Genomic DNA, 56,959 nt, shown 5'->3' on the forward strand with positions numbered 1-56,959 from the left:
CACACCCACGTGGTGATCGGCAGCGGCTCGGGTGATCCGCAGAAATACGATCCGCACGCGAGCAGGGAAACCCTCGACCATTCGGTGCCGTATATCTTCGCCGTCGCCCTGCAGGACGGCACCTGGCATCACGAGCGCTCGTATGCGCCGGAGCGGGCGCGGCGGCCCGACACCGTCGAGCTGTGGCACAAGATCAGCACCGTCGAGGATCCGGAGTGGACCCGGCGGTATCACTCCACCGATCCGCAGGAAAAGGCGTTCGGCGCACGCGCCGTGGTGACCTTGGACACCGGCGAGACGATCGTCGACGAGCTGGCGGTGGCCGACGCGCACCCGCTGGGGGCGCGGCCGTTCGGGCGCGCGCAGTACATCGAGAAGTTCCGGACCCTCACCGAGTGGGTGCTCGACCCTGCCGAACAGGACCGCTTCCTCGAAGTGGCACAGCGCGTTCCGCGGCTACGCGCCGGTGAGCTCGACCAGCTGACGTTCACCGTGGCACCCGAGGTGCTGGCGTCGGCGCCCGCGACCGGGAAGGGGATCTTCGGATGAGCGGCTCAGCTCGGATCCCACACCACGGCCTGGGCGGCGATCACGTGCTGGCCGTTGAAGGTGACCGACGGCGAACCGTGCAGCCGGTAACCCTCGTCGAGCAACTTGCTGATCCGCTCGCAGAATCGGGCGTCGTCGACGCCGGTGATCAGCCGGTAGCGCAGGCGCGGAGTGTCGGACATACTGCCAGCCTAGGACGGTGGGGCCGATGACCGGGCTCATGGCCGCGCGCGCGTCGGCCTCGGACAAGCGGGCGGCGTTTCGGGCGGGGCTGGCCGGCGGGCGTATCCAGCGGCTGCCGGGTGCGTTCAATCCGTTGGTGGCCAAGCTGATTCAAGAGCTCGGCTTCGACGGCGTGTACGTCTCCGGCGCGGTGATCTCGGCCGAGCTGGCCCTGCCCGATATCGGGCTGACGACGCTGAGCGAGGTGGCCGAGCGGGGCCGCGCGGTGGCCCGGGTGACCGACCTGCCGACCCTGATCGACGCCGATACCGGATTCGGCGAGCCGATGAACGCCGCTCGGACGGTCACGCTGCTCGAGGAGGCCGGTGTCGCGGGCGCGCATTTCGAGGATCAGGTCAATCCCAAGCGTTGCGGGCATCTCGACGGCAAGGCGGTGGTCCCCGCCGAGGAGATGGTGCGCCGCATCCGGGCCGCGGCCTCGGCGCGGCGCGATCCCGATTTCGTCATCTGCGCCCGCACCGATGCCCGCGCCGTCGAGGGCCTGGCCGCGGCCATCGATCGGGCCAAGGCCTACGCCGATGCCGGTGCCGACCTGATCTTCACCGAGGCACTCGCCGACGCGAGCGAGTTCGCGGCCTTCCGTGCCGCCGTGGATACTCCGCTGCTGGCCAATATGACCGAGTTCGGCAAGTCCGAGCTGCTGCCCGCGCGACAGCTGGAAGATCTGGGCTACAACGCGGTCATCTATCCGGTGACCACCCTGCGCCTGGCCATGCACGCGGTCGAGCAGGGGTTACGCGAGATCGCTGCCACCGGAACTCAAGTCGAGCTGCTGGACCGCATGCAGCATCGGTCCCGTCTCTACGAGCTGCTCGACTACCAGCGCTACAACGAATTCGATTCCAGCATCTTCACTTTCACCGTGAGCGAGTGACCAATCATGAACGAGATCAAGAAGGGGCTGGCGGGCGTCGTCGTCGATACGACCGCGATCTCGAAGGTGGTGCCCGAGACCAATTCCCTCATCTACCGCGGCTATCCGGTGCAGGATCTGGCCCGCCGGTGCAGTTTCGAAGAGATCGCCCATCTGCTGTGGTATGGGGAGCTGCCCGACGCCGTCCGGCTGGCGTCGCTGTGCGAGAGGGAACGCGCACTGCGGCATGCGGATCGGTCGCTGCTGGCGTTGGTCGGCAAGCTGCCCGACACCTGTCATCCGATGGATGTGGTGCGGACGGTCGTCAGCTATCTGGGGGCCGAGGATCCGTTGGAGGACCGGGGGACCAGCCGGGAGGCGTTGCTGACCAAGGCATTGCGCATGACCGCCGTGCTGCCCACGGTGGTGGCGGCCGATATGCGCCGGCGCCGGGGCCTGGATCCGATCGCCCCCGACGAGTCCCGCGGGTTCGCCGAGAACTTCCTGTTCATGTGCTTCGGCGAGCAGGCCCGGCAGCTGGACCCGCGGCTCGTGCGCGCATTCGAGACATCGCTGATCCTCTACGCCGAACACAGTTTCAACGCCTCGACCTTCGCGGCGCGCGTGGTGACCTCCACCCAGTCCGATATGTACAGCGCGGTGACGGCAGCCATCGGCGCATTGAAGGGGCCACTGCACGGCGGCGCCAACGAGGCCGTCATGCATATGATGCTCGAGATCGGGGAGCCGGAGCGAGCCCGAGACTGGTTGCGCGACAAGCTGTCCCGCAAACAGAAGGTGATGGGCTTCGGCCACCGCGTCTACAAGAACGGCGACTCCCGGGTCCCCACCATGAAGGCCGCCCTCGAGGACATCGCCGTCGTCCTGGGCGACACCCGCTGGCTGCGCATGTATTCCGAACTGGAAACCACCATGGCCGAGGCCACCGGCATCAAACCGAATCTCGATTTTCCGGCGGGCCCGGCCTACTACCTACTCGGATTCGACATCGACATGTTCACCCCGATCTTCGTCATGAGCCGTATCACGGGCTGGACCGCCCACATCATCGAACAGGGCTCCTCCAATACCCTCATCCGCCCGTTGTCCGCGTACGTCGGTGTCCCCCAACGCACTCTGGACACCGTATAGGTGCGAGACCCGTCATCGCGGCCCTAGGGGCCGCGATGACGGGGCTTCGTCAGCGGACTGCGCGGGCGGCCTCGACCATGTTGCGCAGGGCCGACTCGACCTCGGCCGGGCCGCGGGTCTTCAGACCGCAGTCGGGGTTGACCCAGAGGCGGTTGGCGGGGATGGCTTCGAGGGCCGCGCGCAGGGAGGTGGTGATCTCCTCGACGCTCGGCACTCGGGGAGAGTGGATGTCGTAGACGCCGGGGCCGACACCGAGGTCGAAACCGGCCGCGTTGAGGTCGTCCACGACCTCCATGCGCGAACGGGCCGCCTCGATGGAGGTGACGTCGGCATCCAGGCCCGCGATGGCGTCGATGACCTCGCCGAACTCCGAATAGCACAGGTGGGTGTGGATCTGGGTGGCATCCGACACCCCGCTGGTCGCCAGCCGGAAGGCCGTCACCGACCAGTCGAGGTAGTCCGGCTGGGCCTCCGCGCGCAGCGGCAGCAGCTCGCGCAGGGCGGGCTCGTCGACCTGGACGATGCGGATTCCGGCCGACTGCAGATCGACCGTCTCGTCCCGGATCGCCAGCGCCACCTGCCGGGCGGTGTCGGCCAACGGCTGGTCGTCGCGCACGAACGACCACGCCAGAATCGTCACCGGGCCGGTGAGCATGCCCTTGACCGGTTTGTCGGTCAGCGACTGGGCGTAGGTGATCCACTCCACCGTCATCGGTTCGGGCCGCACCACGTCACCGAACAGGATCGGCGGCCGCACGCACCGGGTGCCGTAGGACTGCACCCAGCCGTGGGCGGTGGCGGCGAAGCCGTCGAGCTGCTCGGCGAAGTACTGCACCATGTCGTTGCGTTCCGGCTCGCCGTGCACCAGCACATCCAGCCCCAGCTTCTCCTGCAGTGCAACGACATCGGCGATCTCGCCCCGCATCCGCTCCCGATACTGCTCCGCGGTGATCTCGCCGTTGCGGAAGGCCGCCCGAGCCTTGCGGATCGCCGGTGTCTGCGGATAGGAGCCGATCGTCGTGGTCGGCAACGGCGGCAGTTGCAGCCTTTCCTGTTGCAGCGCACGGCGTTGCGCCGCGGGGGCACGACGGATGGCATCGGGACCCAGGGCGCTCAGACGTGCCCGCACGGTCTCGTTGTGCAGGCGCGCATCGGTGCGGCGGCTCGCCAGAGCGGCACGGGCGGTGGTCAATTCGTCCGCCACCGCCTCGGTGCCCTCGCGCAGCGCGGTCGCCAGGGTCCGCACCTCGGTCACCTTCTCCGCGCCGAACGCCAGCCACGACCGCAGCGCCGGATCCAGCTCGGTTTCGGCAGCCAGCGAATACGGCACGTGCAGTAGCGAACTCGACGTCGACACCGCCAGCCCACCGGTGCTACCCAGCAGGGTTCCGAGGGTGCCGAGCGCCTGATCGAGATCGGTGCGCCAGACGTTGCGGCCGTTCACCACGCCCGCTACCAAGAGCTTCCCGGACAGTGCGGGCACACCGGCGATATCGGACACGGTGGTGCCGCGGGTGAAATCGACTGCGATGCCTTCGATATCGGTGGCGGCCAGCGCGCCCAGGGCCGCACCGGGGCGGCCGAAGTACGTCGCCACCAGAATCGCGGGCCGCTCGGAGGGCTGCGACAGTTGTGCGTAGGTCTCACGGACCAGCGCGATTTCGTCGTCGGTGAGATCGGTCACGAGCGCCGGCTCGTCCAGCTGCACCCAGGTCGCCCCGGCGTCGGCCAACTGCCGCAACAGATCCCGATACAGCGGCACCAGCTCGCTCGAGCGGCTCAGCGGATCCGAGCCGTCGACGCCCTTGGCCAGCTTCAGGAAGGTCAGCGGCCCGATGACGACCGGACGCGCGGGCACGCCGAGCGCCAGCGCCTCCCGCAGTTCGCCGAGCGGCTTCTCCGGATGTAGGGCGAATTCGGTGTCGGCGGCGATCTCCGGGACCAGGTAGTGGTAGTTGGTGTCGAACCACTTGGTCATCTCCAAGGGTTCGATCGACTCGGCACCCCGCGCGGCGGCGAAATACCGGTCCAGCGGGTCCTCGATCCCGGCGACCCGCGGCGGCAGCGCGCCGAGCAGTACGGCGGTATCGAGCATCTGGTCGTAGTAGGAGAAGGTGCCGACGGGCACCGAATCCAGCCCGGCCGCCTGCAGGGCGGTCAGCTGGTCGGCCCGCAGCGCCTCGGCGACCACGCGCAGTTCGTCGCCGTCGATGCGGCCCACCCAGTAGTTCTCGATCGCGCGTTTGAGCTCGCGCCGCGGCCCGATACGCGGAAGGCCGAGAACGGTTGCGGTGAAAGGGTTGTGCGATGTGACAGTCACGGTATTTCTCCAGTGCTGGAAGCCACGAGGCACCGCCACACGGCAGACGGAGCCCAACTTGCACTGGTGTCCGCCCGCCCGATCCACGAGGCGGTGGCCGCCGGATACGGCGTACCCGGCACAGCCGGCAGGTCTTCGGACTTACAGGCGCTCCCCGATCGAAAGCATGCCGGGGCTTTCCCTACTGGCCGTCGCTTCCCAGGTGTGCACCCAGTGCTGATGACGGCGGTCGTTCCTGCATACCGCTGCGGGACAGTCCCGGATTCTCACCGGGTTCCCTCTCGCCGGTCCCGGAGGACCGGCTTCGACGCTGTACTCCGACGCTCGGGGCTCCAACTCGTCGGCACAGCGAACCAGCTGCATCAGTGAGCATAAGCGACGAATACCCGCGCAGTATTCCGGTATCCGCTCCGGTTGCGCGCGGCGCGAACGCCGCTACGGTGATGCACCATCGTTTTATTCCCAGCCGGAAGCAACGGGGGTTCCCGCCGTGCCACAGCCGACCGTATCGATCGTCATTCCCACCTACCTGCGCGAGCCGTCGGGGCTGGCGCTGCTCGACGTCCAGCTCGCGGCGCTGGCCGAGCAGACCTGCGCGGGCGAATTCGAGGTGATCGTCGCCGACAACGGCTCGACGATCGACCTGGGCACCCATCTGTCGACGCATCCACTGCGCGAGCGACTGCGGTTGCGACATATTCCGGCGCCGGGCCCCCGCGGCGCCGCGTACGCGCGCAACGTCGGTGCGGGCGCCGCGTCCGGGGAATTCGTGCTGTTCTGCGATCACGACGACCGCGTGTACCCGCAGTGGGTGGCGCGGCTGACCGACTTCCTCGGCGAAGGCTACGACGTCGTCGGATCGGCGGTGGAGGGGCACACCCTCAATGCCGACAATCCGCGCTCGGCCGCGGACATTCCCGCACCCGAGCAGTTCCAGGCACCCGGGGTGTTCGCGCCGCAGATCGTCGGCTGCAGCATGGGCGCGCGCGCCGAGGTGTTACGCAAACTCGGCGGGCTCGAGGTCACCTATGCCGCCAACGAGGACGTGGAGTTCGGCTGGCGGGCATACCGGGAGGGCTATCGGGTCGGTTTTCTGCCCGAGGCGCTGGTGGCCTACCGCTACCGCCGCGGCTTCCGCGCGGGCTACCGGCAGGGCCGGCCGCGCGGCATCGGGCTGGCGCGGCTGCACGCCGACTTCCCGGGCAACGGGTTGCCGGAGATCCGGCTGCCCCTATTACTCGTCACTTTTCTGATACTTGCCGTCAACCCGCGGTTGGCCGGGGAGGAGCGCGGGCTGCTGCTGGGCATCACCGCAGGGCAGTTGCGTGGCGGTTTGCGGTACGGCACGTTACGGTGGCGGTAACACAACTTCGCAGATCGCCGCGGTCTGTTTGTGAGGATGGCTGCGAAGCCGCATTCGCGGTTCGGAGCCGGTCAGCGGCCAGGTACCTTAGGCGAATGTTCTCCAAAGTGCTGGTCGCCAATCGCGGTGAAATCGCCATCCGGGCCTTCCGTGCCGCTTACGAGCTCGGCGTCGGCACCGTGGCGGTGTTCCCCTACGAGGACCGCAACTCGGTGCATCGACTCAAGGCCGACGAGTCGTATCAGATCGGTGTGCCCGGACATCCGGTACGGGCATATCTGTCCATCGAGGAGATCATCAAGGCGGCCAAGACCGCCGGTGCCGACGCCGTCTACCCCGGTTACGGCTTCCTGTCGGAGAATCCGGACCTGGCCGCGGCCTGTGCGCGCGAGGGCATCACCTTTATCGGGCCCTCGACCGATGTGCTGGAGCTCACAGGAAACAAGGCGCGGGCCATCGCGGCCGCCAAGGCCGCCGGGCTGCCGGTGCTGACCTCGAGCGCGCCCTCGTCGGATGTGGACGAGCTGCTGGCCGCCGCCGAGACGATGGAGTTCCCGGTATTCGTCAAGGCCGTCGCCGGCGGCGGCGGGCGCGGTATGCGGCGGGTGGCCGATCGGGCGCAGCTGCGCGAGTCGGTGGAGGCCGCCATGCGCGAGGCCGAGTCCGCCTTCGGTGATCCGACGGTATTCCTCGAGCAGGCGGTGGTGAATCCGCGGCATATCGAGGTGCAGATCCTCGCCGATCAGCACGGCAATGTCATGCATCTGTTCGAGCGCGACTGTTCGCTGCAGCGGCGGCATCAGAAGGTGATCGAGCTGGCGCCCGCGCCGAACCTGGATCCCGCACTACGCGAACGGATCTGCGCTGACGCGGTGGCCTTCGCCCGCCAGATCGGCTACAGCTGTGCCGGAACGGTGGAGTTCCTGCTCGACGAGCGCGGCAATCATGTGTTCATCGAGATGAATCCGCGGATTCAGGTGGAGCACACGGTGACCGAGGAGATCACCGATGTCGATCTGGTGCAGTCGCAGCTGCGGATCGCGGCGGGGGAGAGCCTCGACGATCTGGGGTTGAACCAGGACAACGTCGCCATTCGCGGTGCCGCGCTGCAGTGCCGGATCACCACCGAGGATCCGGCCAACGGGTTCCGGCCCGACACCGGGCGCATCTCCGCCTACCGCAGCCCGGGTGGCGGTGGCATCCGGCTCGACGGTGGTGCCAATCTGGGCGCCGAGGTCGGGGCCTATTTCGATTCGATGCTGGTCAAGCTGACCTGCCGGGGGCGCGACTTCGGTCAGGCGGTGGCACGGGCGCGGCGGGCGGTGGCCGAGTTCCGTATTCGCGGTGTCGCCACGAATATCCCCTTCCTGCAGGCGGTTCTGGACGATCCGGACTTCCGGGCCGGGCGGGTGACGACCTCGTTCATCGACGAGCGGCCGCATCTGCTGACCCAGCGCGGCTCGGCCGACCGTGGCACCAAGATCCTCCGCTATCTGGCCGACATCACCGTCAACAAGCCGCACGGGGAGCGGCCGACGGCGGTGTACCCGCACGACAAGCTGCCCGCCATCGACCTGACCGTGCCGCCGCCGGACGGTTCGCGGCAGCGGCTGTTGCGTTTGGGCCCTGAGGGTTTCGCGCAGGCGCTGCGCGAGCAGAAGGGGATCGGGGTCACCGACACCACCTTCCGCGATGCGCATCAGTCGCTGCTGGCGACCCGGGTGCGCACCAACAGCCTGCTGCAGGTGGCCGGGCACGTCGCCCGCATGACGCCGGAACTGCTGTCGATCGAATGCTGGGGTGGCGCGACATACGATGTGGCGCTGCGGTTCCTGTACGAGGACCCGTGGGAGCGGCTGGCGGCCCTGCGTGAGGCGATCCCGAACATCTGCCTGCAGATGCTGCTACGCGGGCGCAACACCGTCGGCTACACGCCGTATCCCGAAAAGGTCACGCGCGCATTCGTTTCCGAGGCGACCGCGACCGGTATCGACATCTTCCGCATCTTCGATGCGCTGAACAACGTGGACCAGATGCGCCCGGCGATCGACGCCGTGCGTGAAACAGGTACCTCCATCGCCGAAGTCGCGATGAGCTACACCGGTGACCTGTCGGATCCGAACGAGAACCTCTACACCCTCGACTACTACCTGAAGCTGGCCGAGCAGATCGTGGAGGCCGGGGCGCACGTCATCGGCATCAAGGATATGGCCGGACTGCTGCGGGCACCGGCCGCGCACACGCTGGTGACGGCGCTGCGCAGCAACTTCGATCTGCCGGTGCACGTGCACACCCACGACACCCCGGGCGGGCAGCTGGCCACCTATCTGGCCGCCTGGCAGGCCGGTGCCGATGCCGTCGACGGGGCCAGTGCGCCGATGGCGGGCACCACCAGCCAGCCCGCGCTGTCGGCCATCGTTGCGGCCGCGGCCAATTCGGAATACGACAGCGGGCTGAACCTGCAGAACGTGTGCGATCTGGAGCCGTACTGGGAGGCTCTGCGAAAGGTGTACGCGCCCTTCGAATCCGGGCTGCCGGGGCCGACCGGGCGGGTCTACCACCACGAGATCCCGGGCGGGCAGCTGTCGAATCTGCGGCAGCAGGCCATCGCGCTGGGGCTGGGTGACCGGTTCGAGGAGGTCGAGGCGAAATACGCTGCGGCGGACCGGTTGCTGGGTCGGTTGGTGAAGGTGACACCGTCGTCGAAGGTGGTCGGTGATCTGGCGTTGGCGCTGGTCGGGTCCGGTGTGGACGTCGAGGATTTCGCCGCCGACCCGGGGCGCTACGACATTCCGGACTCGGTGATCGGTTTCCTGCGTGGCGAACTCGGTACGCCCGCCGGTGGCTGGCCGGAGCCGTTCCGCAGCCGGGCGCTGGCCGGGCGGGGGCCCGCCAAACCGGAGACGCCGTTGACCGCGGCCGAGGAAGCGGCCCTGAACGGTTCGCCGGAGCAGCGGCGGGAAACGTTGAACCGCTTGCTGTTTCCCGGACCCGCCGCCGAATTCCTGGCGCACCGCGACAAGTACGGCGATACGTCGGGTCTGTCGGCCAACCAGTTCTTCTACGGGCTGCGTCACGGTGAGGAACACCATGTCCAGCTGGAGAAGGGCGTCACGCTGCTCATCGGCCTGGAGGCCATCTCCGAACCCGACGAGCGCGGCATGCGCACCGTGATGTGCATCATCAACGGCCAGCTGCGCCCGGTGACCGTGCGCGACCGCTCCATCGCCAGCGAGATCCCCGCCGCGGAGAAGGCCGACAAGACCGACCCGAGCCACATCGCCGCTCCCTTCGCGGGCGTGGTGACCCTGATCGTCTCCGAGGGCGACACCATCGCCGCCGGCGACACCATCGGCACCATCGAGGCCATGAAAATGGAGGCCGCCATCACCGCCCCCCGCGGCGGCGTCATCCAACGCATCGCCATCGCCAAGGTCCAACAGGTCGAGGGCGGCGACCTCCTGGCGGTGGTCCGCCTCAACGAGGCCGCGGCGGAGTGAGCGCGGCGGATACTCCGCCTACCCAGGCCGACTCCTCGGCCGCGGTCGGCCCCGGTTGCGCAGGCTCGGTCGCCCGCGGAATCGGCGATGGTGGCCGGGGGCCGAAGCGGCGGATGCGGGTGGTGGGGCGATGACGCGGATTGTGGCCGGGGTTGCGGGTGGGCGGCGGTTGCGGGTGCCGCCTGCGGGGACGCGGCCTACCTCGGATCGGGTGCGGGAGGCGCTGTTCAGTCTGCTGACCGCGCGGGTGGATTTCGAGGGCATGCGGGTGCTGGATCTGTATGCGGGGTCGGGGGCGCTCGGGCTGGAGGCGCTGTCTCGGGGTGCCGCTCATGCGTTGCTGGTGGAATCCGATCGCAAGGCGGCGGCGGTGGTGCGCGCCAACATTGCCGACCTGGGGCTCCCGGGTGCCGAATTGCGCCCGGCCACAGTCTCTTCCGTCCTGGCAGCACCCCCGGCCGAGCCGTACGACCTGGTCTTCTCCGACCCGCCCTACGCCCTGGACGTCACCACCGTCCTCGCCGACCTGACCGCCCTCACCACCAACGCCTGGCTCCACCCCGACGCATTGATCATCCTCGAACGCCCCACCCGCTCCCCCGAAACCCCCTGGCCCCCCGCCTTCACCCCCCTCAAACCCCGCCGCTACGGCGAAACCCGCCTCGACCTCGCCGAGTACACCCCCTAACCCAGCCGCACCCCCTGTCGTCATCCGCACCCCGCGCAGCGCCTGCGAGGGGTGCGTTTACGAAGGAGGGGTGCGTCTGGGCGGCTCGTCAGGGGCGGCGTTCGGCGATGCGGGAGAGGAGGCGTTTGTGGACGGAGGCGGGGAGCATGTCGGAGACGTCGCCGCCGAAGGTGGCGACCTCCTTGACCAGCGAGCTGGACAGGAAGCTGTAGGACGGGTTGGTGGCCAGGAAGTAGGTGTCGACGCCGGAGAGCTTCTTGTTCATCTGGGCCATCTGCAACTCGTAGCCGAAGTCGGTGGCGTCGCGCAGGCCTTTGACGATGGCGGTGATGCCCTGCTCCCGGGCGAAGTCCACCAGCAGTCCGTGCCAGGACTCGATGCGGACGTTGGGCAGGTCGGCGGTCGCCTCGCGCAACATCTCCATACGCTCGTCGACGTTGAACATGCCCTGCTTGCTCTTGTTGATCATCACCGTGACGACGAGCTCGTCGAACTGCACAGCCGCCCGCCTGATCACGTCGAGATGCCCATTGGTCACCGGATCGAACGACCCGGGGCACAGTGCTCCAGCCATGCTCGAACGCTAACAGGACAGGTAACCCCAGCCGCACCCCGTATTGGCAAACGCACCCCGCACAAAGCTCTGGAGAGAGTGCGGGTGTGCGCACGGGGTGCGGCTGGGTGGTTCAGAGACGGCGGGTGATCAGGCGTTTGGGTTCTGGTAGGGCGGCTTGGCGGATGAAGCCGTCGGGGTGTTCGTGGCGCGAGCGGGCCAAGGCGCGGCGGATACGGGGGAGGACCTCACCGGTGGGCAGTTCGTCCCAGGTCCAGCGGACGACCTGAAATCCGTTCGCCCGCAGGGCGTCTTCGCGGCGCTTTTCGGCGAAGACGGCATCGCCCGCTTCCTCGCCGGGCCGTAGCAGCCGCTCGTACTTGATCCGCCCGTCGAACTCTCCGACGACTCCGGTGTCGCCGAAGTAGAAGTCGACCCGGCCGAGAAACTGCCCCTCGCCCGTGTAGACCTCACCCTGCGAGGCCGGCATCGGTAGCCCTAGCCGCTGCAGCATCACCCGACTGCGCGATTCCCCCACACTTTCGCTGTGCGGCTCCAGGAATGCCACCACCCGCCGCGCCCACGCGATCCCCGTCCGACGCTTGGCCGCATCCAGCTCGATCGCCAGATCCGTAGCGGTGACGCCGTATTCGCGAGCGAGAGCATCACCGACGACCACCGCCGCCTCGAACGGCGCACTGCGCGCCAGATCGACGATCGTGCGCGCCGGAGTGGTCAGCAACACCCCCTCGATGTCGGCGACGGTCTCGATCGGAGCACAGTGCACTTTCAGATTCGGTTTGATCCGGCCACCGTTGCGGCGATTGCGGGTGACGCAGATCCGGTCCAGCAGCGCCGACCACACCGGAGCGCCGTACATCACCGCCGCCGAATGGTGACTGAGCACCGCGCCGCTCGACAGGTCGGGTAATGCGGCCGAGAGGAGGACGCGATGGCGTTCGATGGCGTCCAACCCCTCGAATGTCTGCTCGTCCGCATAACTTCCACGCCGCACCCGACGCCACCGCCCCCCTGCGCACAGCCGCCGGATCTCCTGGTCACTGACACCGCTCGCGACCACCTCATCCCTGCGGCGAACGCTCGCCACCGTGCGCAACCCGCACGCGCTGCCCCTCGCGCAAGTCGGAACCGCCGACACGTGAGGCGGCTGATAGGGGCCGATCACTGGGCCTCAGGGTCGGTGCGCGGCCGCCGATTTCGCTGCAGCGGGAAACGTCGGCACGGCTCGGCGAACCGGCGAATGGGACGAACTCGGGGGCTGGACGCACTTCTGTCGGACCGCCACGAGATGCGGCCTCCCTGGCAACGTTTCATCGCAACACCTCCACATCGAGTACCCGCAACAATTGGTTTGCTCTGTTATGACGTGGGGTACTCCGCTGCGGTTCCTTACTCATGTGACCAGCTCACAGCCGCACCCCGTACACACAGCCGCACCCCCTCCGGAGTGCTGGAGGGGGTGCGGATTTCGAGAAGGGGTGCGGCTTGGGTCAGAAGACCCAGAGGCGGAGGGTGAGGAAGCGCAGGGTGCCTACGGCGGCGGTGATGGCGACGACCGCGATGGCTTCGGCGATGTCGCTGAGGCCGGGGGCGGTGAGGTCGAGGATCGCCAGAGCCCCGGAGGTGATGGCGAGGCCGGCCAGGGCCAGGCCGCCGCCCTCGAGTTGGGCGGTCAGCCAGTTCACGCGGTCGGAGGCGTGGAAGGTGAGGCGGCGGTGCAGTTCGTTGGCCAGGGCCGTGCTCACCACCGAGCCGGTGAGGTTGGCCAGTTGCGGGCCGCCGCCGTAGCAGGCCAGGAACAGCAGGAAGTAGCCGATATTGCTGAGGCCGCCGACGAGTGCGAACCGGATCAGCTGCGGGAACCAGTGGTCGCCGCGCAGGAATGCTCCCGCCCGCGTAAACAGGACACTTCCGAACGGAACTCCGGACGAGGCGGGCCGGGGGCGAACGCCCTCGGGCTGTGCGGGAATATCCGGGCCGGATTGCGGGATTACCCACATGCCCGGAGGTACCGGATATAGGACAGCCATTGTCTTTCCGATCCAACTTCGCCGGATCCGGGGTCGCCGGAGGCCGACTGATCTACCGCTCGGTAGTAAAGATAACACCAAGTGGAGTGAATACCTCCACTTGATTTCTGTGGCCTTGGAAACACCTCACGACACACCGGAGGTGAACTGGGCAGATGATCGTGACGAGAGGCACACTGGGCCCAGGCCGGTGCGAGGCCCGACGGCACGACATGCGCCGTGAGAGTTCGGCAGGAGAGTGGGGTCTGTAGATGTATCGCGTATTCGAAGCACTCGACGAACTGGTCGCGATCGTGGAAGAGGCGCGGGGCATCCCGCCGACCCGCAACTGCATCATCCCGCGCGGCGATGTGCTCGAGCTGCTCGACGACGTGCGCGAGGCCCTGCCCGGCGAACTCGACGACGCCCAGGACGTGCTCGACCACCGCGACAAGATCGTCACCGATGCGCGGGTGTCGGCCGAGAACACCGTGACCAGCGCGAACGAACAGGCCAACGCGACGGTCTCCGCGGCCCGCGAGGAGGCCGATCGCATCCTCGCCGACGCCAAGGCGCACGCCGACCGCATGGTCGCCGAGGCTCGTGCCCATGCCGACCACCTGGTGAGCACCGCCCAGTCCGAGGCCGACCGGATCGTCGCCGATGGCAAGGCCGAATACGAGGCCGTCACCGGCCGGGCGCGCACGGAGTCGGATCGGATGATCGCGGCAGGTCAGGCCTCCTACGACCGCTCGGTTGCCGAGGGCCAGGCCGAACAGGACCGGCTGGTCTCCCAGACCGAGGTGGTGCGCGCCGCCCACGCCGAATCCGCCCGCCTGATCGACGCCGCCCACGCCGAGGCCGACCGCCTGCGCGAGGAATGCGACCACTACGTCGACTCCAAGCTCGCCGATTTCGAGGAGACCCTGCACACCACCCTGCGCACGGTCGGCCGCGGCCGCCAGCAGCTGCGCACCGGCGTGGGCGTCCCCGACTACGCTTCCGAATTCCGCCGCTGACCCTTCGCTTCGCTCAGGGCTGAGAGATAGCGCGCTCGGGCTGAGAGGTAGCGCGCTCGGGCTGAGAGGTAGCGCGCTCGGGCTGAGAGGTAGCGCGCTCGGGCTGAGGGAATAGGGCGCTCCGGGCTGAGGGGATAGGGCGCTCCGGGCTGAGGGATAGGGCGCTCCGGGATGAGCGGAGGGTGCTCGCGGTGAAAGATGGGGCGCCCCGCAAGGACGGGGCGCTCGAGGTTGAGAGAGGGGGCGCTCCGGGATGAGCGGTGGGCTCCCGGGGCGAAAGAGGGGGTGCTCAGGGACAAGAGGGGGTGCTCAGGGATGAGGGGTGGAGCGTGGTGGCTCAGGGCTGAGGTGGCCTGGGCCGGGCGTTCTTGTTTTGAGGTGGTGGGGGGTGGTCGCGTATTGTTGAGTGGTTGCCCATTCCACACGCCGAGCATGAGTGAGTTCGTGATGCCTGCCGAATCCGGTTCCGGTCCGCGTCGTCGTCAGACCGATGCGGGGTTTGTGCTGGACACGCGCAGCCTCGGACGGGCGCCTGGATCCATGCGTGCGGTGCATCGCACCGTGACCGCGCCGGAGAAGATCGGTTTGGAGCTGGTCGGGATTCCGGCGGGGGACGAGATCGATCTCGATCTGACGCTGCAGGCCGTCTCCGAGGGTGTGCTCGTCACCGGCGCGGTGTCGGCCCCGGTGGCCGGCGAGTGCTCGCGCTGCCTCGAACCGTTCACCGACGAGATCGAGCTGCAGCTCACCGAGCTTTTCGCCTATCCGGACAGCACCACTGAGCAGACCACCGAGGAGGACGAGGTCTACCGGCTGGTCGACGACATGATCGACCTGGAACCGGTGATCGTCGACGCCGTCGGCCTCGAACTTCCGCTGCAGCCGTTGTGCAAGGACGACTGCCCCGGACTGTGCCCGGAATGCGGTGTGCAGATGGCGATTGCGGGTTCTGATCACAAGCATGAGATACTGGACCCTCGCTGGGCGGGGCTCGCGAATTTCGCGGCCGACACCGCAGCATCAGACCTAACCCGATCGACAGAGGAGAAGTAGTCGTGGCCGTTCCGAAGCGCCGGATGTCCCGTGCCAACACCCGCTCGCGGCGCAGCCAGTGGAAGGCCACCGCGCCGACCCTGATCACCTGCCCGAACCGGGCCTGCGGTCAGAAGACCCTGCCGCACATTGCCTGCCCGAACTGCGGCACCTACAAGGGCCGCCAGGTCGCCTCCGCCATCTGATCGCCGCACCCGGTAGCCGATCGTGACCGCCAGCAAGGACGGAGCGGACGCACCCGCCGTCGGCGAAGCCGCTGACCACACCCCTCTGCTCGAGGCACTCGGCGTAGACGTGCGCCCGGAGCTGCTCCGGCTCGCGCTCACCCATCGGTCCTACGCCTACGAGAACGGCGGCCTGCCGACCAATGAGCGCCTGGAGTTCCTGGGCGACTCGGTGCTCGGTCTGAGCATCACCGAGCGGCTGTACCTCGAACATCCGGACAAGTCCGAGGGCGAGCTGGCCAAGCTGCGTGCCAGCGTGGTCAATATGCACGCCCTGGCCGAGGTGGCCCGCGGGCTCGGCGAGGGCGGTCTCGGCCGGCACCTGCTGCTCGGCAAGGGCGAGGAGCTGACCGGCGGCCGCGACAAGCCGAGCATCCTCGCCGACGGCATGGAGTCGCTGCTCGGCGCGGTGCATCTGCAGCACGGTATCGATGTCGCGCGCAGCGTCGTGCTGCGGCTGTTCGCGGATCTGCTCGAGCGCGGCCCCCGCATGGGCGCCGGCCTGGATTGGAAGACCAGCCTGCAGGAGCTGACCGCCGAGCGCGGTATCGGCGTGCCCAGCTACGAGATCACCTCGACCGGCCCGTACCACGACAAGGAGTTCACCGCCACGGCGGTGATCGGTGGCCAGGCCTACGGCAAGGGCGTCGGCCGGTCGAAGAAGGAAGCGGAGCAGAAGGCCGCGGGCGCCGCCTGGCAGGCACTGACCGCCGAGAGTTAAATGCCGGAACTTCCCGAGGTCGAGGTCGTACGGCGCGGACTCGCCGAACATGTGGTGGGCCGCGTCGTCGAATCCGTGGCCGTCAAACATCCCCGCTCGGTCCGTCGCCATCTGCTCGGCGGTGACGATCTGGCCGCCCGGATGGCGGGACTGCGGATCGAATCCGCCCAGCGCCGGGGCAAATTCCTGTGGCTGACCTTCGACGATCCCGACACCGCGCTGGTGGTCCACCTGGGGATGAGCGGGCAGATGCTGGTACAGCCCGCCGACGCGCCCCTCGAGAAGCACGCCCACATCGTCGCCGCCCTCGACACGGGCGTTGAGGTCCGATTCGTCGACCAGCGCACCTTCGGCGGTTGGGCCCTCAACGAGGTGATCGAGGTCGACGGCACCCTGGTGCCCGAATCGGTCGCCCACATCGGCCGCGATCCGCTCGACCCGCGCTTCGACCCGGAGCGCGTCGTCGCGGCCATGCGCGCCAAACAGTCCGAGATCAAACGCGTGCTGCTGGATCAGACGGTCGTCTCGGGCATCGGCAACATCTATGCCGACGAAGCCTTGTGGCGCGCCGGAATTCACGGCGAACGCATCGCCGCCAAACTCACCCGCCCGGCACTGCGCGGGCTGCTGACCGATGTGCAGTCGGTGATGGCCGAGGCGCTGCAGGCCGGTGGCACGTCCTTCGACGCGCTGTATGTGAATGTGAACGGCCAGTCCGGCTATTTCGAACGTTCCCTGGCCGCCTACGGTCGCGAGGACGAGCCGTGCCGACGCTGCGGCGCGGCGATCCGCCGGGAGAAGTTCATGAACCGTTCGTCCTACTCCTGCCCACGCTGCCAGACAAAGCCGCGGGGGAGATGAAGCACCCCCAGGGGTGCAACTGAAGCGCTACCGTTTTCACTACGGCCTCGAGTACGGACCGTGAAAGGGAGGACGGATGCGCAAGCTGACCTACTACGTCGCCTCGACCATCGATGGTTTCATCGCCACCGAGGACGGTTCGGTCGACTTCTTCCCGGTCGGAGGTGATCATGGTCCCGCGATCACCGCGCAATATCCGGAGACCCTCCCGACGAAAGTGCGTGAATCGCTGGGTGTCGACAAGCCGGGAAGCTCCTTCGACACCGTCCTGATGGGCCGCAAGACCCACGATTTCGGCGTGCGGACCGGAACATCGAGCCCTTATGCGCATCTGCGGCAGTTCGTGGTGTCCACCACGCTGCCCGAGAGCCCGGCTCCGGATGTCCACCTGATCTCGTCGGATCCGCTCGCACGGGTGCGAGAACTCAAGCGGGAGAAGGGCCGCGGCATCTGGCTGTGCGGCGGTGGCGAGCTGGCGCAGGTGCTGCTGCCGGAGATCGACCAGATATTTCTGAAGCTGTATCCGATCGTGCTGGGCCGGGGCCGACCGCTGTTCGGTGCGGGCGCGCAGCTGCCCGAGCCCACCCGGTTCCGCGTCTCGACCAGCCGCATCTTCGAGGACGGAGTGGCCTTCGTGAAATACAGTCGGATTCGCCGGTGACGCAGGAGGTTCCGAGTCTCCCCGGAGACGACCCGAGACAGAGCGCTGTGATCGCCCTGCGCGAGATCGCGTTCTGGATGGAACGCTCTCGCGCCGAGACGCCGCGGGTCAAGGCGTACCGGAGGGCGGCCGATGCGGTGGCGGCCCTGTCGGAGCAGGAGTTCGACCGTTATCGCAGGGACGGCAACTGGCAGGAGATCGCGGGGATCGGGCCGAAGACGGCGGCGGCGATCATGCAGGCGGCCGCGGGTATGGTGCCGGATCGGCTGGTCGAATTGCGCAGCGCCGCACGGCAGATTGCTCCGGACGGCGCTGCCCTGCGCAAACAGCTGCGCGGTGATCTGCACACCCATTCGAACTGGTCCGACGGCGGCAGCCCGATCGAGGAGATGATGCGCACCGCCATCGCCCTCGGCCACGACTATTGCGCGCTGACCGATCATTCGCCGCGGCTGACGATCGCCAACGGGTTGTCCGCCGATCGGCTGCGCCGCCAGCTCGACGTGGTGGCCGAACTCAACGAGCGGTTGGCGCCGTTTCGCATCCTCACCGGCATCGAGGTCGACATCCTCGACGACGGAACCCTCGACCAGCAGGCCGACCTGCTGGAACGGCTCGACATCGTCGTCGCCAGTGTGCATTCCAACCTGCGCGCCGACAGCGAGACCATGACCCGGCGCATGGTGTACGCGGTGGCCGATCCGAACGTGGATATTCTCGGACACTGCACCGGGCGGCTGGTCACGGGCGGCCGCGGCACCCGCCCGGAGTCACAATTCGATGCGGAGGTGGTCTTCGAGGCCTGCCGCCGCTACGGTACCGCCGTCGAGATCAACAGCCGCCCCGAGCGGCGCGATCCTCCCGGCCGGCTGATCCGGCTGGCCGTGGAGGTGGGCTGTCTGTTCTCCATCGACACCGACGCGCACGCGCCCGGCCAGTTGGATTGGCAGTGGTACGGATGCGAACGCGCCCTCGTCAACGGTGTTGCGGCGGAACGGGTCATCAATACCTGGCCGCTGGATCAGCTCCTGGCCTTCACCGAGGAGATTCCGGCCAAGAGCACGCCGGAATGACGAGAGCCCTCTACAGGATGGCGAAGGCGACCACCAGGCCGATGCCGACGTGGGCGGCGGCGACCATCAGGGCGGAGTTCTCGTAGGAGTCCGCGTGCAGCAGCTTGCCGATGTCCAGGCCGATCACCCATTCCAGCACGCGCACCGAAAGCACCTGCGCGACAATGCCGACCAGGCCGTAGATCGCGGCGGCGATGAGCCCCTCGACGAGCTTTCCGGCCGAGGCGTAGACGGCGATCACCACGATCAGCGCCATGCTCACCACGCCGGCGGCCGTGACGATCACGGCGTTCGGATTACCGGCGGCGACCAGCTTGCGCAGCGGGCCCGGAGTGGTGACGTCGATGGCGAAGAAGCCGATCAGCATGAGCGCCAAGCCGAGAATCGCGTACAGGAGAATCGCGCCGACGCCGCGGCCGATCGTGTTCCAGTACCCCGCTTCGAGCGCAAGGGTGGTGGTCAAGGGGGCCTCCGTGAGGTGGTGTCGAATTGCAGGGATGCTACTTGGTCGGAATGCGGTGGGGAACGAAAGTGGACGTGTCGTCGGTGATCAGCCCCGGCGTCTCCCGGATGCCCATGCCCGCCGCGCTGTCGCCGACGATCCAGGCGCCCACCACCGGGCGCATACCGTCGAAATCCGGTAGCGGATCGAGCAACTGGTACACGAAGCCCTCCTCGCCGTAGACGCCGCCGGTGGCGGTTTCCAGGCCCGCGCCGACGATGGTCATATTGGCGCCCTCGCGCCCGAGTTTCGGCTTGCGGATGTACTCGGTCAGCTCGTGCGGATCATCGATGTAGGTGGGCAACAGATTCGGATGGCCGGGATACATCTCCCACAGCACCGCCAGCAGCGCCTTGTTCGACAGCATCGCCTTCCACAGCGGCTCGATCCACATCGTGTGCGGCAGGGAGTCGACCACGCGCTTGCCGAAGTCGTCGTCGAGCACCCATTCCCACGGGTACAGCTTGAAGATGGATTGAATCGGCGCCTCGGCCAGATCCACGAACCGATCCAATTCGGTGTCCCAGCCGACCTGTTCGATCGGCAGGGCCACGGTGTCGAATCCGGCCTCGGCGGCGGTCTCCTGCATGTAGGCGGTGGTGACGTTGTCCTCACCCGAGGCGTCGGCCGACGACCAGGTGAAGTGGATCTCGTTGGTCGGCAGCTGCTCCAGCAGCTCACCCCAGCGCTCGACGAGCTTCTCGTGCAACGAATTCCACTGATCGTCGCCTTCGTATTCGTCGGTCAGCCAATGCCACTGCACGATCGCGGCCTCCAGCAGGGAGGTCGGGGTGTCGGCGTTGTACTCCAACAGCTTTGCCGGGCCGCGGCCGTCGTAGCGCAGATCGAACCGGCCGTAGACGTACGGGTCGGAGCGCTGCCAGGACTCCTTGATCGGGCCCCAACTCCATTCGGGCAGGCCGAATTCGGCGAACCGCTCGGTGAGCACGATGTGCTCGCACGCCTGCAGGCACATCGAATGCAGCACCTCGACCTGGGCCTCGAGGCCGAGAATCTCGTCGAGGTCGAATTCGTAGTGCACCGACTCGTCCCAGTACGGCCGCGGGTGACCGTTGGTGTCGACACCCGGTGACCCGTAGACCAGACCCTGATCGGCGATGATCCGCTGCCAGCTCGCGCGTGGCCGGCCGCGCATTCGTCGCATCTAGGATCCTCCTCCACTGTTGCCTGCGGTGCTGCTGCCCAGGCCGCCGCGAACGACGGTGCCGCTCTTGGTGCTGACGTGGGCGTTCTTGGGTTCGACGAAGCTGCCGCCGGTCGGTGGGCGGCCCACGGTGTTATTGCCGCCGTAGTAGTAGCGGTACTGGTTGCCGCCGAAGAAGAAGATGCCGGGGAAGCCGCCGCCGTAGTGGCCTCCCGTGCTCGCGGCGTTCTGAGCCCGCACGCAGTCGTCGTCGGGCACCACGACCTCCTGGCCGTCCTCCTTCTTGACGACGCAGGCTGCGGTCACCTCGTCCGGTGCGGTGACCGCCTCGTAGATGAGGTAGCCCGCGCCGACCACCGCGGCGATCCCGGCGATCGCGACGCCGCCGATGAGCATCTTCTTGCGCTTGCGCCGCTTGGCTTCCAGCGCCTGTTCGGCGGCCCGCTGCGCTTCCTCGGCCCGCTTGCGTGCCTTCTCCCTAGCGCGCGTCTCGGCCAGTGTCGGCGGCCGCGGCTGCGTCACACCCGGTTCCTGGCGCTGAACGCTGCCGCGCATGCGGCGCATCGGCTCCTCGCGAGCTTCGCCCTCGGCCGGTTCGTTCGGCGTGGTGCCAGTGGGTTTCGATTCACCCGGCTCACCCGGCGCAGGGGGCTCGACACCCTGGGCGGCAGTCGCGCCGGACAGCCAGTCCGGCATGCCGGGCAGCGGTGTACCGGTCGGTGGTTCCGCGAAACCAGGTGTGGCCGACGAGCTGTCGTCGCGACCGGTGCCCGTCGCATCGGCCCCGGTCGTGTCGCGGCGTTCGGGATCGCGGGACTCGCGATCGCCTGGGCGGTTACCGGACTGTTCAGTTGCCAACGATCGACTCCCTGTTCCCCGCCACTACCGTTCCTCGAAGCCGGAGATCCCGCCTTGCGCGGCGCTCCAGTCTTCCACAACCAGATCGACGCGGCCAGGCGTGTTGCCGGACCGCAACAGATCGAGCAGGCTCTCGCATTTCTCGCGCGGCCCTTCCGCCACGACGTGCACGCGCCCGTCGCGGGCGTTGCGGGCATGGCCGACGAGACCCAGCTCCAAGGCGCGGGCGCGGGTCCACCACCGGAATCCGACGCCCTGCACCAGCCCGTGCACCCATGCGCTCAGCCGAACCGGATCCGCCATCACGAGTCGATCTGGAACGACAGGTTCACCTTCGTCCCGGCCTGCAGGGTCCGGCCCACCGTGCACACCTTGTCGATCGCGCGCTGCACGGTCACCAGCAGCCGCTGCCGACCGGCCTCGTCGAGTTCGCTGAGATCCAGTTCGAGGACCTCGTCCAGCTGCGGGTAGACCTCGCTCTCGCGGTCGGCCGCGCCCGACACCCGGATGGTGACGTCGTAGTTGTCGCCGAGCCGATTCGACAGCGGGAAGTCCGAACTCATCCCCGTGCAGGCGGCCAGCGCGATCTTGAGCAGCTCACCGGGTGTGAACACACCCTCGACGCTTTCCGGGCCGATCGCCACCTCGGCGCCGCGTGAGCTGCGGCCGGTGTAGCGCCGGGTACCGGTGCGCTCGACCCACAGGGTCGTGGGCGCCTTGCTCGACGCCACGGGTGCCGGGGCAGCGGTCTGTTCAGCCATGTCTAGATCCTGCCATTTGCCCGCTCACCTCCGCATGCCAGCATCGTTCCGAGGAGATTCCGGCCGAAGGCATGCCGGAACGGAGGGGGTGCGACGCCGTCCCGATCACCGGGACCGGCGTACCGAAAACCGCCCTCGGGTCTGCTCCGACCCGCCTACGCTGGCGCGGAGAACGCCGGTAGCGAGTGGACGTAGGTGAAGCCGGTGAGTGTCAGCGTCGATATCTACGACCCCGACCTGTATGTCGGCGGGCCGATTCACGACATCTTCGCCGAACTGCGGCGCAGCGATCCGGTGCATTGGCAGGACATGCCCGGCGAACCCGGATATTGGGCGGTGCTCACCCACGCCGACGTTGTTCATGTGGCCCGTAATCCGCGGTTGTACTCCGCCGAGCGGGCGGGTGTGCTGCTCGAGGATCCGCCGCCGCAGCGGCTGGCGCAGAGCCGCAACATGCTGTTGATGATGGATCCGCCGCGGCACACCGGCTACCGCAAACCGGTCGCCGAACATTTCAAGGCCCGGGTCATCGGCCGCCTCGCGGGCCGCGTGCGTGAGCTGACCCGCAGGCTGCTGTCCGACGTGGACGGCACCGTCGAATTCGTCCACGACGTGGCCGGTGTGCTGCCCAGTCAGGTGGTCGGCGGGCTGTTCGGCATTCCGGAACCCGACTGGCCGCTGATCCGGCGCTGGGCCGAGCAGTCCACCAGCTCCCAGGACCCCGAGCTGATCGGAGACTCGGCATTCCGGCAAGAAGCGCGCCGGAACGATGAGGGGGAAGCCGAGCTGAGCATGATGGTGCGCTACGGGGTCGACTTCGCCATCGGCCGTCGCGCCGACGAACGTCCCCGCGAGGACCTGACCTCACTCATCCTGTCCGGCAGCTTCGGCGGTCGTCCGATGTCGGAACCGGAATTCGGCGCCTTCTTCACCCAACTGGTCACCGCGGGCAACGACACCACCAAGGCCATGCTGTCGTCGGGTCTGCAACTGCTGCTGGACCATCCGGATCAGATGCGGCAGTTGCGCGCCGAGCCGGGCCTGATCCCCGCCGCGGTGGAGGAGATCCTGCGCTACGCCAATCCGCTGCACTACTTCCGCCGCACCGCCACCGAGGACACCGAATTGCACGGGGTGCCGATTCGCGCGGGCGACAAGGTCGCCATGTGGTACACCTCCGCCAATCGGGACGAAACCGTCTTCGACGATCCGCAGCGCTTCGACATCCGCCGAAATCCCAACCCGCACTTGTCGTTCGGCACCGCCCATCACTTCTGCCTGGGCGTGCATCTGGCCCGGCTGGAGGGCCGGGTGTTCTTCGAGGAGCTGCTGACCGCCTTCCCCGGCATCGAGGCAGCGGGCCCGGCCCGGCGCATCCGCTCCAACCTCGTCAACGGATGGAAGACACTGCCGATCCGCTTGTCGCGCTGAGGATTACGCCTGGAACCGGTAGCCCATCCCGGCCTCGGTCAGCAGATGCTTGGGATGCGACGGATCGTCCTCCAGCTTGCGCCGCAGCTGCGCCAGATACACCCGCAGATAATGGGTTTCGGTCGCGTACGACGGACCCCACACCTCGCGCAGCAGTTCTCGCCGTCCCACCAGCTTGCCCTGATTGCGCACCAGCATCTCCAGCACACCCCATTCGGTGGGGGTGAGATGCACGTCCTGACCGTGCTTGGTCACCTTCTTGGCCGCGAGATCCACCGTGAAGGAGGAGGTTTCGACCACCGGATCGGCGCTGTCGCCGCCCGCGGCGGCGCGGCGCACCGCCGCCCGCAACCGGGCCAGCAGCTCGTCCATGCCGAACGGTTTCGTCACGTAGTCGTCGGCGCCCGCATCGAGCGCCTCCACCTTGTCGGTGGAGTCGGTGCGCGCCGACAGCACGATGACCGGGGCCTGACTCCAGCCGCGCAGGCCCGCCAGCACATCGATGCCGTCCATATCGGGCAGCCCGAGGTCGAGCACCACCACGTCCGGATGCTTCTCCGCAGCCGCACGCAGCGCCGCGGCGCCGGTCGAGGCGGTGATCACCTCGTAGCCGCGCACCGACAGGTTGATGCGCAGTGCCCTCAGGATCTGCGGTTCGTCGTCGACCACGAGCACTTTGGTCGCCGCCGGATGGGATTGGTCGCGCTCCCGGGGCCCTATCGCCGGTGTCGTCACCCGTTCTCCTGTTCTTGTTGATCAGCCGGCAGATCTACCACCATCGTCAGTCCTCCACCGGGGGTCGGTTCGGCGTGGACGGTGCCGCCCATGGCCTCCACGAATCCCCGGACCACGGACAGTCCCAGCCCGACACCGGTGGAGTTGTCCCGATCGCCGAGGCGCTGGAACGGTTCGAACAGTTGGTCCTCCATGCCCGTAGGCACTCCGGGACCGTAATCGACGACGGTAACCGACACTCGGTCGCCAGTGCGTTCGGCGGTCACCCGAATGGGCGTGTCGTTGGGGGAATAGCGCAGCGCGTTATCGATCAGATTGGCCAGCACCCGCTCCAGCAGGCCGCTGTCGGCATGCACCGAGACGTCGCCGACCTCCACCTTCACCCGATCCACCCCGGCCCGGCGCACCCCACGGGTGCCCATGCCGACGCTGACCACCGCCCGGTGCACCACTTCCTCCAGATACACCCGGCGCAGCTGCGGTTTCACCACGCCCACGGCCAGTCGCGACGAGTCCAGCAGATTTCCCACCAGGCCGGTGAGCTGGTCGACCGATTCCTCGACGGTTTCCAGCAGTTCGGCGGTGTCCTCGGGGGAGAATTCGACGTCGTCGCTGCGCAGGCTCGACACCGCCGCCTTGGCCGCCGCCAGCGGGGTGCGCAGGTCGTGGCTGACCGCCGACAGCAGGGCGCGGCGCAGCCGGTCGGCCTCGAGGACTCCGGCCGCGGCCTGTGCCTCGTCGGCCAGCTGCCGCCGCTGCACGAGTCCGGCGGCTTGATTGGCGACCGCACCGAGCACCAGCCGATCGGCGGGCGACAGCGATGGGCCGCTCAGTAGCAGCCAATGAGTGTCGTCCCCGGCCTCGATGGCGGCGTCGGCCTCGGCCACCTTCCGCGGCGGATCCTCGCCGACGCAGGCCAGGACCGAGTCGTCGGTGACGAAGCTGACCGCGCGCTGACCGTAGGTCTCGCGCGCCCGCTCGAGCAGGTCGTGCAGATCCGCGCCGTGCAGGACCGCCCCGGCGAACAGGGTGAGCAGCTCGGCCTGCCGGGATGCCTGGCGGGCCTCGCGGCGTCGTTTCGCCGAGATGTCGACCAGTGCCGCGACCGCGACCGCGACCATCGCCATCACCACGATGGTGAGGAAGTTGTTCAGCTCGGCAACGGTCACGCTGTAGCGGGGGGAGACGAAGAACCAGTTCAGCAGCATGCCGCCGAGTACCGCCGACAGCGCGGCCGGCGCGACCCCGCCGAGCAGCGACACCCCGATCACGCCGATGAAGTACAGCGCACTCTTCCCGGCCAGATCCAGCGGCCGATCGAGCCAGAAGTGGCAGACGGCGGTGATCAGCGAGGGCACCGCCAGCGCCACGAGCCACGACGAGAGCTTGTGTTCCCGAGGCATCAGCGAGGACCAGCGGAAACCGCGTTTGGCCTCCTCATGGGTGACCATGTGCACGTCGATCTTTCCCGACCTCTGCACCACGCTCGACCCGATGCCCTCGTCCAGGATGCGGGCCCAGCGCGACCGCCGCGAGGTACCCAGCACCAGCTGGGTGGCGTTGACCTGACGGGCGAAGTCGAGCAGCGCGGTGGGCACATCGTCGCTGGTGACCGTGTGCAGGCTGGCACCGAGACTGTCGGCCAACTCCCGCAGCCGGGTCAGCCGCTGCGTGGACACCCCGACCAGGCCGTCGCCGCGCACCACATGCACCACGATCAGATCGGCGCTGGATTTGGTGGCGATGCGGCTGGCCCGGCGCACGATGGTCTCGGACTCCGGGCCGCCGGTGACCGCGACCACCACCCGCTCGCGGGCCTCCCACAGGTCGGTGATCCGGTGATCGGCCCGGTACTTCGCCAGCGCGGCATCGACCTGATCGGCCAGCCACAGCAGCGCCAATTCCCGTAGCGCCGTGAGGTTTCCGGTGCGGAAGTAGTTGCGCAGCGCGGCATCGACCTTCTCGGCGGCATAGACGTTGCCGTGAGACAGCCTGCGCCGCAACGCTTCCGGGGTGATGTCGACCAGCTCCACCTGATCGGCTCCGCGAACCACCCAGTCGGGCACGGTTTCTCGCTGCACCACCCCGGTGATCTGCTCGACCACGTCGTTGAGGCTCTCCAGATGCTGCACATTGACCGTGGAGACCACATCGATCCCGGCGCCGAGGATTTCGTGCACGTCCTGCCAGCGCTTCTCGTTCTTCGAACCCGGCACGTTGGTATGCGCGAGCTCATCGATCAGCACCACCGCGGGCTTGCGCCGCAACACCGCCTCGACATCGAGTTCGGGCATGGTGGCGCCGCGATAGGTCATCATCTTCGGCGGAATACGCTCGATGCCGTCCAGCAGTTCGGCCGTCTTCTTGCGCCCGTGTGTCTCCACCACCGCGGCGACCACGTCGCGACCGCGCTCGAGACGCCGATGGGCTTCGGCCAGCATCGCGTACGTCTTGCCCACACCTGGCGCGGCACCGAGGTATATCCGTAGTTGCCCGCGTTTCACTCGTCCATCATCGCGCGTGGGGGCCGTTGCGAGTCTCGCGGCACGCGCGCCCTGGTAGGCGCATTCGCGGTGGAGATCAGGCGCAGCACGAGCGCGCAGCACAGGAAGCCGAGAATCACACTCAGCGTGACCGCGAAATCCGGCACCGTCATCTCCTTGGTCGTCGGGCATCGGCCGCCATGCGTGGCGCGGCCGAACATCACACTGTCTACCGCCGTCCGCGCGTCGGCCGTCGGTCTTGACGGCTTCTTGACGGGGAGGGTCTGGACCTTTACGCGCCGGATGCGACACGCCGGGAACACCCGTAAGTGGGGCATCAATGCGACCGTTCGAGACGCTAAGAAGACGTCAAGAACCTCGAACCTGACAGATTTTGACGCTTGACTCACTGCGGCGCATCACGAGTGCGCTTTATTTACAGAGAGGTTTTCCACACATGTCTGTCGTGGTGTTCACGGTGCTGACCGTGGCGATCTTCGCCGTGCTCGGTGTGATCCAGCGGGGAGTGGAGCGGCTGTGACCCAGAACGTCATCGGTCTCGTGCTGGCCGTCGGCGTCGCCCTGTATCTGGTGGCGGCGCTGCTGTTCCCGGAAAGGTTCTAGGTGACCACGACTACTGCGGGGATCGTCTTCGCGGCGGCCCTGATCATCGCGCTCGCCGTCGTCCACATTCCGCTCGGCGACTACATGTATCGGGTGTACTCGAGCGATAAGCACACTCGCGCCGAGCGCGTCATCTATCGCGTCATCGGCGTGCAGCCGGGGGTCGAACAGACGTGGGCGGTGTATGCCCGCAGCGTGCTGGCCTTCTCGGCGGTCGGCGTGCTGTTCCTGTTTTTCCTGCAGTTGGTGCAGGGCAAGCTGCCGCTGCATCTGCCCGGCCCGGGCACGCCGATGACCGCCGACCTGGCGTGGAATACGGCCATCAGCTTCGTGACGAATACGAACTGGCAGAACTACGCGGGCGATTCGACGCTGGGCCATGTCGTGCAGATGTGCGGGCTGGCGGTGCAGAACTTCGTCTCCGCCGCCACGGGCATGGCCGTGGCTATCGCGCTGGTGCGCGGCTTCGCCCGGCGCCACACCAACGATCTGGGCAACTTCTGGGTGGATCTGGTGAGGGGAACCATCCGCATTCTGTTGCCCATCGCGTTCGTGTTCGCGATCGTGCTGATCGCCGGTGGCGTGATCCAGAACTTCCACGTGTACGACCAGGTCGCACAGACCGTCGGCAATACGGGCACGCAGACCCTGCCCGGCGGGCCGGTCGCCAGCCAGGAGGTCATCAAGGAGCTGGGCACCAACGGTGGCGGCTTCTTCAACGTGAACTCCTCGCACCCGTTCGAGAACCCCACCACCTGGACGAACTTCATCGAGATCTTCCTGCTGCTGGTGATCAGCTTCTCGCTGCCGCGCACGTTCGGGCGCATGGTGGGCAGCACCAAGCAGGGGTTCGCGATCGTGTCGGTGATGGCCGTGCTGGCGCTGGTGAGCGTGACGCTGACCAACTTCTTCCAGCTCCGTCACCACGGCACCGTGCCCACGGCGGTCGGCGCCGCGATGGAGGGCGTCGAAACCCGTTTCGGCGTCTCGAATTCCGCGACGTTCGCCGCCTCCACGACACTGACCTCCACCGGTGCGGTGGACTCCGCGCACGACTCCTACACCAGCCTGGGCGGGCTGTGGCCGCTGTTCAACATGCAACTCGGCGAGGTCGCGCCCGGCGGTGTCGGTTCCGGCCTGTACGGCATGCTGATCCTGGCCGTGATCACGGTTTTCGTGGCCGGGTTGATGGTGGGCCGCACGCCCGAATACCTCGGCAAGAAGATCACGCCCCGCGAGATCAAGTTGGCCGCAGCCTATTTCCTGGTCAGTCCGCTGATCGTTTTGGTGGGCACGGCGATTGCCATGGCGCTGCCCGGTGAGCGTGCCGCGATGGCGAATACCGGGCCGCACGGGTTGACCGAGGTGCTCTACGCATTCACCTCCGCGGCCAACAACAACGGGTCGGCCTTCGCCGGTCTGAGCGGTAACACCGTCTGGTGGAATACCGCGCTCGGCCTGGCCATGGCGCTCGGCCGGTTCATTCCGATCATTCTCGTTCTCGCACTTGCCGGTTCGCTGGCGCAGCAGGGCCACACCCCGGAGTCCATCGGCACGCTTCCGACGCATCGGCCGCAGTTCGTCGGCATGGTCGTCGGCGTGACGCTCATCCTGGTCGCCCTCACCTTCCTGCCCGCGCTGGCGCTCGGGCCGCTCGCCGAAGGAATCCACTCATGACCACCCCCACCCTCGAGACCACCCACGACGGGCATGCCGCGCCCGCGTCGAAGGAGCGGGTGACGCGCGGCCTGTTCGACCCGCAACTGCTGGTCAAATCGCTGCCCGACGCGTTCAAGAAGTTGGATCCGCGCGACCTGTGGCGCAATCCGGTGATGCTGATCGTGGAGATCGGCGCGGTCTGGGCGACGGTTCTGGCGCTGGTGAAGCCGACCTTCTTCGCCTGGGCGATCGTGGTATGGCTGTGGCTGACAGTGCTTTTCGCGAATCTGGCCGAGGCCGTCGCCGAAGGTCGCGGTAAGGCGCAGGCCGACACCTTGCGCAAGGCCAAGACCGATACTGTCGCACGGAGACTCGTCGAATGGCATCCGGGCCAGGAGCGGGTGACCGAAGAGAAGGTCGCCGCCCCGGACCTGCAGCGCGGCGACTACGTCGTGGTCGAGGCCGGACAGGTGATTCCGGGTGACGGCGATGTCGTGGAAGGCATCGCGTCGGTCGACGAATCGGCCATCACCGGTGAATCCGCGCCGGTGATCCGGGAATCCGGGGGCGACCGGTCCGCGGTGACCGGCGGCACCACGGTGCTGTCGGACCGGATCGTGGTCAAGATCACCCAGGAGCCGGGCGCCTCGTTCATCGACAAGATGATCTCCCTGGTGGAGGGCGCGAGCAGGCAGAAGACGCCGAACGAGATCGCGCTCAACATCCTGCTGGCCGCATTGACGATCATCTTCGTGTTCGCGGTGGCGACGCTGCAGCCGCTGGCGATCTTCTCCAAGGCCAACAATCCGGGCGTGGCCGACAGTCAGGCCCTGGACGTCCACGGCGTCACCGGGATCGTGATGGTGTCGCTGCTGGTGTGCCTGATCCCGACCACCATCGGTGCGCTGCTGTCGGCGATCGGTATCGCGGGTATGGACCGGCTGGTGCAGCGCAATGTGCTGGCCATGTCCGGGCGCGCGGTGGAGGCGGCCGGTGACGTGAATACGCTGCTGCTGGACAAGACCGGCACCATCACCCTCGGCAACCGGCAGGCCTCGGAATTCGTGCCGATGCCCGGTATCACCGAGGACGAGATCGCCGATGCCGCACAGCTTTCCAGCCTCGCCGACGAGACGCCCGAGGGGCGCTCGATCGTGGTGTATGCCAAGCAGGCCTACAACAAGCGCGAGCGCACGCCGGGCGAGTTGACCGGTGCCAGGTGGGTGGAATTCACTGCCCAGACCCGCATGTCGGGCGTGGACCTGCACGACGGGCATCAGTTGCGCAAGGGCGCGGCCAGTGCGGTCACCGAGTGGATTCGGTCGCACGGCGGTGAGGTGCCCGCCGAGGTCGGACAGACCGTGGACGGTGTCTCCGCCTCGGGCGGTACGCCTCTGGTGGTCGGCGAGATCAAGGACGGAAAGGCCCGGCTGCTCGGCGTCATTCATTTGAAGGACGTCGTGAAGCAGGGCATGCGTGAGCGTTTCGACGAGATGCGCCGCATGGGTATCCGCACGGTGATGATCACCGGCGACAATCCCTTGACCGCCAAGGCGATTGCCGACGAGGCCGGTGTCGACGACTTTCTCGCCGAGGCCACGCCCGAGGACAAGCTGGCGCTGATCAAGAAGGAGCAGGACGGTGGGCGGCTGGTCGCGATGACCGGTGACGGCACCAACGACGCGCCCGCCTTGGCCCAGGCCGACGTGGGTGTGGCGATGAACACCGGCACCTCGGCGGCGAAAGAGGCCGGGAATATGGTCGATCTGGATTCGGATCCGACCAAGCTGATCGAGATCGTCGAGATCGGCAAGCAATTGCTGATCACCCGCGGCGCGCTGACCACGTTCTCCATCGCCAACGACATCGCCAAATACTTCGCGATCATTCCCGCGCTGTTCGTGGTGCTGTTCCCCGGTCTGGACGTGCTCAACATCATGCGGCTGCACAGCCCGCAATCGGCGATCTTGTCGGCGGTCATCTTCAACGCGCTGGTCATCGTGGCGCTGATCCCGCTGGCTCTGCGTGGTGTGAACTATCGGCCGTCGAGTGCGTCGAAACTGCTCAGCCGCAACCTCGCGATCTACGGTCTCGGCGGCATCGTCGCGCCGTTCATCGGTATCAAGATCATCGACCTTGTCGTCCAATTCCTCCCTGGGATGTCCTGATATGCGCATGTCAACCTGGATCCGGCAACACACCGCGGCGCTGCGTGCGCTGCTCGTGCTCACGGTGATCACCGGAATCGCCTATCCCGCGGTCGTTTTCGCGGTCGCTCAGCTGCCCGGCCTGCACGACAAGGCGGAGGGTTCGCTGGTGAAGCAGGACGGCAGGATCGTCGGCTCGCGCCTGATCGGGCAGGCGTTCACCGACGGTAAGGGCAATGCCCTGGTCCAGTATTTCCAGAGCCGCCCGTCGAATTCGGCGCCGTCGGACGGCAGCATTCCCGACGGCTACGACGCGACCAACTCCGCCTTCGGCAATATGGGCCCGGAGAGCATCGTCGACACCCTCGACCCGGACCCGTCCAAGACGAAGCTGAGCCTGCTGTCGACGGTGTGCTCGCGGAGTAAGGCAGTCGGTGAGCGTGAAGGGGTTTCGGGCGCCCGCCCGTTCTGCACCCCGGACGGCGTCGGCGCGGTCCTGTCGGTCATCGGCCCGCGAGATGCGCACGGCACGGTCGTGAAGCCCACCAAGGTGGTCAGCCTCAACGAGGCCTGCCCGGCCAAGCCGTTCCTGGACGCCTACAAGGGCGTGAAGGTGGACTGTGCGGTGCCGGGGGAGGACTACTCGACGGGCCAGATCGTTCCGATCCCCGGTGACGCATCCTCCGACACCCCCGTCCCCGCCGATGCGGTGACGGCCTCGGCGTCGGGCCTGGACCCGAACATCTCTCCGGAGTATGCGGCGATCCAAACGGCACGAGTCGCCAAGGCGCGCGGAATCTCCGAGGCCCAGGTCCGCACCCTGGTCGAGGCCCACACCTACAAGCGCGACCTCGGGTTCCTGGGCGAGCCCCGGGTAAATGTCCTCGAACTGAACCTGGATTTGGACAAGCAGTACCCGTTCCAGGGCTGAATCGCGCAGACGCGAGGCCCGCCTCCCCGAAAGGGGGAGGCGGCCCTCGCTTTGTGTCCCGCGTGGAGCAGTCGGTCAGCCGCCGTACAGCGCTTCCCAGACATCGAATTTGGACAGGTTGTGGACAACGGTCGCGCCGGCGAGGGTCAGCCGCAGGACCCCGGGGATGCCGTCGGTGGTGTCCCAACTGCCCGACGCTTCGGTGTAGATCAGCCCATGAACGGCGAGCATTCGGAGTGTGCGGCCGAGTTCCCGGCTCGGCATGGCGGCCGCGAGCTCGCGCGCGGTGCGCGGATGGGCCGCGAGGGCATCGAGCACCTCCACGGCGTAGCGATGCCTCACCAGTTCACGGAGCCGAGAGAGATCTGGGTGCTCGTCCATGTCAGTCGTGCTGCTCGAGGAGTACCAGCAGGCCGTCGACCGCGGCCAAGGAAGACCATTGGTCGCGGTAGACGAGGCCGGGGTGCCGGTCGGATCGCGCTATGAACGCGGAGTCCGACGGCGACCAGTGGACGTGGCACGACGACAGAGAGACCTTGCCGTTCGTCATCGCTATGTCACCAACCTCTTGCACTCGGTCGTTTCCGGAATATCCATTCAACGCCCGCCCCGCCCCCACACCCTGCGCATTTACGCTTCCTCTACTACGCAGGCCGTAGTCTTTCCGCGGTCTTGGCGGGTACGGTCACACGCGCATTCCGGCGCGGCGCTCCCGAGCCGGAGCGCCGGTCAGGGGCTGGGTTCTCAGAAGGTGAAGCGGAAGACTCGGATCCAGTCGCGGAGGGCGGGGATTCGGGTCAGGAGGCGGTAGAGGGTGCGGTAGGCGGGGTGGGGGATTCGGGGGTATTGCGGGACTATGGCTGCGGTGTCCGCGTGGGTCAGGCGGGGGTTCCACTGTTCGACGACGCGTCCGTCCTCGATGGCCGTCGAGTAGGCGGGGTAGCTGGTCAGGCGGCTCGGAATGCGTTGGAGGAAGCGGGTCATTCCGGCCGAGACCCCGTCGAACAGGAGTTCTCCGGCGGGAAATCGGTCCGTAATCCGTTGCAGGAGTAGGCGGATGTCGGGTTCGTCGAGGTACATGAGGACGCCCTCGGCGATGATCAGAACTGGATTCTCGGCGGGGATCTCGGTCAACCAGTCCGGATCGGTGACCGAGGACGGCAGCATCCGGTAGCGGTCGGTCTCCTCGTAGAGCTTGCGCCGGAGGTCGATCACGTCGGGGAAGTCGACATCGAACCAGCGCACGCCCTCCGGGAGCGCCAGCCGCAACGGCCGGCTGTCCAGGCCGCAACCGAGCTGAACCACTGTCGCATCGGGATGTCTCCGCAGGAAATCGCCGGCCCACTCGTCGAACTGTCTGGCCCGCACCGCCACCAGAAACCGGTTACCGGCGGTCCATTTCAACTTCCCGAAGTTGTAGTCGATCCGGTCGACCGCCTCGGCCGCCGCGCGATCCCCGAGGATCGGCTCCTTCTCCCGGCTGTCCAACGCCCTCAGATACAGCGTCACCAACATGGTGGACTGCACCCCGCCGAGCTCGACCTTCCCTGTCGTCATGCTCCACCCCTCTGCGATCCGCGGTGTATCCCATCTCGTCACATGGTGTCGACATCACCAGTGTGCTCCCGGAATCCGGCGAGCAGGATGCGGAATCATCGGGCGTAGAGGGGATGTGACGGCGCTCAGCGCAGGGCGCTACCGGCCAGCCACTCGTCCCACGGAATTGTCCAGTCGCCGTTGTTCCATGACGCCTGGGCCGGGCCGGTGGTGTTGCGGATCTCCACCACGTCGCCGGGGAGTGACCAGTTGTAGAACCATTTGGCGTTGTCGCCGTTGAGGTTCAGGCAGCCGTGGGAGGTGTTGGTGTTGCCCTGGGCCCAGACCGTGGAATCGAGTTGGTGCAGATAGATTCCGTCGCCGCTGATGCGGGTGGCCCAGGGGATGGCCTCCTTGTAGCCGAGCCGGGAGTTGACCGGCAGGCCGTAGGTGGAGGAGTCCATGATCACCGGGTTGCCCTTGTCCTGCACGGTGTAGATGCCGGCGGGGGTGTTGAAGTAGATGGTCTTGTTGCCGACCACCTCGCTGCCGCCGCGGCCCATCGAGGTGGGCATCGAGCGGATCAGCTTGCCGTTCTCGTAGACATCGACCATGTGGGTGTTGTCGTCGGCGATGGAGACGTGCGACGGGCCGATGGTGAAGGAGGTCTTGGCATCCTCCTGCCCGTACAGGCCGTTGCCCAGCTGCTGGCCGTAGATCTTGGCCTGCACGGTCACCTTCGTGCCTGGTGCCCAATACTTCTCCGGGCGCCAGTGCGCATTGCGCTTGTCCAGCCAGTACCAGGAGCCCTGCACCGGTGGATCGGCGGTGACCTGCAGCCGCTTCTCGGCGGCCGCCTTGTCGGGGATGTCCTCGTCGAAGTGCGCGACGATCACCGTGCCGACGCCGTAGGTGGCGCCCTCGGCGAGCGGCTGGCCGCCGGTTGTGGTCAGATACAGCTTGGTCTGATTGCTCGGGGTGAGGGTCGAGAACGAGGCCTTCGTCGGGCCGGTCGGGCCGGTGACGGAGATTCCCTGCGCGGTGACGGTGTAGGTATGATCGTATCCAAGCGGACCGGTCGGTTTCCAAGCCGTCTTGTCCGGGGTCAGAATGCCCTCGACGGGCTTGCCCTGCTCGTTCTCCATGGTGACCGAGGTCAGGATTCCGTCGGAGGCGCTCACCTCGATCTTGCCCAGCGGGTCGACGTCCTTGCTGCCGTCCCCCGGCGTCACCGCGATGACGGGTCCCGCCGGGCCGGGAGCCTCGGGCGCCGATTTCGACGCTGTTCCCGACGAAGATGAGCACGCGGCCATCAGCATCGTCACCAGGGCGAAGCCCAGGGCAATACTGAATCGGCAGCGGCGACCTGACATGGTGTCTCCTGCGCTCGCCGTGCGCCTGGGCGGACGAGAACCCCCGCAGCGCACCAATCGCCTAACTGTCTCGACGGGTAGTTTACGGGGCGGCCCGAGGGCGCGGCACCCCGAGGTGTTGCCCCATGTTTACGCGGTGGCTGCCGGGGTACCCCAGTTACCGTTCTGTGTCCGTCGATAGCGGATCGTAAGGATGCACGGCCACGAGCCAACGCGTCTGCTAGGGAAGTAGATTATGAGCGCTAACCTGATGATCGTAGAGGACGACGACCGGGTCCGGAGCGCCCTGCGGCTGGCCATGGAGGATGAGGGCTACGACGTCGCCGAGGCGGAGGAGGCCGAGGATGCGCTCGAACACCTGCGCGACAACGGCGCGCCGGATGTGATGATCGTCGACCTGATGCTCGGCGATATGGACGGCTTCTCCTGCATCCGGGAGATCCGCCGCGACCACGACGTACCGATCATCGTGGTGAGCGCGCGTGACGACACTCACGATGTGGTGGCCGCGCTGGAGGCCGGTGCGGACGATTTCGTGACCAAGCCGTTCGAGATCAAGGAGATCACCGCCCGGATGCGGGCGCTGCGCCGGCGCGCCCAGCAGTTCGCCGAGCCGCCCACCCCGCAGGAGGTGGTGCTCGATGCCGATCCCGAAGCGCCCCTGCTGCTTTCGGCCGATGCGGGGACGGTGCGCCGGGGTGAGGAGGAGCTGCATCTGACCCTCACCGAATTCCGGCTGCTGTGCGAGCTGGCCGAGACCCCGGGCCGGGTGCTGTCGCGCAGCGTGCTGCTCGAAAGGGTATGGGACCGTGGCTTTTTCGGTGACGAGCGGATCGTGGACGTGCATGTGCGCCGCCTGCGCACCAAGATCGAAAAGGATCCGTCGGAGCCCGCCATCGTGGTGACCGTGCGCGGGCTCGGCTACCGGCTCGATGTCCAGCGCTAGCAGATTCTTCCGATACAGTTTGCCTCGGCGGCAAAGTTTGCGTGGCCGTGCGGTTTTCGCGTTCGCGGTGACAGCGGGCGTGGTATCGGCGCTCTTGGCGGCGACGGTGGCCGCATTCGGCCGCGGCTTCGGGGAGACCGTTGCCGTCTGTGCGATCGGCGGCACCGGAATCGGCGCGATCTTCGGGCTGTGGCTGTCGCGGCGGCTGCTGGAACCCCTGCATCAGGTGACCGGCACCGCGGCGCGGATCGCCTCGGGGCAACTCGGCACCCGCCTGCCCGATACCGACGACCCGGATCTGGCGCCCACCGTGGACGCGTTCAACGCCATGGTCGATTCGCTGCAGCGGCGCATCGATCGGGAACGGCGGCTGGTGGGTGATGTGAGTCACGAATTGCGGACCCCGCTCACCACCTTGACCACCAGCGTGGGCGTGATGGCCCGATATCGCGATGAGCTGCCCGAACGGTCGCAGCGGGCGCTGGAGCTGGTGCGGGCCGAATTGGATCATCTGCGCCGATTACTCGACGATCTGCTGGCTCTCGCGCGCGCGGAGGCGCGTATGCACGGCGCCGACGCCGAGCCGCTGTCGATGCGCGAGCTGCTCACCCACACGCTGGCCGAACTGCGCTATCCGCCCGAGCTGCTGACCGTCACCGCCGACGGCATCGTGACCGGGCGCAAACTGGAACTGGAACGGGCGGTGGTAAACCTGTTGGAAAACGCGCAACGCCACGGCGGCGGGGCGGTCGGTGTCGGTCTGGCTAGAGTGGGAACCGAGATCGTCATCACAGTCGACGACGCCGGGCCGGGTGTGGCACCCGAGGACCGGCAACGTGTCTTCGAACGCTTCGTCACAGTGCGGCGTGGTCGCCGCTCGGGAACCGGCACCGGGATCGGGCTGGCGTTGGTCGCCGAAACCGTTGCGGCCCATGGGGGCCGAGTGGAGTGCGCGGATCGGCCGGGCGGTGGCGCGCGGTTCACGCTGTGGTTGCCGATGAGTGACGCAACTCACTGAAAATGCTGCTGTAACACGACTGTAATGCAGTCGACAGGTTGGCCTCAAAGTAAGTTGGCAAATCTTAAATACGTGCTGCAGATCCGAACACGGAGTATGCCGATCAGTTCATCCGCCACCACGACACTCGAAAGGGGTTGGGAAACACCTGCGCCCGCGCTGATTCGCCCACCGCGACTCGGCGACGGAGCTGCCATGTGGCGGATCGCCGTCGATTCCAAGGTGCTCGACGCGAATTCCAGTTATGCATATCTGCTGTGGTGTCGTGATTTCCGGGGCACCTCGGTCGTCGCCGAAATCGACGACCGAATCGCCGGATTCGTCACCGGATATCTGCGCCCGGAGGCGCCGGATGTGCTGTTCATCTGGCAGGTCGCCGTCGACCACGATTTCCGCGGCCGGGGGCTCGGTGTCGCGATGCTGGACGATTTGGTAGAGTCCGTTGCGGCCCAAGGGATTTCGACTCTGGAGACGACGGTGTCGCCGGATAACGAGGCCTCGCTGGCGATGTTCGCCTCCCTGGCCCGTCGGCGTGACGCCGAGCTCACCAAACAGACGTTGTTCGAACCGCAGGATTTTCCGGACGGGCACGAGCCCGAGGACCTGTACCGGATTGCGCCGCTGAAAGCCGCGGCGCGAGCCACGGCAGAGGACGTGGCGCACACATCACGGAAGGATCATCGATGACCACCGCTGAGATGACCGTTTTCGAAAATTTGGAATCGAACGTGCGTGGCTATTGCCGTTCCTGGCCGACGCTGTTCGATACGGCCCAGGGCGCGTGGTTGCGCGATGGCAATGGCCGAGATTATCTGGACTTTTTCGCCGGTGCGGGCGCCTTGAACTACGGGCACAACAATCCGGTGCTCAAGCAGGCCCTGCTGGATTACATTGCCCGCGATGGCATCACCCACGGCCTGGACATGTCGACGGTGGCCAAGCAGCAGCTGCTGGAGACCATCAACACCGTCCTGCTGGACCCACGCGGTCTGGACTACAAGGTGCAGTTCCCCGGGCCGACCGGCGCGAACGCGGTGGAGGCGGCGCTGAAGCTGGCCCGCAAGGTGACCGGGCGCACCACGATCCTGAACTTTACGAACGCGTTTCACGGGATGACGCTGGGCGCGCTGTCGGTCACCGGCAACGCCGCCAAGCGGGCCGGTGCGGGCGTGCCGCTGGTGCACGTCAATCCGATGCCCTACGACGGCTACCTCGACGGCTCCGACGGGCTGGCGTGGATGGAACGGGCGCTGGACGACAACTCCTCCGGCGTGGACAAGCCCGCGGCGGTGATCGTGGAGACCGTGCAGGGTGAGGGCGGCGTCAACGTGTCGCGGCCGGAGTGGCTCAAGCGGCTGGCCGAACTGTGCTCCTCGCGCGGGATTCTGCTGATCGTCGACGACGTGCAGATGGGTTGCGGGCGCACCGGCCCGTTCTTCTCCTTCGAGGTTGCGGGCATCACCCCCGATATCGTGACGCTGTCGAAATCCATTGGTGGATACGGTCTTCCGCTGGCGCTGGTGCTGATGCGCCGCGATCTGGACCAGTGGGCGCCGGGTGAGCACAACGGGACCTTCCGCGGCAACAACCCCGCCTTCGTCACCGCCCAGGCCGCACTCGAGCACTTCTGGTCCGACGGGCGGCTGGAGGAGTCGACGGCGGCCAAGGGGGAGCGGATCCGAAAGTCGTTCGCCGCGTTGGCCGACAACTATGATGGGGTGTCCACCCGCGGCCGCGGCCTGGTGCACGGGCTGGTGTTCGACGAGGCCTCTCAGGCGGGAAAGGTCAGCCGCATCGCCTTCGAACACGGCCTGCTGGTGGAGACCTCCGGCGCCGAGGACGAGGTGGTGAAACTGCTACCGCCGCTGACGATTACCGATGACGAACTCGACCACGGCCTGAGCATTCTCGGCCGCGCGGTCGATATGGTGCGAGGAGGCAACTGACCCATGATCGTGCGGACCACCGCGGAGATCACCGGTACCGACCGCGATGTCGCGGACGCGGGCTGGCGCAGCAAGCGCATCATCCTGGCCGGTGACGGGGTCGGTTTCTCCTTCCACGAGACCACCATTCAGGCCGGCACCAGCCACGAGTTCCACTACGCCAACCACGTCGAGGCGGTGTGGCTGGTCGAGGGCGAGGGCACGCTCACCGATCTGGACAACGGTGTCAGCTACGAATTGGCGCCCGGCTCGATGTATCTGCTGGACGGACACGAGCGCCATCGCGTCGAAACCCGCACGCAGATGCGGATGTTGTGCGTGTTCAATCCGCCGGTGACCGGTCAGGAGGTGCACGACGAGAACGGCGTCTATCCCTTGGTCGCCGTAGCCGAATAGGTGAGGAGGAGAACACTTCGATGACGTTGGCAGACAGTCGACTCGACCGCTACCCCACCCGCACCGCCGGGCCCGCGCCGCTGGTCGAGCGCACCGATCCCACCGTGTGGGGACGGATCGAGACGCCCGCGCTGGCGAACTTCGACGCCGACGGGTACGCGATCATCGACGAGTTGCTGACACCGGTCGAGGTGGCCGACTTCGCCGCCGAGATCGACCGCCTGGCAAGCGATCCCGAGCTGCGGCTGGACGAGCGGGTGATCATCGAGAAGAAGTCGAACCGGGTGCGGTCGATCTTCGAGGTGCACAAGATCAGTGCGGCCGTCGCCGCGCTGGTGCGGGACGAGCGCGTGGTCGGGATGGCCCGGCAGGTGCTCGGCTCGGATGTGTACATCCACCAGAGCCGGGTGAACTACATGCCCGGATTCGAAGGCGCCGGCTTCTACTGGCATTCGGACTTCGAGACCTGGCATGCCGAGGACGGTATGCCGTCGCCGCGGGCGGTGAGCCTGTCGATCGCGCTGACCGACAACTACCCGTTCAACGGCAGTCTGATGGTGATGCCCGGCTCGCAGCGCACCTATGTGCCGTGCCAGGGCGAGACCCCGGCCGACCACTACCGGGAATCGTTGCGGGAGCAGCAGATCGGCGTGCCGTCGCATGCGCACATCACCGAACTGGCGGACCGGTACGGCATCGCCCAGTTCACCGGTGCGCGCGGCTCGGCGCTGCTGTTCGATTCGAACATCATGCACGGCTCGGCGAACAACATCACCCCGTTCCCGCGCTCGAACATCTTCCTGGTGTTCAACAGCGTCGAGAACACCCTGCAGGAGCCGTACGCCGCCCCCGCTCCCCGCCCGACCCACATCGCCGCCCGGGATTTCACTCCCGTGCGCTGATGAACCCGCGCCGCCGCCCACGGGACGACACGGCGGCGCACCGGAGCCGGTCCTCGTCGGGACGACCGGCCCGACCCCCGAGGCGCCCCACTGTGCCGGCAGTGGGGCGCCTCACCCATTCCCACCCCAGCCGCTGCGGGATTAGGGGCGGGTGAGGGTGGCGTAGCGGGTGATGTGGTGGGTGGTGGGCCCCCATTCGTTTTGGATGGCGGTGAGGCGTTTGAAGTAGTGGCCGATGGGGAGTTCTTCGGTCATGCCCATGGCGCCGTGGAGTTGGACGGCGTGTTGGCCGATGAAGCGGGCGGCGCGGCCGATGGTGGCCTTGGCGGCGGCTGCGGCGCGGGCGCGGATCGGGGGCTCGGCGTCCAGTTTCAGGGTGATGAGATAGGCGGCGGCGGTGGCCTGTTCGAGTTCCAGGTGCATGTCGACCATGCGATGTTGCAGCACTTGGAAACTCGCGATCGGCACGCCGAACTGATGGCGCTGCTTGGCGTATTCGACCGTGTCGGTGAGGACCCGGCGCATGGCGCCCACGGCCTCGGCGGAGAGGGCGGCGATGGCCTCGTCGACGGCGGTGGCGAGGGAATCGCCCGCCGCGCCTTCGGTTCCCAGCAGCGCATCGCCCGGGACCCGGACATTCTCGAGGACGATATCGGCGGCGCGACGCTCGTCGATGGTCCGGTAGGAATGCAGGGTCAGGCCCGCGGTGCCCGCGTCCACGACGAACAGCGACGGGCCGTCCGAGCCGGGCGTGCGCGCGGTGACCAGCAGGTGGGTGGCCAGGGGAGCGCTGGTCACGACGATCTTGGTGCCGTCGAGCACCCACGCATCGCCGTCGCGCCGCGCGGTGGTCGAGACCCGGGTCAGGTCGTAGCCCGAATCCGCCTCCAGCGCCGCAAGTCCCGCGATCACCTCACCGGCGGCGATGCCCTGCAGCAGGGATTCGGCGCGGGCGCCACCGGCGCGCCGCAGCAGTCCGCCGCCCACCACCACGGTGTCGACGTACGGCTCCACGACCAGGGCACCACCCAGTGCCTCGGCGATGATCATGGTCTCCACCGCGCCACCGCCGAATCCCCCCACGGCCTCGGGCAGACTCGCGCCGAGGATGCCGACCTCCTCGGCGAAGGCACGCCAGATCTCCGGCTGCCAGCCCGCGCCGACGCGGGCCGCGGCGCGGCTCTTCTCCAGGTCGTAGCGGGCCGTCAGGAAATCTGTGACGGTGTTGCGGAGCAGCTGTTGTTCGGCGGTCAGTTCGAAGTCCATGTCACAGTCCCAGGGTTGCCTTGGCGATGATGTTGCGCTGAATCTCGTTGCTGCCCGCATAGATCGAGCCGGCGCGGTCGTTGAAATAGCGCAGCGGCGCGACCGCCTGCCATTCCTCGCCGCTGACGTAGCCGTCGGCGGGCGGCAGGTAGTCGGCCACCGGACCGCCCGGCATGGTCGCGTGCGGCTGGTAGACGCGCCCGCGCGGGCCCGCCGCCTCGAGGGCGAGTTCGGTGAGCTGCTGGCTCAATTCGGTGCCGAGGATCTTCAGCGTCGAGGCCGCCGGGCCGGGGTTGCGGCCGTGCGAGATCGCCGACATCGTGCGGTATTCCAGGATCTCCAGCACGTCGGCACGGATGCGGGCGTCGGCCAGTTTCGCGGAGAACGCCGGATCATCCAGCAGCGCACCGCCATTCGGGCCGGGCTGACCGGCGGCCTGATTCGCCAGGGCCTCGGCCAGCACCTGCAGGGTGGGACCGTATGCGGCGCCGCCGCGTTCGAAGTTCAGCAGGTATTTGGCGACGGTCCAGCCATCGTCGATGCGGCCCAGGACATTGGTCTTGGGCACCCGCACCTGATCGAAGAACACCTGATTCTGCACCTGTTCGCCGGAGGTCATGACCAGCGGACGCACCTGGATGCCCGGGGCGTCCATGGGGATGAGCACGAAGGTGATGCCCTGCTGCTTGCGGGCCAGCTTCGACGTGCGGACCAGGCAGAAGATCCAATTCGCTTCCGTCGCATGGGTGGTCCAGATCTTGCTGCCCGTGCACACCAGATCGTCACCGTCGTCGACGGCGGCCATGGTGAGCGAGGCCAGATCCGAACCCGCCTCCGGCTCCGAATAGCCCTGGCAGAAGAAGAGCTCGCCAGTGAGGATGCGCGGCAGGAAGAACGCCTTCTGGTCCTCGCTGCCGAAGGCGATGATGGCGTGCGCCACCATGCGGATGCCCATCGGCGACAGCGCGGGCGCGCCGGCCAGGGTCGATTCCCGGTCGAAGATGTAGTGCTGGGTGAGGCTCCAGTCGCAGCCGCCGTACTCCACCGGCCAGGCGGGTGCGGCCCAGCCGCGGGCGTGCAGGATGCGCTGCCACGCCATGCTGGCCTCGTGATCCGGGTAGACGCTCGTGGCGAGCTGCCCGGCGCGGCGTAGCTCGGGGGTCAGGTTCTCGTCCAGAAAACGCCGCACCTCGTCGCGAAACGCCAGATCGGTGGGCGACCAGTCCAGATCCACGGACAACTCCTTGTGCGATAAGTGGAGCTCCACCATCTCATTTTCCCGCATCCAAGCGCAAATGGTCGTTAACTTAAGTGTCTTTTGCCCTCCCGCGACCCGCGGAGCGCTCTCGCATCCCTGTTGCCTCGCGGAGCGCTCTCACGCCCCCATTGCCTCGCTGAGCGCTCTCATATCCCTATGCCTCGCGGAGCGCTCTCACATCCCTGGCCGAAGGCCAGGGTTGACATTCCAATGTGGAGGATGGACCATGGAACTATCTTCCACTTTGGAATATCGACAGGATCCACGTCATGCACATCTCGACCGATATCCGCGTCTCCGATGCCGAACGGCAGCAGGTGGCCGACCTGCTGGTTCGGTATGTGGGCGAGGGACGAATCACCCTGGGCGAATACGACGAGCGCGTGGCCCGCGTCTATGCCGCTACGACACGTGATGATCTGCGGTTGGTGCTGTCGGACTTGCCGAAGCCGGTAAGCCGTGCGGCCCGGCCGAATTCGACAGCCGCGCGCTCCGTGCGCCTTCCGATCTGGCAACGCATCGAGGGCGGCGCCTGGCTCGGCGTCGGCGTGCTGTGCCTGGTGATCTGGGGGCTGATCTCGCTGGGCGCCGGGCAATTCACCTACTTCTGGCCGATGTGGGTCATCGGCCCGTGGGGTGCGGTGCTGGCGTTGCGGGCCCTCACCGGCTTCGAGGCCCGCGGGTGCCACCGTGTGAGGTAGGTGTGTCATGTCGGCTTACACTCTGCTGCTCATCGTGCACATCGTCACCGGGAGCGCGGGGCTGTTGCTGGGCCCGATCGTGATGTGGGTGGACACCCGGGGCCGGGATCGCACCTACGGCAGCGTGTATGTGGCTCTCGTTGTGGCCGTGGCAATTTCGGCCGTTGGACTGGTGGTGGTGCGTCGCCACGATCTATGGTGGCTCATTCCGGTCTCGGCACTGACCGTGGCACTGGCCGTCATCGCTCAGCGCAGGATCGGGCGCCCCGAACGCTTCCGCGGCCACCTCTACGTCCACTGTCAGGGCGGCTCCTATATCGCCTTGGTCACCGCCACGGTCGTGGTCTCGTTCGCACTCGACGGCCCCCTCACCGGCGGCTGGCAGCTGATCGCCTGGCTCGGCCCGACCGCGATCGGCGCACCGCTGCTGGAGGTCTGGCGGCGCCGGGCATTCGGGCCCGAAACCGACCGTCGGTCCGCAAACTTCGGTCCGACACACCCAATTCGGGCATGGTGACCACCAATTTCGCACAGTAGCTTGCGATCTCGAGCACTCTGTAGGGAAAGATAGGGCCCCATGACCGCATCTCGAGTGTTTCGTTCGTTGTTGCGTGCCGTGCCCGCGGTGCTCATCGCCGTGATCGCCGCCGCCACCTTCGCCGCGGCCGGTGGCGTGGCGGCCGCCCAGGCGCCCGGCATTCCCGCACTGCCCGGTGGTGTGCAGCGCCTGCAGGTCGCGCCCGGCCAGAACACCGGCGCCAGCGGCAGCGTCATCCGGGGTAAGACGGACAGCTACTCCGTGGCCGCCGGACCGGGGCAGCCCCTGCACGTGGAGGTCACCTCGCCCACCAACAACGCCCGAGTGTCGGTGGCCCCGCTGATCGGCCCGCAGATCGCCAACGAGGCCCCCGCCGCCGATTTCGTCGCCGACGGCACCGACTACCAGGTGGTCGTCTCCTCCGCCGACGGCAACGCCGCCGACTACACCCTGACCATCACCTCGGCCTGACGTTTTCGATTCGTCTCTGTGAGAGATCAGCCCGGACTGCCACGGCAGCCGGGCTGATCGCATTCTGCGCCAGTGTGATTCGGGTCGATGTCGAGCCCACCCAAATTCGCTGGCTGCGGCCTTCGGGCAGTACCTAGGCTCGGCACCTCGACGAGCCGTCGCCGACACTCGAGGAGGTGCATGTGACCAATCCTGGGACGACGATCACCGCAACCGGAGAACGGCAGTGGCGTATCGCCGAGCATGCGCTGCTGTGGGCGATCGGCCTGACCACCTTCACGATCGGGATCGACACCACCGTCGTCGGAGTCGCGCTGCCCGCCATCCGCGGCGGATTGCCGCAGTCGTCGTGGAGTGCCACCGCCGTCGTCGTGGGCTATACCCTCACCTTCGGCGCCTTCATGTTGTCCGCCGGGCACATCGCGGATCGTTTCGGTCGAAAGCGCGTATTCACCTGGGGGATCGGCGTTTTCGCGGCGACCTCGGCACTGTGCGGCCTGGCGCCGACCCTTCCCGTGCTGGTCGTGGCCCGGCTGGCTCAAGGGGTGGCGGCCGCGGCCCTCAATTCGGCGGGGATGGCCCTGTTGGCGGAGAACTTCCGAGGCGAGTCGCAGCGCAGGGCGTTTCGCATCTGGGGCGCGATCATGGGGGCGAGCTTCGCCGCGGGGCCGATCATCGGCGGTCTGGCGACCGACTACGTCGGGTGGCGGTGGATCTTTCTCGTCAACGTGCCGGTGCTCGTTGCCTGCGGTCTCGTCGTGCACCGTCTGGCCGCGAGTAGCCCTCGGCGCGACGGCGGGTCGCCAGACCTGTTCGGCCAGTTCATGACCGTCGGGATGGGAGCGGCCGTCTTCACCGCGGTATCGGCCGTCGACAGCCGAGCCTGGGCCCTGACCGCCGGGGCCGCTGCCGTCGGAGCCGTGTGCGCGGCGGGCCTGCTGGGCCGGACCTCCAGCCCGCAGCACATTCTGGACCGGTCGTATTTCGACAGTGCGGCGCTGGTGTGCGTGACGATCGTCCCGGTTCTGTTCTCGATAGCCTTCTGGTGCCTGCTCATCATCGTTCCGGATCGGCTCGGCACCCGGGTCGGCGCCGATCCCGTGCATGCGGCGTTCTGGGTGCTGCCCCTGACCGCCGGGCTGGTGCTGGCGGCATTCGTCCCGATGACACGGCTCCGAGCGGACTACCGGGCAAGTATCGGCGTCGGATTCGCCGGATTGAGCCTCGGCGCAGTCGTGGCGGCGGTCTCCGGGTCGTCGGCGGGGCTGGTGGCGGGCATGGCCGTCATGGGGCTCGCCGCGGGATATATGAATCCCGATGTCGCCCAAGCGGCTATCGCCCTGTCGGACCCCGCGCGCAGCGGCGTGGCGGCCGGGCTGACCAGCACGATGCGGCAGCTCGGATTCGGCGTCGGCGTGCTGGGAGTGGGCGCCGTCGGGGGTGGGGCGGCGTCGCCGTCGGCCGCGCTGTCGCCTATCTTCGGTGTATCAGCGGTCGCGGCCGTCGTCGGCTCGGCGGTCGCGATCACGATCTACGCCGTGACCCGCGCGAAGGGCAACTGAATCGCGCGGCCCGGGTACCGGCCGACGGCGAAGTTAGCGGTAGATTGGCCTGCTGTGCACCTGAAGAGTCTGACGCTGAAGGGGTTCAAATCCTTCGCGTCCGCGACGACGCTGCGCTTCGAGCCGGGCATCACCTGCGTGGTGGGGCCGAACGGCTCGGGCAAGTCGAACGTCGTCGACGCGCTGACCTGGGTGATGGGTGAGCAGGGCGCGAAGGCGCTGCGGGGCGGCAAGATGCAGGACGTCATCTTCGCCGGGACCGCGGGCCGCGCGCCGCTCGGGCGTGCCGAGGTGACGCTGACCATCGACAACTCCGACGGTGCCCTGCCCATCGACTACTCCGAGGTGTCGATCACCCGCCGCATGTTCCGCGACGGCGCCGGTGAATACGAGATCAACGGCAACTCCTGCCGTCTGATGGATGTGCAGGAGTTGCTGTCCGATTCCGGCATCGGCCGGGAGATGCACGTCATCGTCGGCCAGGGGCAGCTGTCGGCGATTCTGGAATCGCGCCCCGAGGACCGCCGCGCCTTCATCGAGGAGGCCGCCGGCGTGCTCAAACACCGCAAGCGCAAGGAGAAGGCGGTCCGCAAGCTGGAGGCCATGCAGGCCAATCTGGCCCGCCTGACCGACCTCACCACCGAGCTACGCCGCCAGCTCAAACCGCTCGGCCGCCAGGCCGAGGTGGCCCGGCGCGCGGCGACGGTGCAGGCCGAACTGCGCGACGCCCGGCTACGCTTGGCCGCCGACGACCTGGTGAGCCGCCGCCGCGACCTGGAGAGCCAGCAGAGCAAGGAAGCCTTCGCCCGCGAACAGCACATCAACGTCCAGGCCGAACTCGACGCCGCCAATGCGGCGCTGGCGCAACAGGAATTCCAGCTCTCGCGGCTCACCCCGTCGGCCGAGGCCGCCGCCCAGACCTGGTTTCAGCTGTCGGCGCTGGTGGAGCGGGTCAATGCCACCATCCGCATCGCCCGCGACCGCGCCCGCAACCTGACCATCGAACAGCCCACCGGCACCGGGCGCGATCCGGACCAGCTCGAGGCCGAGGCCGCCCGCGTGGAGGCCGAGGAGGCCGAACTGCTGGAGGCGGTCGAGGTCGCCACCGCCACCCTGGAGGCCGCGCGCGAACAGCTCCACGAACGCGAACAGGCCGCCAAGGCCGCCGAGCAGGCGCATCTGGCGGCGGTGCGGGCCATCGCCGACCGCCGCGAGGGCCTGGCCCGGCTGTCGGGCCAGGTGGACAATCTGCGCACCCGCGCCCAGTCCGCGGAGACCGAGATCGCCCGGCTGTCGACGGCCCTGTCCGAGGCGCGGCAGCGAGGCGCCGCCGCCGAGGCCGAATTCGAATCCGTGCAAAACGAACTCAGCGACCTCGACGCGGGCGAGGAAAGTCTCGACGCCGCCTACGAGCACGCCGCGCAGGCCCTGGAACTGGCCGATCAGCGGGTGGCCGAACTCCGCGAGAAGGACCGCGAGGCCAGCAAGAAGGTCGCCTCGCTCACCGCCCGCATCGAGGCCCTGACGATGGGCCTGTCCCGCAAGGACGGCGGCGCCTGGCTGATGGAACACCATGGCGAGGGCCTGCTCGGCCCGCTGTCTGCCCTGCTGCGTGTGCACCCCGGCTACGAGGCCGCCGTCGCGGCAGCTCTGGGCCCGCTCGCCGATGCCATTGCCGCCGAATCGGATTCGTCCGCTCGGGCGGCCATGCGCGCAATCAAGGAGGCCGACGGCGGACGCGCCGCACTGGTCTTCGGCAATGCCGGGGGAGCGGGGTCGGGGGATACGGCGGCACGTCCTGAGTTGCCCAGCGGGGCGCGATGGCTTGCCGATGTCGTGGATTGCCCGGCGAATATGCGGGTCGCCATCGATGCGCTGACCCTGCGGACCGCGGTCGTCGAGGATCTCGCGGCGGCGGCGGACGTTCTTGCGGCACAACCGGATCTGCGCCTCGTCACTCGCGATGGTGATCTCACCGGTACCGGTTGGCTGCTCGGCGGCTCGGATCGGGCGCCCAGCAAGCTCGAGATTCAGGCCGATATCGACGCCGCCCAGGCCGAATTGGAGTCGTGGCAGCGGCAGGCCGAGGAACTCGAGGCGGCGCTGGCGGGGGCGCTGGCCGAGCAGACCGATCGGAAGGAGGCCGTCGACCAGGCGCTGCTGGCCCTGCACGAATCCGATCAGGCGTTGGTGGCCATCTACGACCGGCTCGGCCGCCTCGGCGACACCGCCCGGACCGCACACGCCGAATGTGAGCGACTATTGGCCCAGCGCGCCGACGCCGAGACCGCGCGCGACGAGAATCTGGAGAAGCTCGCCGAACTCGAGGATCGGCTGCGGCACGTGGAATCCGAACAGTCCGACCTGGATTCGGATGCCGATGCCGGGACCGAAACGGCCGGACAGGAGCGCGAGGAGGCGGCCGCCGCCCTCGCCGAGGCCCGCTCCATGGAGGTGGAGGCGCGGCTGGCCGTCCGCACCGCCGAGGAGCGCGCCGAATCCGTTCGCGGCAAGGCCGATTCGCTGCGCCGCGCCGCCCGCGCCGAACGCGAGGCCCGCGCCCGCGCCGAACGGGCCCAGGCCGCGCGCCGCCGCGCCGCCGAGGTCGCCGCCGTGGTCGCCGACTCCGCCGAACGCATTGCCGCCGAGCTGCAGACCGTGGTGGCCGAGGCATCCGCCCGCCGCGACGAATTGGTGCGCCGCCGCACCGAATGCGCCGCCCAGGTCGACCGGACCAAGGAGCGGGTGCGCGCCCTGACCGCCCAGCTGTCGCAGCTCACCGATGCGGTGCACCGCGACGAGGTGGCCCGCGCCGAGGCGGCGCTGCGCATCGAACAGCTGGAACAGAACATCAGCGAACAGTTCGGCATCGCCCTGGACGACCTGATCGCCGAATACGGCCCTGATGTGCCAATGCCGCCGTCGGCGTTGGAGATTCAGGAGTACGAGCAGGCCCGCGAGCGCGGCGAACAGGTCAGCGAGCCCCAGCCCATGCCCTACGACCGGGCTACGCAGCAGCGGCGCGCCAAGCGGGCCGAGAAGGATCTGACCACCCTCGGCAAGGTCAATCCCCTTGCGCTGGAGGAGTTCGCGGCCCTCGAGGAGCGCTACACCTTCCTGTCCACTCAGCTCGAGGACGTCCGCAAGGCCCGCCAGGACCTGCTGGACGTGGTCGCCGAGGTGGATGCGCGCATCCTGCAGGTGTTCACCGAGGCCTATGAGGATGTGGCACGCGAATTCGTCGAGGTGTTCGGCAAGCTGTTCCCCGGCGGTGAGGGGCGGCTGCTGCTCACCGAACCGGGCGACATGCTCAGCACCGGTGTCGAGGTGGAGGCCCGCCCGCCGGGCAAGAAGGTCAAGCGCCTATCGCTGCTGTCCGGCGGCGAGAAGTCGCTGACCGCGGTGGCGTTGCTGGTGGCCATCTTCCGCGCCCGTCCCTCACCGTTCTACGTGATGGACGAGGTCGAGGCGGCGCTCGACGACACCAACCTGCGCCGGCTCATCGGCCTGTTCGAGCAGCTGCGCGAGAAATCGCAGCTGATCGTGATCACCCACCAGAAACCGACCATGGAGATCGCCGACGCCCTCTACGGCGTGAGCATGCGCGGCGACGGCATCACCCAGGTCATCTCCCAGCGCCTGCGCGGCGAAAACCTGGTGGGCGCACCGAGTTAGCGCGGGCCCGGCTTCACGCCGACGGCGCCGACGGTGTCGAAGTAGGTGGCCGAGGTGTCCTCGTCCGGGTCCGGGCGCCACTGCGGGACTCGGACCAGGCCCGGTTCCACCAGATCGAATCCGTCGAACAGGGCGGTGATTTCGTCCAGGGAGCGCATGATCAGCGGGGTGGGCGTCTGTTTGCTCATCTCCACCGTGTCGGCGAGTTCCTGTGCGGGCCAGCCCGCGCTGGTCATATGGGAGATCACCAGCATGCTGCCGGGAACCAGCCGATCGCGCAGCGCGGCGAGCATGGCGTGGGGTTCGGCGCTGGCGGGGATGTAGTGCAGCAGCGCGACCAGCAGCACGGCTACCGGCTTGTCGAAGTCCAGCTGCGCGCGCACCGCAGGATCGGCGACGATGGCCTCCAAGTCGCGGGCGTCGGCGCGGATCGCCGTGGCCCACGGGACGTCGGCGAGGATGCGGCGGCTCATGACCACCGCCACCGGGTCGATATCGGTGTAGACGACGCGGGCGTCGACCCCGAGATCGGCCAGGATCTCGTGCACATTCCCGGCCGTGGGGATGCCGGAGCCGATATCGAGGAACTGTGTCACCCCCTGCTCGGCGCAGTAGGTGACCGCGCGGCGCAGGAACGCCCGGTTGGTCCAGGCCGAACGCAGGCTGTGCGGCCACCGTTTACGTCCCAGCTCCGCCAGTTCCCGATCGACGCTGAAATTGTGGGAGCCGCCGAGGGCGTAGTCGTAGATCCGAGCGATACTCGGCACGCTGGGGTCGATATCGTCGCTGGCCCAATCGGGGAGCAGCGGTGGTGTCCCGGAGATCTCGGACATCGTCATCCACCCCGTGGTGTCGCTGGGTTGGGAAGGCGCCGCGGGAACGCGACCAAACAACCATACGCGACGGCCTCACATCGCTACCCTCATCGCGTGCAAACTTTCGTTTGGGAGGGAATCGACGAGCCGCGCATGGAGATCGTGCATGTGGACAGCCTGGACCGCGCGCACGGCACCCAACTCGGAATGGTGTACGAATTACGTTGGTGGCTCGATGGTTCGGAGCTGACCGTCGACGGCGGTGACGGGCCGGTGCGCCACGGTCTGGACGGGGCCGATTTCTTCGATCTGCAGCACAGCGCGTTCTTCAACTCCCTGCCGGTGCTGCGGGACGGTCTGCTCGCGACCGCGGGGCCGCCGCGCGACTACACCATGCGCTTCGTCACCGTGCCCGCACTCACCGCGGCCCCCGTCCGGCAGCGATACCAGCCGAACGGAGACCGCACCGTGCGCTTCAGCACGGGTGACTACCAGGCTCGGATCGACTTCGATCGGGACGGTTTCGTCGTTCTGTATCACGACTATCTGCGGCGGCTGCATCCGTGATCGGCGCATCGCCCGGTGGGCGAGCGGACAGGGTGACCGTGCCGGATTTCAGGTCCACCAGCGGGTCGTCGCCGGAGAGGCGATCGTCCACCTTGGCGATCGCGACCCACTCCTTGCGTTCGTGAATGTGCTTGCGGGACGGGCCGAACAGCTCGTCCACCACCTCGACCCCCGGGTAGCTGTGTTCACGCGGCCTGCGCCGACGCCACCAACTCACCTCATCGACAGTACCCCGGCGCCGACCGCGGCTCGGTTCACAGCAGGTCGCTGACGTCGTCGGGAACGTCGACGGCGTATTTGCGCAGCGTCTCCATCGGGATGACCTCGAGCGCGTTCTCGTGCGTGGCGGCCAGCACGACCGGTGCGGCGACGCCGTCCTCGTGGGCGTGCAGCCAGCGCACGGCGACCACACACCACCGGTCCCCGGGTTGCAGTCCGGGAAAGTTGTTCTCCGGGCGCGGGGTGATCAGATCGTTGCCGATCGACTTCTGGTGCTCCAGGAACTCCTGGGTCACCACCGTGCACACCGTGTGGCTGCCCAGGTCTTCGGGGCCGGTGCTGCAGCATCCGTCCCGATAGAAGCCGGTGAGAGGATCGGTGCCACACTCCTCCAGCGGTCCCCCAAGCACATTTCGATCGGTCACGTGGCCGATCCTATTGTCTCTGTGTTGGATTCGCCGCGCCTTCCGCGCCGTGGTGTTCGGTCGACCAGACCGGTCGGTAGTGAGAGGGTTTCTCCCTCCCCGGTCAGGCGCGTTCGCAACTGGCTGGTCGGCGCATGTCGTATCGGAAAACTACCCTCGTTGGTATGCGGATTGCGTTCGGAACCGACGAGTCCACCGATCTGACCCGGCACGTCAAGGACTGGTTGACGCATCGGGGGCATGAGGTCGTGATCGTCGGCGAGGACATCGCCTGGCCCGAGGTCGGGCGCGGTGTCGGCGAGGCGGTCGCCGCGGGACACGCGGACCGCGGCGTAGTGTGCTGCTGGACCGGCACGGGCGTGTCGATCGCCGCGAACAAGGTGGCGGGCGTGCGGGCCGCGCTGTGCACCGACCGGGCCACGGCCGAAGGCGCCCGCAAATGGAACGACGCCAACGTCCTGGCATTCGGCCTGCGCCTGACCTCGCCCACGATCGCCGACGAGATGCTCGACGCCTTCCTCACCACACCCCCCGACCAGTCCGAGGCCGAGAACTTCGCCCGCCTGGGGTAGGGATTCCGGCCGAGAGCGTGCCGGAACCAAGGGGAGCGCCCTCACGCTTCGTTTCCCGGCGTGTCCTCACGCTTCGTTTCCCGGCGTGCTTTCGGCCGGGACCAGGCACGGTTATGGCTTCTGAAAGGATGGGCGCGTGACTGCGCAAGCTTGGATTCTGATCGCCGTGATCGCCGCCGTGCTGGTGGTGGCGCTCGTGGCCGGATTCGTCCTGTACCGGCGCCGCCGGGTGACGCTGACCCCGGCCGCTCCCGACAAGGAGCTGACCGACCGGTCGGGCGGGTATACGGCAGCCGGGGGATTCAGCTTCAGTCAGGGCGGGGCCGGGTCGGCGACGCTGACGCCGACCCAGGAACGCCCCGAGCCCGTGCCGATCGAGCGGACCGACGACGAGGGTCAGCCGCACGTCGGCGACGATGCCGCCATCCCGCGCGATTCGGCCCGTCGCACCATCACCGATGTCCGGCTGCCGGAACCGGAGACCGACGAGCAGGCCCCGGCCGATACCGCGCCCGCCGCGCCGACGGCACCCGCCCCTGCGGATACGGCTGCGACGACCGAAGCTCCCGCAGCCCCGGCCGAGACCACCGATACCGCAGTCGCACCCGCTGCGCCTGCCGAACCCGCGGAAGCCCCCGCCGAACCCTCGGTCCCCGAACCGCAGATCGAGGAGATCGAGCCCACCAGCGGCCGCCTCACCCGCCTGCGCGGCCGGTTGGCCCGCTCCCAGAACGCCGTCGGCAAGAGCCTGCTGGGTCTGCTCGGCGGCGGCGACCTCGACGAGGACTCCTGGGAGGAGATCGAGGACACGCTGGTGATGGCCGACCTCGGGACCGCGAGCACCACCACGATCGTGGAGCGGTTGCGCGAGGAACTGGCCGCCCGGACCGTCCGCACCGCCGATCAGGCCCGCCAGGTGCTGCGCGATGTGCTGATCGAGGCCCTGCGTCCCGAGATGGACCGTTCCATCCGGGCGCTGCCGCACGACGATCACCCGTCGATCCTGCTGGTCGTCGGCGTCAACGGCACCGGAAAGACCACCACCACCGGCAAATTGGCCCGCGTGCTGGTCGCCGACGGCCGCCGGGTCCTGCTGGGCGCGGCCGACACCTTCCGTGCCGCGGCCGCCGATCAGCTGCAGACCTGGGGTGAGCGGGTCGGCGCGGACACCGTGCGCGGCCGGGAGGGCGCCGACCCGGCGTCGGTGGCCTTCGACGCCGTCAGCACCGGCATCACCAACGGCGTCGACGTCGTGCTCATCGACACCGCGGGCCGCCTGCACACCAAGACCGGCCTGATGGACGAGCTGGGCAAAGTGAAGCGGGTGGTCGAGAAGAAGGCGGCCGTGGACGAGGTGCTGCTGGTCCTCGACGCGACGGTCGGGCAGAACGGTCTCACCCAGGCCCGCGTCTTCTCCGAGGTCGTCGACATCACCGGCGTGGTGCTGACCAAGCTCGACGGCACGGCCAAGGGCGGCATCGTCTTCCAGGTTCAGCACGAGCTCGGGGTTCCGGTCAAACTGGTCGGCTTGGGCGAGGGCTCCGACGATCTCGCCCCCTTCGAGCCGGCCGCCTTCGTCGACGCCTTGCTCGGCTGACGCAGGGGATTTCTCATCTCGGCAGCGCTTTCACGGGGAAGTACAAACCGCCTGTGAGCGCGGTGAAACACAGCCGCAACACCGGTGCCCGATCCGTTCACGCAGGTGAAACATCACAGCGGCACGGACGAAACACCGAATCGCGAACCTTCTGTGCAGGCTCGTCGCCGCGGTTTGGCCGAGCCCGAGATGAGGAGGAACAAGGTGGCGTATCCCTTGCTCGGTGTTCCCGACACCGGCGATACCGCATGGATGCTGGCGAGCTCGGCGCTCGTCCTGCTGATGACACCGGGACTGGCGTTCTTCTACGGCGGCATGGTCCGCTCGAAGAACGTGCTCAACATGATCATGATGAGCATCAGTGCGATGGGCGTCGTCGGCGTGCTCTGGTCGATCTACGGCTTCTCGGAAGCCTTCGGCGACAATAAGTTCGGCGTGATCGGCGACCCGACGCAGTTCTTCGGGCTGAAGGGTCTGATCGGCAGCAACGCCGCCAAACCGGTCCCCGCCGACCCGGCCACCGGCGCTGCCGCTGTGTCCGGGACCGACATCCCGCTGGCGGGCACGATCCCGATGACGGTGTTCGTCGCCTTCCAGCTGATGTTCGCCATCATCACGGTGGCCCTCATCTCGGGCGCGGTCGCCGACCGCCTCAAGTTCAGTGCCTGGCTGAGTTTCGCGGCCATCTGGGTGACCGTCGTGTACTTCCCTGTCGCGCACTGGGTGTTCGACTTCGACGCCAAGGACGCCGCGGGCAACGTCGTGCACGCCGGTGGCTGGATCGCCAACAAGCTGCAGGCCATCGACTTCGCCGGCGGTACCGCGGTGCACATCAACGCCGGTGCCGCGGGCCTGGCGCTGTGTCTGGTGCTGGGCCGGCGCAAGGGCTGGCCGACCACCCCGATGCGCCCGCACAACCTTCCCTTCGTCATGCTCGGTGCCGGTCTGCTGTGGTTCGGCTGGTTCGGTTTCAACGCCGGTTCGGCCCTGACCTCCAACGGCCGTGCCGGTTCCACCTTCCTCGCCACCACGTTCGCCACCTGCGCCGCCATGCTGGCCTGGTTACTGGTGGAGAAGTTCCGCGACGGCCGGCCCACCAGCCTGGGCGCCGCGTCGGGCATCGTGGCCGGCCTGGTCGCCATCACCCCGGCCTGCTCGTCGGTCAACGTGCTGGGGGCCCTGGCGATCGGCACGGTGTCCGGTGCGCTGTGCGCGCTGGCGGTCGGCCTGAAGTTCAAGCTCGGCTTCGACGACTCGCTCGACGTGGTCGGTGTGCACCTGGTCGGCGGTTTGGTCGGTACGCTACTGGTCGGTCTGCTGCTGGCTCCCGAAACCGACGCGGGCATCGCGACCGGCCGCAAGGGCCTGTTCTACGGCGGCGGTTTCGAGCAGCTCGGCAAGCAGGCCATCGGTGCCTTCACCGTGCTCGCCTTCTCGTTCGTCGTCACCCTGATCATCGCCTACATCATCAAGTTCACCATCGGCCTGCGTGCCTCGGAGGAAGAAGAGTTCGAGGGTATGGACGAATCGGAGCATGCTGAAACGGCATACGATTTCGCTGCTGTGGGTGGCACGGCACGTACCGCCGTCAAGGAGGCATGACGAAAATGAAACTCATCACTGCAATCGTCAAACCGTTCACGCTCGAGGACGTCAAGACCGGTCTCGAGCAGGCGGGTGTGCTGGGCATGACGGTCAGCGAGGTCCAGGGTTACGGCCGGCAGAAGGGCCACACCGAGGTGTACCGCGGCGCCGAGTACTCGGTGGACTTCGTACCCAAGGTCCGTGTCGAGGTGGTCGTGGACGACGCCTCCGTGGAGAAGGTCGTCGAGGTGATCGTCGAGGCCGCCCGCACCGGCAAGATCGGTGACGGCAAGGTCTGGGTCACCCCGGTGGATTCGGTGATCCGGGTCCGCACCGGAGAACGCGGCGCCGACGCTCTGTAGGGAACAGCGAACAGTCGAGCGGCGGCCCCGCCCCACCGGACTCCGGCCGGGGCGGGGCCGCCCGCATTTCATGGGTGGTGGGTTGTGGGCAAGCAGGCGAGAGACGAATCGATGGGTGGCGCAAGAGATCTGGTGCGGGCGCGCGACCAACTGCTCGAGGGCGGCGATACCCGCCATCCGAGGCTGGACGCGCAATCACTGCGGCAGGCGCTGGTCGATCTGTACGACCTGTGGCTCACCACCAAGGGCGCCGAACTCGGCATCACCGGTGACAGCGGTCTGGCGGTGGTCGCGGTCGGTGGCCTGGGTCGCCGGGAGATGCTGCCCTATTCGGATCTGGATCTGGTGCTGCTGCACGACGACATCGATCCCGAACGGGTCGCCGAAGTGGCCGACAAGCTCTGGTATCCGCTGTGGGACGCGCATATCAAGCTCGATCACAGCGTGCGGACGGTCCCGCAGGCGCTGCGAGTGGCCGCGGGCGACCTGACCGCGGCGCTGGGCATGCTCGAGGCCCGCCACATCGTGGGCGATGCCGAGCTGAGCAATCTGCTGATCGGCGGCGTGCGGCACGAGTGGCGCACCGGAATCCGTTCCCGCTTCGGTGAATTGGTCGAGCAGGCGCAGGCCCGGTGGAAGCGCAGCGGGGAGATCGCGCATCGTGCCGAACCCGATCTGAAGAACGGACGCGGGGGCCTGCGCGATATCCAGCTGCTGGACGCCCTGGCCATCGCCCAATTGACCGATGCCATGCCGGGGCTCGGTCCGGAGGTGCCGGGCGGCGGCATGAAACAGGCGCATCGGCGCCTGCTGGATGTGCGCACCGAGCAGCATCGCGTGGCCGGGCGCGCCCGCGATCAGCTGCGGGCCCAGGACGCCGACGAGATCGGCGCCGCACTGCGCATCGGCGACCGGTTCGAACTGGCCCGCACCCTCAGCGACGCCGCCCGCACGGTCGGCTACTCCGTGGATGTCGGCCTGCGGACGGCCGCGAACGCCCTCCCGCGGCGCGGTCTGGCCCGGTTGCGGCGCATGCCCGTGCGTCGACCACTGGATGAGGGGGTGGTCGAG

General features: G+C 67.8%; 56 protein-coding genes and 1 riboswitch (2 of these 57 running past the window's edge). Of the genes, 35 read left to right on the plus strand and 21 right to left on the minus strand.

Annotation, left to right across the window (positions count from 1 at the left end):
• On the plus strand, positions 1–549 hold the end of the coding sequence (locus IU452_RS12195; RefSeq protein ID WP_195109126.1) for an MmgE/PrpD family protein. Its footprint begins 963 nt before the window's first position; only the last 549 of its 1,512 coding nucleotides appear in the window; the start codon falls outside the window, past its left edge; it ends in the stop codon at positions 547–549.
• Between the two features lie 5 nt (positions 550–554).
• Here IU452_RS12195 and IU452_RS12200 read toward each other — a convergent pair whose 3' ends face one another.
• Positions 555–731, minus strand: a complete 177-nt coding sequence (locus tag IU452_RS12200; protein WP_195109127.1) for a DUF1737 domain-containing protein — start codon at positions 729–731, stop codon at positions 555–557.
• Between the two features lie 26 nt (positions 732–757).
• Here IU452_RS12200 and prpB point away from each other — a divergent pair, with 26 nt between their 5' ends.
• A complete protein-coding gene (gene prpB / locus IU452_RS12205) occupies positions 758–1,666 on the plus strand; it encodes a methylisocitrate lyase (RefSeq protein ID WP_195109128.1) in 909 nt (302 codons plus the stop codon).
• A gap of 6 nt (positions 1,667–1,672) precedes the next feature.
• Positions 1,673–2,797 carry a bifunctional 2-methylcitrate synthase/citrate synthase gene (locus IU452_RS12210; protein ID WP_195109129.1) on the plus strand — a complete coding sequence of 375 codons (1,125 nt, stop codon included), beginning with the start codon at positions 1,673–1,675 and terminating at the stop codon, positions 2,795–2,797.
• A 49-nt stretch (positions 2,798–2,846) separates the two neighbouring features.
• Here IU452_RS12210 and metE read toward each other — a convergent pair whose 3' ends face one another.
• Positions 2,847–5,117, minus strand: coding sequence for a 5-methyltetrahydropteroyltriglutamate--homocysteine S-methyltransferase (metE, locus tag IU452_RS12215; protein WP_195109130.1), 2,271 nt, complete (start codon positions 5,115–5,117; stop codon positions 2,847–2,849).
• A 108-nt stretch (positions 5,118–5,225) separates the two neighbouring features.
• A riboswitch (cobalamin riboswitch) is annotated at positions 5,226–5,435 on the minus strand.
• 172 nt (positions 5,436–5,607) lie between these two features.
• Here metE and IU452_RS12220 point away from each other — a divergent pair.
• The 3 genes from IU452_RS12220 (at position 5,608) to rsmD (ending at position 10,668) form a co-directional block, all read left to right on the plus strand.
• Entirely contained in the window at positions 5,608–6,480 is an 873-nt protein-coding gene (locus IU452_RS12220; RefSeq protein WP_195109131.1) for a glycosyltransferase, read from the plus strand.
• A gap of 95 nt (positions 6,481–6,575) precedes the next feature.
• Positions 6,576–9,980, plus strand: coding sequence for a pyruvate carboxylase (locus IU452_RS12225; protein WP_195109132.1), 3,405 nt, complete (start codon positions 6,576–6,578; stop codon positions 9,978–9,980).
• A 130-nt stretch (positions 9,981–10,110) separates the two neighbouring features.
• Positions 10,111–10,668, plus strand: coding sequence for a 16S rRNA (guanine(966)-N(2))-methyltransferase RsmD (gene rsmD / locus IU452_RS12230; protein ID WP_195109133.1), 558 nt, complete (start codon positions 10,111–10,113; stop codon positions 10,666–10,668).
• An 88-nt stretch (positions 10,669–10,756) separates the two neighbouring features.
• Here the strand turns inward: rsmD and coaD are convergent, their stop codons facing one another.
• The 3 genes from coaD to IU452_RS12245 all read right to left on the minus strand — a co-directional run bounded on the left by coaD (position 10,757) and on the right by IU452_RS12245 (position 13,272).
• Positions 10,757–11,242 (minus strand): pantetheine-phosphate adenylyltransferase, encoded by a 486-nt coding sequence (coaD, locus tag IU452_RS12235; protein ID WP_195109134.1) that lies wholly within the window; start codon positions 11,240–11,242, stop codon positions 10,757–10,759.
• 112 nt (positions 11,243–11,354) lie between these two features.
• Positions 11,355–12,236, minus strand: a complete 882-nt coding sequence (locus IU452_RS12240) for a hypothetical protein (RefSeq protein ID WP_324192570.1) — start codon at positions 12,234–12,236, stop codon at positions 11,355–11,357.
• Between the two features lie 496 nt (positions 12,237–12,732).
• Positions 12,733–13,272 (minus strand): GtrA family protein, encoded by a 540-nt coding sequence (locus IU452_RS12245; protein WP_324192571.1) that lies wholly within the window; start codon positions 13,270–13,272, stop codon positions 12,733–12,735.
• Between the two features lie 251 nt (positions 13,273–13,523).
• Between IU452_RS12245 and IU452_RS12250 the strand changes: the two genes are divergently transcribed.
• The 7 genes from IU452_RS12250 (at position 13,524) to IU452_RS12280 (ending at position 18,863) form a co-directional block, all read left to right on the plus strand.
• Positions 13,524–14,270, plus strand: a complete 747-nt coding sequence (locus IU452_RS12250; protein WP_195109136.1) for a DivIVA domain-containing protein — start codon at positions 13,524–13,526, stop codon at positions 14,268–14,270.
• A gap of 447 nt (positions 14,271–14,717) precedes the next feature.
• Positions 14,718–15,323, plus strand: a complete 606-nt coding sequence (locus IU452_RS12255; RefSeq protein ID WP_195109594.1) for a YceD family protein — start codon at positions 14,718–14,720, stop codon at positions 15,321–15,323.
• Positions 15,324–15,325: 2 nt separating this feature from the next.
• Positions 15,326–15,508 carry a 50S ribosomal protein L32 gene (gene rpmF, locus IU452_RS12260; protein WP_187687618.1) on the plus strand — a complete coding sequence of 61 codons (183 nt, stop codon included), beginning with the start codon at positions 15,326–15,328 and terminating at the stop codon, positions 15,506–15,508.
• A 22-nt stretch (positions 15,509–15,530) separates the two neighbouring features.
• On the plus strand, positions 15,531–16,268 hold the full coding sequence (gene rnc, locus IU452_RS12265; RefSeq protein WP_195109137.1) for a ribonuclease III: 738 nt from the start codon (positions 15,531–15,533) through the stop codon (positions 16,266–16,268).
• The gene (mutM, locus tag IU452_RS12270) at positions 16,269–17,129 is read left to right on the plus strand and encodes a bifunctional DNA-formamidopyrimidine glycosylase/DNA-(apurinic or apyrimidinic site) lyase (RefSeq protein ID WP_195109138.1); all 861 of its coding nucleotides are present in this window, start codon (positions 16,269–16,271) and stop codon (positions 17,127–17,129) included.
• 76 nt (positions 17,130–17,205) lie between these two features.
• The gene (locus IU452_RS12275; protein ID WP_195109139.1) at positions 17,206–17,790 is read left to right on the plus strand and encodes a dihydrofolate reductase family protein; all 585 of its coding nucleotides are present in this window, start codon (positions 17,206–17,208) and stop codon (positions 17,788–17,790) included.
• The gene (locus tag IU452_RS12280; protein WP_324192572.1) at positions 17,787–18,863 is read left to right on the plus strand and encodes a PHP domain-containing protein; all 1,077 of its coding nucleotides are present in this window, start codon (positions 17,787–17,789) and stop codon (positions 18,861–18,863) included. The genes IU452_RS12275 and IU452_RS12280 overlap by 4 nt, the downstream gene beginning before the upstream one ends.
• Positions 18,864–18,873: 10 nt before the next feature.
• On the opposite strand, the gene IU452_RS12285 is transcribed toward IU452_RS12280, so the two are convergent.
• Genes IU452_RS12285 through IU452_RS12305 form a run of 5 tightly spaced genes read right to left on the minus strand, consistent with a single transcriptional unit; the run spans position 18,874 to position 22,149 of the window.
• Positions 18,874–19,326, minus strand: coding sequence for a DUF350 domain-containing protein (locus IU452_RS12285; protein WP_195109140.1), 453 nt, complete (start codon positions 19,324–19,326; stop codon positions 18,874–18,876).
• Between the two features lie 37 nt (positions 19,327–19,363).
• A complete protein-coding gene (locus IU452_RS12290; RefSeq protein WP_195109141.1) occupies positions 19,364–20,530 on the minus strand; it encodes a glutathionylspermidine synthase family protein in 1,167 nt (388 codons plus the stop codon).
• A complete protein-coding gene (locus IU452_RS12295; RefSeq protein WP_228817488.1) occupies positions 20,531–21,388 on the minus strand; it encodes a hypothetical protein in 858 nt (285 codons plus the stop codon). It abuts the gene before it with no gap.
• A gap of 24 nt (positions 21,389–21,412) precedes the next feature.
• Entirely contained in the window at positions 21,413–21,691 is a 279-nt protein-coding gene (locus IU452_RS12300) for an acylphosphatase (RefSeq protein WP_195109142.1), read from the minus strand.
• The gene (locus tag IU452_RS12305) at positions 21,691–22,149 is read right to left on the minus strand and encodes an OsmC family protein (RefSeq protein ID WP_195109143.1); all 459 of its coding nucleotides are present in this window, start codon (positions 22,147–22,149) and stop codon (positions 21,691–21,693) included. Before IU452_RS12305 ends, IU452_RS12300 begins: the two co-directional genes overlap by 1 nt.
• Before the next feature lie 204 nt (positions 22,150–22,353).
• Here IU452_RS12305 and IU452_RS39185 point away from each other — a divergent pair, with 204 nt between their 5' ends.
• Positions 22,354–23,580: a cytochrome P450 gene (locus IU452_RS39185; RefSeq protein ID WP_195109144.1), complete on the plus strand. Its 1,227-nt coding sequence runs from the start codon at positions 22,354–22,356 to the stop codon at positions 23,578–23,580.
• Between the two features lie 3 nt (positions 23,581–23,583).
• On the opposite strand, the gene IU452_RS12315 is transcribed toward IU452_RS39185, so the two are convergent.
• From IU452_RS12315 to IU452_RS38120, 3 genes are read right to left on the minus strand one after another with little or no spacing between them, the layout of a single operon-like run.
• The gene (locus IU452_RS12315; protein WP_324192573.1) at positions 23,584–24,315 is read right to left on the minus strand and encodes a response regulator; all 732 of its coding nucleotides are present in this window, start codon (positions 24,313–24,315) and stop codon (positions 23,584–23,586) included.
• Positions 24,312–26,819 carry a sensor histidine kinase KdpD gene (locus tag IU452_RS12320; protein WP_324192574.1) on the minus strand — a complete coding sequence of 836 codons (2,508 nt, stop codon included), beginning with the start codon at positions 26,817–26,819 and terminating at the stop codon, positions 24,312–24,314. Before IU452_RS12320 ends, IU452_RS12315 begins: the two co-directional genes overlap by 4 nt.
• On the minus strand, positions 26,816–26,971 hold the full coding sequence (locus IU452_RS38120) for a hypothetical protein (protein ID WP_228817490.1): 156 nt from the start codon (positions 26,969–26,971) through the stop codon (positions 26,816–26,818). The genes IU452_RS12320 and IU452_RS38120 overlap by 4 nt, the downstream gene beginning before the upstream one ends.
• A gap of 364 nt (positions 26,972–27,335) precedes the next feature.
• Here IU452_RS38120 and kdpF point away from each other — a divergent pair, with 364 nt between their 5' ends.
• The 4 genes from kdpF to IU452_RS12340 are packed head-to-tail and all read left to right on the plus strand — an operon-like array spanning position 27,336 to position 32,159.
• On the plus strand, positions 27,336–27,422 hold the full coding sequence (gene kdpF, locus IU452_RS38875; RefSeq protein WP_195109598.1) for a K(+)-transporting ATPase subunit F: 87 nt from the start codon (positions 27,336–27,338) through the stop codon (positions 27,420–27,422).
• Positions 27,423–29,099 carry a potassium-transporting ATPase subunit KdpA gene (kdpA, locus tag IU452_RS12330; protein WP_195109146.1) on the plus strand — a complete coding sequence of 559 codons (1,677 nt, stop codon included), beginning with the start codon at positions 27,423–27,425 and terminating at the stop codon, positions 29,097–29,099.
• Positions 29,096–31,249 (plus strand): potassium-transporting ATPase subunit KdpB, encoded by a 2,154-nt coding sequence (gene kdpB, locus IU452_RS12335; RefSeq protein WP_195109147.1) that lies wholly within the window; start codon positions 29,096–29,098, stop codon positions 31,247–31,249. Before kdpA ends, kdpB begins: the two co-directional genes overlap by 4 nt.
• Before the next feature lies 1 nt (position 31,250).
• A complete protein-coding gene (locus IU452_RS12340) occupies positions 31,251–32,159 on the plus strand; it encodes a potassium-transporting ATPase subunit C (RefSeq protein WP_195109148.1) in 909 nt (302 codons plus the stop codon).
• A gap of 75 nt (positions 32,160–32,234) precedes the next feature.
• Here IU452_RS12340 and IU452_RS12345 read toward each other — a convergent pair whose 3' ends face one another.
• The 4 genes from IU452_RS12345 to IU452_RS12360 form a co-directional block, all read right to left on the minus strand.
• Complete coding sequence (locus IU452_RS12345; protein WP_228817492.1) at positions 32,235–32,501, minus strand: hypothetical protein; 267 nt, start codon at positions 32,499–32,501, stop codon at positions 32,235–32,237.
• 40 nt (positions 32,502–32,541) lie between these two features.
• Positions 32,542–32,709 carry a hypothetical protein gene (locus IU452_RS12350; RefSeq protein WP_195109150.1) on the minus strand — a complete coding sequence of 56 codons (168 nt, stop codon included), beginning with the start codon at positions 32,707–32,709 and terminating at the stop codon, positions 32,542–32,544.
• A 194-nt stretch (positions 32,710–32,903) separates the two neighbouring features.
• The gene (locus IU452_RS12355; protein ID WP_195109151.1) at positions 32,904–33,716 is read right to left on the minus strand and encodes a class I SAM-dependent methyltransferase; all 813 of its coding nucleotides are present in this window, start codon (positions 33,714–33,716) and stop codon (positions 32,904–32,906) included.
• Between the two features lie 125 nt (positions 33,717–33,841).
• Complete coding sequence (locus IU452_RS12360) at positions 33,842–35,068, minus strand: L,D-transpeptidase family protein (protein WP_195109152.1); 1,227 nt, start codon at positions 35,066–35,068, stop codon at positions 33,842–33,844.
• A gap of 235 nt (positions 35,069–35,303) precedes the next feature.
• On the opposite strand from IU452_RS12360, the gene IU452_RS12365 reads away from it, so the two are divergent.
• The 6 genes from IU452_RS12365 to thpD all read left to right on the plus strand — a co-directional run bounded on the left by IU452_RS12365 (position 35,304) and on the right by thpD (position 40,276).
• Positions 35,304–36,014: a response regulator transcription factor gene (locus IU452_RS12365; protein ID WP_195109153.1), complete on the plus strand. Its 711-nt coding sequence runs from the start codon at positions 35,304–35,306 to the stop codon at positions 36,012–36,014.
• Between the two features lie 79 nt (positions 36,015–36,093).
• Positions 36,094–37,032, plus strand: a complete 939-nt coding sequence (locus IU452_RS12370; RefSeq protein WP_324192575.1) for a HAMP domain-containing sensor histidine kinase — start codon at positions 36,094–36,096, stop codon at positions 37,030–37,032.
• 96 nt (positions 37,033–37,128) lie between these two features.
• Positions 37,129–37,719 (plus strand): diaminobutyrate acetyltransferase, encoded by a 591-nt coding sequence (ectA, locus tag IU452_RS12375; protein WP_195109599.1) that lies wholly within the window; start codon positions 37,129–37,131, stop codon positions 37,717–37,719.
• Positions 37,716–38,978 carry a diaminobutyrate--2-oxoglutarate transaminase gene (gene ectB / locus IU452_RS12380; protein WP_195109155.1) on the plus strand — a complete coding sequence of 421 codons (1,263 nt, stop codon included), beginning with the start codon at positions 37,716–37,718 and terminating at the stop codon, positions 38,976–38,978. The genes ectA and ectB overlap by 4 nt, the downstream gene beginning before the upstream one ends.
• Before the next feature lie 3 nt (positions 38,979–38,981).
• Positions 38,982–39,374, plus strand: a complete 393-nt coding sequence (locus IU452_RS12385; protein ID WP_195109156.1) for an ectoine synthase — start codon at positions 38,982–38,984, stop codon at positions 39,372–39,374.
• A 20-nt stretch (positions 39,375–39,394) separates the two neighbouring features.
• Positions 39,395–40,276 carry an ectoine hydroxylase gene (gene thpD, locus IU452_RS12390; RefSeq protein ID WP_195109157.1) on the plus strand — a complete coding sequence of 294 codons (882 nt, stop codon included), beginning with the start codon at positions 39,395–39,397 and terminating at the stop codon, positions 40,274–40,276.
• Between the two features lie 141 nt (positions 40,277–40,417).
• Here thpD and IU452_RS12395 read toward each other — a convergent pair whose 3' ends face one another.
• Together IU452_RS12395 and IU452_RS12400 are read right to left on the minus strand one after the other, a co-directional pair.
• Entirely contained in the window at positions 40,418–41,542 is a 1,125-nt protein-coding gene (locus IU452_RS12395; RefSeq protein ID WP_195109158.1) for an acyl-CoA dehydrogenase family protein, read from the minus strand.
• Between the two features lies 1 nt (position 41,543).
• Positions 41,544–42,776 carry an acyl-CoA dehydrogenase family protein gene (locus tag IU452_RS12400; RefSeq protein WP_195109159.1) on the minus strand — a complete coding sequence of 411 codons (1,233 nt, stop codon included), beginning with the start codon at positions 42,774–42,776 and terminating at the stop codon, positions 41,544–41,546.
• Positions 42,777–43,069: 293 nt separating this feature from the next.
• Between IU452_RS12400 and IU452_RS12405 the strand changes: the two genes are divergently transcribed.
• The 5 genes from IU452_RS12405 to smc all read left to right on the plus strand — a co-directional run bounded on the left by IU452_RS12405 (position 43,070) and on the right by smc (position 49,747).
• Complete coding sequence (locus tag IU452_RS12405; protein ID WP_195109160.1) at positions 43,070–43,501, plus strand: DUF1707 SHOCT-like domain-containing protein; 432 nt, start codon at positions 43,070–43,072, stop codon at positions 43,499–43,501.
• 7 nt (positions 43,502–43,508) lie between these two features.
• Complete coding sequence (locus tag IU452_RS12410) at positions 43,509–44,018, plus strand: hypothetical protein (RefSeq protein ID WP_195109161.1); 510 nt, start codon at positions 43,509–43,511, stop codon at positions 44,016–44,018.
• Positions 44,019–44,078: 60 nt separating this feature from the next.
• Positions 44,079–44,510 (plus strand): hypothetical protein, encoded by a 432-nt coding sequence (locus IU452_RS12415; protein ID WP_195109162.1) that lies wholly within the window; start codon positions 44,079–44,081, stop codon positions 44,508–44,510.
• A gap of 182 nt (positions 44,511–44,692) precedes the next feature.
• Positions 44,693–46,072 (plus strand): MFS transporter, encoded by a 1,380-nt coding sequence (locus tag IU452_RS12420; protein ID WP_195109163.1) that lies wholly within the window; start codon positions 44,693–44,695, stop codon positions 46,070–46,072.
• 54 nt (positions 46,073–46,126) lie between these two features.
• Positions 46,127–49,747 carry a chromosome segregation protein SMC gene (gene smc / locus IU452_RS12425; RefSeq protein WP_195109164.1) on the plus strand — a complete coding sequence of 1,207 codons (3,621 nt, stop codon included), beginning with the start codon at positions 46,127–46,129 and terminating at the stop codon, positions 49,745–49,747.
• On the opposite strand, the gene IU452_RS12430 is transcribed toward smc, so the two are convergent.
• A complete protein-coding gene (locus IU452_RS12430) occupies positions 49,744–50,580 on the minus strand; it encodes an SAM-dependent methyltransferase (protein ID WP_195109165.1) in 837 nt (278 codons plus the stop codon). The genes smc and IU452_RS12430 overlap by 4 nt on opposite strands.
• Positions 50,581–50,676: 96 nt before the next feature.
• Between IU452_RS12430 and IU452_RS12435 the strand changes: the two genes are divergently transcribed.
• On the plus strand, positions 50,677–51,129 hold the full coding sequence (locus tag IU452_RS12435; RefSeq protein ID WP_195109166.1) for a putative glycolipid-binding domain-containing protein: 453 nt from the start codon (positions 50,677–50,679) through the stop codon (positions 51,127–51,129).
• 254 nt (positions 51,130–51,383) lie between these two features.
• Here IU452_RS12435 and IU452_RS12440 read toward each other — a convergent pair whose 3' ends face one another.
• Positions 51,384–51,773 (minus strand): DUF2237 family protein, encoded by a 390-nt coding sequence (locus tag IU452_RS12440; RefSeq protein WP_067998201.1) that lies wholly within the window; start codon positions 51,771–51,773, stop codon positions 51,384–51,386.
• A gap of 164 nt (positions 51,774–51,937) precedes the next feature.
• Here IU452_RS12440 and IU452_RS12445 point away from each other — a divergent pair, with 164 nt between their 5' ends.
• The 5 genes from IU452_RS12445 to IU452_RS12465 form a co-directional block, all read left to right on the plus strand.
• Positions 51,938–52,345 (plus strand): RpiB/LacA/LacB family sugar-phosphate isomerase, encoded by a 408-nt coding sequence (locus IU452_RS12445; RefSeq protein WP_195109167.1) that lies wholly within the window; start codon positions 51,938–51,940, stop codon positions 52,343–52,345.
• Between the two features lie 136 nt (positions 52,346–52,481).
• Entirely contained in the window at positions 52,482–53,942 is a 1,461-nt protein-coding gene (ftsY, locus tag IU452_RS12450) for a signal recognition particle-docking protein FtsY (RefSeq protein WP_195109168.1), read from the plus strand.
• 189 nt (positions 53,943–54,131) lie between these two features.
• On the plus strand, positions 54,132–55,544 hold the full coding sequence (locus IU452_RS12455) for an ammonium transporter (protein ID WP_195109169.1): 1,413 nt from the start codon (positions 54,132–54,134) through the stop codon (positions 55,542–55,544).
• Between the two features lie 5 nt (positions 55,545–55,549).
• The gene (locus IU452_RS12460; RefSeq protein ID WP_195109600.1) at positions 55,550–55,888 is read left to right on the plus strand and encodes a P-II family nitrogen regulator; all 339 of its coding nucleotides are present in this window, start codon (positions 55,550–55,552) and stop codon (positions 55,886–55,888) included.
• 111 nt (positions 55,889–55,999) lie between these two features.
• Positions 56,000–56,959 carry the 5' end (the start) of a [protein-PII] uridylyltransferase gene (locus IU452_RS12465; RefSeq protein WP_195109170.1) on the plus strand. The gene runs 1,455 nt beyond the window's last position, so 960 of the gene's 2,415 nt are visible here — the first part of the coding sequence; its start codon is at positions 56,000–56,002; its stop codon lies beyond the right edge, outside the window.

This window comes from Nocardia transvalensis, from assembly GCF_015477765.1.
Lineage (GTDB): Bacteria > Actinomycetota > Actinomycetes > Mycobacteriales > Mycobacteriaceae > Nocardia > Nocardia transvalensis_A.

What these genes read in the sequence shown, in the direction of transcription:
- IU452_RS12200 (WP_195109127.1), bottom strand. Translation starts at nt 731, where the DNA reads ATGTCCGACACTCCGCGCCTGCGCTACCGGCTGATCACCGGCGTCGAC.
- prpB (WP_195109128.1), top strand. Translation starts at nt 758, where the DNA reads ATGACCGGGCTCATGGCCGCGCGCGCGTCGGCCTCGGACAAGCGGGCG.
- IU452_RS12210 (WP_195109129.1), top strand. Translation starts at nt 1,673, where the DNA reads ATGAACGAGATCAAGAAGGGGCTGGCGGGCGTCGTCGTCGATACGACC.
- IU452_RS12225 (WP_195109132.1), top strand. Translation starts at nt 6,576, where the DNA reads ATGTTCTCCAAAGTGCTGGTCGCCAATCGCGGTGAAATCGCCATCCGG.
- rsmD (WP_195109133.1), top strand. Translation starts at nt 10,111, where the DNA reads ATGACGCGGATTGTGGCCGGGGTTGCGGGTGGGCGGCGGTTGCGGGTG.
- coaD (WP_195109134.1), bottom strand. Translation starts at nt 11,242, where the DNA reads ATGGCTGGAGCACTGTGCCCCGGGTCGTTCGATCCGGTGACCAATGGG.
- IU452_RS12245 (WP_324192571.1), bottom strand. Translation starts at nt 13,272, where the DNA reads ATGGCTGTCCTATATCCGGTACCTCCGGGCATGTGGGTAATCCCGCAA.
- IU452_RS12250 (WP_195109136.1), top strand. Translation starts at nt 13,524, where the DNA reads ATGTATCGCGTATTCGAAGCACTCGACGAACTGGTCGCGATCGTGGAA.
- IU452_RS12255 (WP_195109594.1), top strand. Translation starts at nt 14,718, where the DNA reads ATGCCTGCCGAATCCGGTTCCGGTCCGCGTCGTCGTCAGACCGATGCG.
- mutM (WP_195109138.1), top strand. Translation starts at nt 16,269, where the DNA reads ATGCCGGAACTTCCCGAGGTCGAGGTCGTACGGCGCGGACTCGCCGAA.
- IU452_RS12275 (WP_195109139.1), top strand. Translation starts at nt 17,206, where the DNA reads ATGCGCAAGCTGACCTACTACGTCGCCTCGACCATCGATGGTTTCATC.
- IU452_RS12290 (WP_195109141.1), bottom strand. Translation starts at nt 20,530, where the DNA reads ATGCGACGAATGCGCGGCCGGCCACGCGCGAGCTGGCAGCGGATCATC.
- IU452_RS12300 (WP_195109142.1), bottom strand. Translation starts at nt 21,691, where the DNA reads ATGGCGGATCCGGTTCGGCTGAGCGCATGGGTGCACGGGCTGGTGCAG.
- IU452_RS12305 (WP_195109143.1), bottom strand. Translation starts at nt 22,149, where the DNA reads ATGGCTGAACAGACCGCTGCCCCGGCACCCGTGGCGTCGAGCAAGGCG.
- IU452_RS38120 (WP_228817490.1), bottom strand. Translation starts at nt 26,971, where the DNA reads ATGACGGTGCCGGATTTCGCGGTCACGCTGAGTGTGATTCTCGGCTTC.
- kdpB (WP_195109147.1), top strand. Translation starts at nt 29,096, where the DNA reads ATGACCACCCCCACCCTCGAGACCACCCACGACGGGCATGCCGCGCCC.
- IU452_RS12340 (WP_195109148.1), top strand. Translation starts at nt 31,251, where the DNA reads ATGCGCATGTCAACCTGGATCCGGCAACACACCGCGGCGCTGCGTGCG.
- IU452_RS12350 (WP_195109150.1), bottom strand. Translation starts at nt 32,709, where the DNA reads ATGACGAACGGCAAGGTCTCTCTGTCGTCGTGCCACGTCCACTGGTCG.
- IU452_RS12355 (WP_195109151.1), bottom strand. Translation starts at nt 33,716, where the DNA reads ATGACGACAGGGAAGGTCGAGCTCGGCGGGGTGCAGTCCACCATGTTG.
- IU452_RS12360 (WP_195109152.1), bottom strand. Translation starts at nt 35,068, where the DNA reads ATGTCAGGTCGCCGCTGCCGATTCAGTATTGCCCTGGGCTTCGCCCTG.
- IU452_RS12365 (WP_195109153.1), top strand. Translation starts at nt 35,304, where the DNA reads ATGAGCGCTAACCTGATGATCGTAGAGGACGACGACCGGGTCCGGAGC.
- ectA (WP_195109599.1), top strand. Translation starts at nt 37,129, where the DNA reads ATGCCGATCAGTTCATCCGCCACCACGACACTCGAAAGGGGTTGGGAA.
- ectB (WP_195109155.1), top strand. Translation starts at nt 37,716, where the DNA reads ATGACCACCGCTGAGATGACCGTTTTCGAAAATTTGGAATCGAACGTG.
- IU452_RS12385 (WP_195109156.1), top strand. Translation starts at nt 38,982, where the DNA reads ATGATCGTGCGGACCACCGCGGAGATCACCGGTACCGACCGCGATGTC.
- thpD (WP_195109157.1), top strand. Translation starts at nt 39,395, where the DNA reads ATGACGTTGGCAGACAGTCGACTCGACCGCTACCCCACCCGCACCGCC.
- IU452_RS12395 (WP_195109158.1), bottom strand. Translation starts at nt 41,542, where the DNA reads ATGGACTTCGAACTGACCGCCGAACAACAGCTGCTCCGCAACACCGTC.
- IU452_RS12405 (WP_195109160.1), top strand. Translation starts at nt 43,070, where the DNA reads ATGCACATCTCGACCGATATCCGCGTCTCCGATGCCGAACGGCAGCAG.
- IU452_RS12410 (WP_195109161.1), top strand. Translation starts at nt 43,509, where the DNA reads ATGTCGGCTTACACTCTGCTGCTCATCGTGCACATCGTCACCGGGAGC.
- IU452_RS12415 (WP_195109162.1), top strand. Translation starts at nt 44,079, where the DNA reads ATGACCGCATCTCGAGTGTTTCGTTCGTTGTTGCGTGCCGTGCCCGCG.
- IU452_RS12430 (WP_195109165.1), bottom strand. Translation starts at nt 50,580, where the DNA reads ATGTCCGAGATCTCCGGGACACCACCGCTGCTCCCCGATTGGGCCAGC.
- IU452_RS12445 (WP_195109167.1), top strand. Translation starts at nt 51,938, where the DNA reads ATGCGGATTGCGTTCGGAACCGACGAGTCCACCGATCTGACCCGGCAC.
- IU452_RS12455 (WP_195109169.1), top strand. Translation starts at nt 54,132, where the DNA reads ATGAGGAGGAACAAGGTGGCGTATCCCTTGCTCGGTGTTCCCGACACC.
- IU452_RS12460 (WP_195109600.1), top strand. Translation starts at nt 55,550, where the DNA reads ATGAAACTCATCACTGCAATCGTCAAACCGTTCACGCTCGAGGACGTC.